53 protein-coding genes (2 of these 53 running past the window's edge) are annotated in these 57,671 nt (G+C 52.3%); 41 read left to right on the top strand and 12 right to left on the bottom strand.

The features are described 5' to 3' along the window. On the bottom strand, window positions 1–10 hold the 5' end (the start) of the coding sequence (locus QT230_RS07345) for a cryptochrome/photolyase family protein (RefSeq protein WP_308320943.1). The gene continues 1,619 nt to the left of window position 1, outside the view; 10 of the gene's 1,629 nt are visible here — the first part of the coding sequence; it begins with the start codon at window positions 8–10; its stop codon lies beyond the left edge, outside the window. Window positions 11–158: 148 nt separating this feature from the next. On the opposite strand from QT230_RS07345, the gene hemH reads away from it, so the two are divergent. The 12 genes from hemH (at window position 159) to QT230_RS07285 (ending at window position 11,116) form a co-directional block, all read left to right on the top strand. Next, window positions 159–1,238 (top strand): ferrochelatase, encoded by a 1,080-nt coding sequence (gene hemH / locus QT230_RS07340; protein WP_308320942.1) that lies wholly within the window; start codon window positions 159–161, stop codon window positions 1,236–1,238. Between the two features lie 235 nt (window positions 1,239–1,473). Further along, window positions 1,474–3,840 carry a putative monovalent cation/H+ antiporter subunit A gene (locus tag QT230_RS07335; protein WP_308320940.1) on the top strand — a complete coding sequence of 789 codons (2,367 nt, stop codon included), beginning with the start codon at window positions 1,474–1,476 and terminating at the stop codon, window positions 3,838–3,840. Next, window positions 3,833–4,264, top strand: coding sequence for a Na+/H+ antiporter subunit B (locus tag QT230_RS07330; RefSeq protein WP_308320939.1), 432 nt, complete (start codon window positions 3,833–3,835; stop codon window positions 4,262–4,264). Before QT230_RS07335 ends, QT230_RS07330 begins: the two co-directional genes overlap by 8 nt. A gap of 18 nt (window positions 4,265–4,282) precedes the next feature. Beyond that, window positions 4,283–4,630 (top strand): Na+/H+ antiporter subunit C, encoded by a 348-nt coding sequence (locus tag QT230_RS07325; protein ID WP_308320938.1) that lies wholly within the window; start codon window positions 4,283–4,285, stop codon window positions 4,628–4,630. Beyond that, window positions 4,627–6,231, top strand: a complete 1,605-nt coding sequence (locus tag QT230_RS07320; protein WP_308320937.1) for a Na+/H+ antiporter subunit D — start codon at window positions 4,627–4,629, stop codon at window positions 6,229–6,231. The genes QT230_RS07325 and QT230_RS07320 overlap by 4 nt, the downstream gene beginning before the upstream one ends. Beyond that, a complete protein-coding gene (locus tag QT230_RS07315; protein WP_308320936.1) occupies window positions 6,228–6,701 on the top strand; it encodes a Na+/H+ antiporter subunit E in 474 nt (157 codons plus the stop codon). Before QT230_RS07320 ends, QT230_RS07315 begins: the two co-directional genes overlap by 4 nt. Further along, window positions 6,701–6,970, top strand: a complete 270-nt coding sequence (locus tag QT230_RS07310; RefSeq protein WP_308320935.1) for a cation:proton antiporter — start codon at window positions 6,701–6,703, stop codon at window positions 6,968–6,970. Before QT230_RS07315 ends, QT230_RS07310 begins: the two co-directional genes overlap by 1 nt. Next, entirely contained in the window at window positions 6,963–7,367 is a 405-nt protein-coding gene (mnhG, locus tag QT230_RS07305; RefSeq protein ID WP_308320934.1) for a monovalent cation/H(+) antiporter subunit G, read from the top strand. The genes QT230_RS07310 and mnhG overlap by 8 nt, the downstream gene beginning before the upstream one ends. A 186-nt stretch (window positions 7,368–7,553) precedes the next feature. After that, window positions 7,554–7,730, top strand: coding sequence for a DUF2256 domain-containing protein (locus tag QT230_RS07300; protein WP_308321398.1), 177 nt, complete (start codon window positions 7,554–7,556; stop codon window positions 7,728–7,730). Beyond that, window positions 7,714–9,132, top strand: coding sequence for a DASH family cryptochrome (locus QT230_RS07295; protein WP_308320933.1), 1,419 nt, complete (start codon window positions 7,714–7,716; stop codon window positions 9,130–9,132). Before QT230_RS07300 ends, QT230_RS07295 begins: the two co-directional genes overlap by 17 nt. Before the next feature lie 118 nt (window positions 9,133–9,250). Beyond that, complete coding sequence (locus QT230_RS07290) at window positions 9,251–10,519, top strand: lytic murein transglycosylase (RefSeq protein WP_308320932.1); 1,269 nt, start codon at window positions 9,251–9,253, stop codon at window positions 10,517–10,519. A 42-nt stretch (window positions 10,520–10,561) separates the two neighbouring features. Beyond that, a complete protein-coding gene (locus QT230_RS07285) occupies window positions 10,562–11,116 on the top strand; it encodes an ATP-dependent zinc protease (RefSeq protein ID WP_308320931.1) in 555 nt (184 codons plus the stop codon). 54 nt (window positions 11,117–11,170) lie between these two features. Here the strand turns inward: QT230_RS07285 and QT230_RS07280 are convergent, their stop codons facing one another. Further along, window positions 11,171–11,884 carry a 16S rRNA (uracil(1498)-N(3))-methyltransferase gene (locus tag QT230_RS07280; RefSeq protein WP_308320930.1) on the bottom strand — a complete coding sequence of 238 codons (714 nt, stop codon included), beginning with the start codon at window positions 11,882–11,884 and terminating at the stop codon, window positions 11,171–11,173. Window positions 11,885–12,019: 135 nt separating this feature from the next. On the opposite strand from QT230_RS07280, the gene phaR reads away from it, so the two are divergent. From phaR to coq7, 6 genes are all read left to right on the top strand, one after another. Continuing rightward, window positions 12,020–12,556: a polyhydroxyalkanoate synthesis repressor PhaR gene (phaR, locus tag QT230_RS07275; RefSeq protein WP_308320929.1), complete on the top strand. Its 537-nt coding sequence runs from the start codon at window positions 12,020–12,022 to the stop codon at window positions 12,554–12,556. A 67-nt stretch (window positions 12,557–12,623) separates the two neighbouring features. After that, window positions 12,624–13,910, top strand: a complete 1,287-nt coding sequence (gene purD / locus QT230_RS07270; RefSeq protein ID WP_308320928.1) for a phosphoribosylamine--glycine ligase — start codon at window positions 12,624–12,626, stop codon at window positions 13,908–13,910. 39 nt (window positions 13,911–13,949) lie between these two features. Continuing rightward, entirely contained in the window at window positions 13,950–14,390 is a 441-nt protein-coding gene (locus QT230_RS07265) for a thioesterase family protein (protein WP_308320927.1), read from the top strand. Continuing rightward, window positions 14,390–15,262, top strand: coding sequence for a phosphoribulokinase (locus QT230_RS07260; RefSeq protein WP_308320926.1), 873 nt, complete (start codon window positions 14,390–14,392; stop codon window positions 15,260–15,262). Before QT230_RS07265 ends, QT230_RS07260 begins: the two co-directional genes overlap by 1 nt. A gap of 57 nt (window positions 15,263–15,319) precedes the next feature. Further along, on the top strand, window positions 15,320–15,661 hold the full coding sequence (locus tag QT230_RS07255) for a histidine triad nucleotide-binding protein (protein ID WP_308320925.1): 342 nt from the start codon (window positions 15,320–15,322) through the stop codon (window positions 15,659–15,661). A gap of 50 nt (window positions 15,662–15,711) precedes the next feature. Next, the gene (gene coq7, locus QT230_RS07250) at window positions 15,712–16,353 is read left to right on the top strand and encodes a 2-polyprenyl-3-methyl-6-methoxy-1,4-benzoquinone monooxygenase (protein ID WP_308320924.1); all 642 of its coding nucleotides are present in this window, start codon (window positions 15,712–15,714) and stop codon (window positions 16,351–16,353) included. 93 nt (window positions 16,354–16,446) lie between these two features. Here the strand turns inward: coq7 and ettA are convergent, their stop codons facing one another. From ettA to QT230_RS07235, 3 genes are all read right to left on the bottom strand, one after another. Next, on the bottom strand, window positions 16,447–18,108 hold the full coding sequence (gene ettA, locus QT230_RS07245; protein WP_308320923.1) for an energy-dependent translational throttle protein EttA: 1,662 nt from the start codon (window positions 18,106–18,108) through the stop codon (window positions 16,447–16,449). Window positions 18,109–18,264: 156 nt separating this feature from the next. After that, entirely contained in the window at window positions 18,265–18,477 is a 213-nt protein-coding gene (locus QT230_RS07240) for a PA3496 family putative envelope integrity protein (RefSeq protein WP_308320922.1), read from the bottom strand. 189 nt (window positions 18,478–18,666) lie between these two features. Further along, entirely contained in the window at window positions 18,667–19,101 is a 435-nt protein-coding gene (locus tag QT230_RS07235) for a PAS domain S-box protein (protein ID WP_308320921.1), read from the bottom strand. A 304-nt stretch (window positions 19,102–19,405) separates the two neighbouring features. Here QT230_RS07235 and QT230_RS07230 point away from each other — a divergent pair, with 304 nt between their 5' ends. From QT230_RS07230 to QT230_RS07195, 8 genes are all read left to right on the top strand, one after another. Further along, window positions 19,406–19,675, top strand: coding sequence for a SelT/SelW/SelH family protein (locus QT230_RS07230; RefSeq protein WP_308320920.1), 270 nt, complete (start codon window positions 19,406–19,408; stop codon window positions 19,673–19,675). Beyond that, window positions 19,672–20,544 carry a DMT family transporter gene (locus QT230_RS07225; RefSeq protein WP_308320919.1) on the top strand — a complete coding sequence of 291 codons (873 nt, stop codon included), beginning with the start codon at window positions 19,672–19,674 and terminating at the stop codon, window positions 20,542–20,544. Before QT230_RS07230 ends, QT230_RS07225 begins: the two co-directional genes overlap by 4 nt. A gap of 235 nt (window positions 20,545–20,779) precedes the next feature. Further along, window positions 20,780–21,178, top strand: a complete 399-nt coding sequence (locus tag QT230_RS07220) for a hypothetical protein (protein WP_308320918.1) — start codon at window positions 20,780–20,782, stop codon at window positions 21,176–21,178. Beyond that, window positions 21,175–21,957 (top strand): cellulose biosynthesis protein BcsQ, encoded by a 783-nt coding sequence (gene bcsQ / locus QT230_RS07215; protein WP_308320917.1) that lies wholly within the window; start codon window positions 21,175–21,177, stop codon window positions 21,955–21,957. The genes QT230_RS07220 and bcsQ overlap by 4 nt, the downstream gene beginning before the upstream one ends. Continuing rightward, window positions 21,957–26,501 carry a UDP-forming cellulose synthase catalytic subunit gene (gene bcsA, locus QT230_RS07210; RefSeq protein WP_308320916.1) on the top strand — a complete coding sequence of 1,515 codons (4,545 nt, stop codon included), beginning with the start codon at window positions 21,957–21,959 and terminating at the stop codon, window positions 26,499–26,501. The genes bcsQ and bcsA overlap by 1 nt, the downstream gene beginning before the upstream one ends. 116 nt (window positions 26,502–26,617) lie before the next feature. Further along, window positions 26,618–30,658, top strand: a complete 4,041-nt coding sequence (locus tag QT230_RS07205) for a cellulose synthase subunit BcsC-related outer membrane protein (RefSeq protein ID WP_308320915.1) — start codon at window positions 26,618–26,620, stop codon at window positions 30,656–30,658. Then, on the top strand, window positions 30,642–31,121 hold the full coding sequence (gene bcsD / locus QT230_RS07200; protein WP_308320914.1) for a cellulose biosynthesis protein BcsD: 480 nt from the start codon (window positions 30,642–30,644) through the stop codon (window positions 31,119–31,121). Before QT230_RS07205 ends, bcsD begins: the two co-directional genes overlap by 17 nt. A 44-nt stretch (window positions 31,122–31,165) precedes the next feature. Further along, the gene (locus QT230_RS07195; protein WP_308320913.1) at window positions 31,166–32,170 is read left to right on the top strand and encodes a glycosyl hydrolase family 8; all 1,005 of its coding nucleotides are present in this window, start codon (window positions 31,166–31,168) and stop codon (window positions 32,168–32,170) included. A gap of 65 nt (window positions 32,171–32,235) precedes the next feature. Here the strand turns inward: QT230_RS07195 and QT230_RS07190 are convergent, their stop codons facing one another. Next, window positions 32,236–32,940 (bottom strand): arylesterase, encoded by a 705-nt coding sequence (locus QT230_RS07190; protein ID WP_308320912.1) that lies wholly within the window; start codon window positions 32,938–32,940, stop codon window positions 32,236–32,238. 136 nt (window positions 32,941–33,076) lie between these two features. On the opposite strand from QT230_RS07190, the gene QT230_RS07185 reads away from it, so the two are divergent. The 4 genes from QT230_RS07185 (at window position 33,077) to QT230_RS07170 (ending at window position 38,626) form a co-directional block, all read left to right on the top strand. Then, complete coding sequence (locus tag QT230_RS07185) at window positions 33,077–33,889, top strand: ABC transporter ATP-binding protein (RefSeq protein ID WP_374694447.1); 813 nt, start codon at window positions 33,077–33,079, stop codon at window positions 33,887–33,889. Continuing rightward, window positions 33,886–36,456 (top strand): FtsX-like permease family protein, encoded by a 2,571-nt coding sequence (locus QT230_RS07180; RefSeq protein WP_308320911.1) that lies wholly within the window; start codon window positions 33,886–33,888, stop codon window positions 36,454–36,456. Before QT230_RS07185 ends, QT230_RS07180 begins: the two co-directional genes overlap by 4 nt. A gap of 228 nt (window positions 36,457–36,684) precedes the next feature. Continuing rightward, entirely contained in the window at window positions 36,685–37,587 is a 903-nt protein-coding gene (locus QT230_RS07175) for an alpha/beta hydrolase (protein WP_308320909.1), read from the top strand. A gap of 22 nt (window positions 37,588–37,609) precedes the next feature. After that, window positions 37,610–38,626 carry a patatin-like phospholipase family protein gene (locus QT230_RS07170; protein WP_308320907.1) on the top strand — a complete coding sequence of 339 codons (1,017 nt, stop codon included), beginning with the start codon at window positions 37,610–37,612 and terminating at the stop codon, window positions 38,624–38,626. 43 nt (window positions 38,627–38,669) lie between these two features. Here QT230_RS07170 and QT230_RS07165 read toward each other — a convergent pair whose 3' ends face one another. Continuing rightward, the gene (locus QT230_RS07165; protein ID WP_308320906.1) at window positions 38,670–39,239 is read right to left on the bottom strand and encodes a Smr/MutS family protein; all 570 of its coding nucleotides are present in this window, start codon (window positions 39,237–39,239) and stop codon (window positions 38,670–38,672) included. A gap of 173 nt (window positions 39,240–39,412) precedes the next feature. On the opposite strand from QT230_RS07165, the gene prmB reads away from it, so the two are divergent. The 5 genes from prmB to phaC all read left to right on the top strand — a co-directional run bounded on the left by prmB (window position 39,413) and on the right by phaC (window position 44,686). Further along, window positions 39,413–40,372 carry a 50S ribosomal protein L3 N(5)-glutamine methyltransferase gene (prmB, locus tag QT230_RS07160; RefSeq protein ID WP_308320905.1) on the top strand — a complete coding sequence of 320 codons (960 nt, stop codon included), beginning with the start codon at window positions 39,413–39,415 and terminating at the stop codon, window positions 40,370–40,372. 13 nt (window positions 40,373–40,385) lie between these two features. Beyond that, entirely contained in the window at window positions 40,386–41,477 is a 1,092-nt protein-coding gene (gene aroC, locus QT230_RS07155; protein ID WP_308320904.1) for a chorismate synthase, read from the top strand. Window positions 41,478–41,553: 76 nt separating this feature from the next. Continuing rightward, complete coding sequence (locus QT230_RS07150; protein ID WP_308320903.1) at window positions 41,554–41,982, top strand: hypothetical protein; 429 nt, start codon at window positions 41,554–41,556, stop codon at window positions 41,980–41,982. A 149-nt stretch (window positions 41,983–42,131) separates the two neighbouring features. Further along, on the top strand, window positions 42,132–42,542 hold the full coding sequence (locus tag QT230_RS07145; protein WP_308320902.1) for a phasin family protein: 411 nt from the start codon (window positions 42,132–42,134) through the stop codon (window positions 42,540–42,542). A 215-nt stretch (window positions 42,543–42,757) separates the two neighbouring features. Beyond that, a complete protein-coding gene (gene phaC / locus QT230_RS07140; RefSeq protein WP_308320901.1) occupies window positions 42,758–44,686 on the top strand; it encodes a class I poly(R)-hydroxyalkanoic acid synthase in 1,929 nt (642 codons plus the stop codon). 66 nt (window positions 44,687–44,752) lie between these two features. On the opposite strand, the gene ahpF is transcribed toward phaC, so the two are convergent. Both ahpF and ahpC read right to left on the bottom strand, forming a co-directional pair. Further along, window positions 44,753–46,309: an alkyl hydroperoxide reductase subunit F gene (gene ahpF / locus QT230_RS07135; RefSeq protein ID WP_308320900.1), complete on the bottom strand. Its 1,557-nt coding sequence runs from the start codon at window positions 46,307–46,309 to the stop codon at window positions 44,753–44,755. A gap of 119 nt (window positions 46,310–46,428) precedes the next feature. Beyond that, window positions 46,429–46,992 carry an alkyl hydroperoxide reductase subunit C gene (gene ahpC, locus QT230_RS07130; protein WP_071693741.1) on the bottom strand — a complete coding sequence of 188 codons (564 nt, stop codon included), beginning with the start codon at window positions 46,990–46,992 and terminating at the stop codon, window positions 46,429–46,431. A gap of 349 nt (window positions 46,993–47,341) precedes the next feature. Between ahpC and QT230_RS07125 the strand changes: the two genes are divergently transcribed. From QT230_RS07125 to QT230_RS07110, 4 genes are all read left to right on the top strand, one after another. After that, entirely contained in the window at window positions 47,342–48,445 is a 1,104-nt protein-coding gene (locus QT230_RS07125; protein ID WP_308320898.1) for a polyamine ABC transporter substrate-binding protein, read from the top strand. A gap of 100 nt (window positions 48,446–48,545) precedes the next feature. Continuing rightward, on the top strand, window positions 48,546–49,727 hold the full coding sequence (locus QT230_RS07120; RefSeq protein WP_308320897.1) for a polyamine ABC transporter ATP-binding protein: 1,182 nt from the start codon (window positions 48,546–48,548) through the stop codon (window positions 49,725–49,727). A 51-nt stretch (window positions 49,728–49,778) separates the two neighbouring features. Next, entirely contained in the window at window positions 49,779–50,714 is a 936-nt protein-coding gene (locus QT230_RS07115; protein WP_308320896.1) for an ABC transporter permease subunit, read from the top strand. Beyond that, window positions 50,711–51,541 (top strand): ABC transporter permease subunit, encoded by an 831-nt coding sequence (locus QT230_RS07110; protein ID WP_308320895.1) that lies wholly within the window; start codon window positions 50,711–50,713, stop codon window positions 51,539–51,541. Before QT230_RS07115 ends, QT230_RS07110 begins: the two co-directional genes overlap by 4 nt. A gap of 21 nt (window positions 51,542–51,562) precedes the next feature. Here the strand turns inward: QT230_RS07110 and QT230_RS07105 are convergent, their stop codons facing one another. Beyond that, on the bottom strand, window positions 51,563–51,772 hold the full coding sequence (locus QT230_RS07105; protein WP_308320894.1) for a CPXCG motif-containing cysteine-rich protein: 210 nt from the start codon (window positions 51,770–51,772) through the stop codon (window positions 51,563–51,565). A 146-nt stretch (window positions 51,773–51,918) separates the two neighbouring features. On the opposite strand from QT230_RS07105, the gene QT230_RS07100 reads away from it, so the two are divergent. Next, window positions 51,919–52,347, top strand: coding sequence for a DUF3617 family protein (locus tag QT230_RS07100; RefSeq protein WP_308320893.1), 429 nt, complete (start codon window positions 51,919–51,921; stop codon window positions 52,345–52,347). 90 nt (window positions 52,348–52,437) lie between these two features. Here the strand turns inward: QT230_RS07100 and QT230_RS07095 are convergent, their stop codons facing one another. Next, entirely contained in the window at window positions 52,438–55,602 is a 3,165-nt protein-coding gene (locus QT230_RS07095; RefSeq protein WP_308320892.1) for an efflux RND transporter permease subunit, read from the bottom strand. Continuing rightward, window positions 55,602–56,702, bottom strand: coding sequence for an efflux RND transporter periplasmic adaptor subunit (locus QT230_RS07090; RefSeq protein WP_308320891.1), 1,101 nt, complete (start codon window positions 56,700–56,702; stop codon window positions 55,602–55,604). The genes QT230_RS07095 and QT230_RS07090 overlap by 1 nt, the downstream gene beginning before the upstream one ends. A gap of 189 nt (window positions 56,703–56,891) precedes the next feature. Between QT230_RS07090 and QT230_RS07085 the strand changes: the two genes are divergently transcribed. Beyond that, window positions 56,892–57,671, top strand: partial view of an NAD(P)/FAD-dependent oxidoreductase gene (locus QT230_RS07085; protein ID WP_308320890.1) — the 5' portion only. Its footprint extends 405 nt past the window's final position; 780 of the gene's 1,185 nt are visible here — the first part of the coding sequence; its start codon is at window positions 56,892–56,894; the stop codon falls past the right edge of the window.

Raw genomic sequence — 57,671 nt, 5'->3', positions numbered from 1 at the left:
GCTTGGACATGAGTTGCCTCAGAGTTATACAAATGATGTTGATAGTATAACTTTATGCCGCCGCTTTGCCGAAAAGTGATAGGATTTATTCACTTTTTAAGCTTTATTCACTTTCTAAATGTGCTGAGCACCAACGTTATTTTTCAGGAGCAAGAGTAATGACCGAGAATATCGTCAAGGATCAGCCGGGGGCAGGGCGCTTGATGCATGCACCTAGCGATCATCCGCCGATTCCGCGTGCCAAAGTGGGGGTGGTACTCGCGAATTTAGGCACCCCGGATGCCACCGACTACTGGTCAATGCGTCGCTACTTAAACGAGTTTCTTTCTGACAAGCGCGTGGTCGATTATGCCGGTTGGAAATGGCAGCCACTGTTGCAGTTGATTATTCTGTCTAAGCGGCCCTTCTCGTCGGGTAAGGCGTATCGGAGTATCTGGAATAACGAAAAAAACGAAAGCCCGCTACTAACGACCACTCGTGCTCAGACAGAGAAAATGACCGCGCGGCTAAAAGCACTCTATGGTGACGATGTGGAAGTGGATTTTTGCATGCGCTATGGCAACCCTTCGACCAAAAGCGTTTTAACGCGCTTGAAGGAGAAAGGCTGTGAGCGAATTGTCTTTTTCCCTCTCTACCCTCAGTACGGTTCGCCTACCACTGCGACGGCGAACGACGAAGCATTTCGCACTCTGATGAAAATGAAGTGGCAGCCCTATATCCGAACGGTGCCCGCCTATTTTGATCATCCGGCTTACATTCAGGCGCTGGCAAACTCGGTTCAAGAAGCTTATGACGGCTTGTCGACGCGCCCCACCAAATTGGTCGCCAGTTACCATGGCGTTCCCGAGCGCTATTTGATGGATGGGGACCCTTACCACTGTCAGTGTCAAAAAACCACGCGCCTGCTGCGCGAGACGCTTGGCTTTAGCAAAGAAGAAGTGGATACCGCTTTCCAGTCGCAGTTTGGCCCTGAAAAATGGGTAGGTCCGCAAACCGTTAAACATGTCGCGGAACTCGCTCAGCAGGGCCATAAGCATATTGCCATTATGTCGCCAGCCTTCTCTTCTGATTGTGTTGAAACGCTCGAAGAGATTGAGGAGGAGATCCGCGATAGCTTTATGGAAGCGGGCGGAGAGACCTTTAGCTATATCCCTTGCCTAAATGACCGTGACGACCACATAGAGGCTTTGCTACGAGTCATAAACAATGAGTTAGCTGGGTGGCTATCAGTGGCCTAGTGTTTAACGCTGTCTTTGTCAGAGCCAATATCTAACCGTTTGAAACAGCCGCTAATAGCATTTTTGTCGCTAGCGGCTGTTTGCGTTTATGCGTTTGACTGGTCAGTAAAAACTGCCTGTTATAAGGTGTACAACTTTAGAATCACACTACTTCAACGCTAGGGTGCCAGTGACTAGGCATGATGCCTTTACTGCTTCAATGGTGGGCCTTTCGTTATTCAGGAGGTTGGGTTAGATGCAAGTCGCCGTATTGATGGGTTTCGTGCTAGCGGCGCTTTCGCCGATGCTGCAAAGCTGGTTCGGCCAGCGCACTAGCCAGGTGTTGGCCCTGTTTCCGGCTGGGCTGGCGGCGTGGTTGGCACTTCAAGCCCCTGAAGTCATCGCCAATGGGAGCATTCTGCTGGAGTGGGAGTGGGTACCCTCGTTGGGTATCAGCCTTACTTTCCTACTGGATGGTTTGTCACTGCTGTTTGGTCTATTGATCACCGTGATGGGCGCCTGCGTATTGGTGTATGCCGGTGGCTATTTAAAAGATCATCCTGATCTTGCACGTTTTCATATCGCGCTGGTTGCTTTCATGGTTTCTATGCTGGGACTGGTGTTAGCTGACGGCCTCTTTACGCTGTTTATTTTTTGGGAACTGACCAGCATTACCTCCTATTTGTTGATCGGTTTTAATCACGCCGACATCAACGCGCGCAAGTCTGCTCGGCAAGGCTTGTTTGTAACCGTGGCTGGCGGGTTGGCATTAATGGCTGGATTGGTGCTGCTGGGAATTGCCAGCGGTAGCTGGTCACTGTCGGAGATTCTCAATCAGCAGGCCGACCTGCGTGAACATGCGTTCTACACGCCAATGCTGATCTGTTTGCTGCTGGGGGCATTTACCAAGTCGGCACAGTTTCCCTTTCATTTCTGGCTACCCAACGCCATGGCGGCGCCCACGCCAGTTTCTGCCTACCTGCACTCGGCCACCATGGTGAAAGCGGGGATTTATCTGCTGGCGCGGTTGCATCCGGAGCTGGGCGGCACGGCGATGTGGGTTGGGATTCTGTCAGTGGTGGGGGCGATCACGATGCTAACCGGCGCGTTTTTAGCTATCCACCACACCAATATTAAAAAGCTGCTCGCTTACTCGACCATTATGGCGTTGGGCACGTTGACGATGCTACTGGGTATTGGCACTGAGTACGCGATGACCGCATTTGTTACCTTCCTGCTAGCACACTCGCTGTACAAAGGGGCGCTATTTATGGTCGCCGGTATTCTCGACCATGAGACCGGCACCAAAGATGTGACGCAGATGGGGGGGCTGCGAAAGTTGATGCCCGTTACCGCGACTATCGCGTTGGTAGCGTCACTCTCCCTTGCGGGCGTGCCGCCGCTATTTGGTTTTATCGGCAAGGAATTGATGCTTGAGTCGGTGCTGGGCGCCGATAGCTTCCGAATGCTACTGGTACTGTTTGCCTTTGTTGCTTCTATCTTAACGATCGCGGTGGCCTTTATTATTGCGCTGCGCCCCTTCTACGGTAAGCGCCACCACACCCCGCTAGAACCTTATGAAGCGCCGCGAAGCATGTTAGTGGGGCCGGCGTTATTGGCATTGGGGTCGCTGCTATTGGGGTTGCTGCCCGCCATGCTGGGAGCCGACGCGCTGTTGACTGCCGCCGCCACGTCAGTGGCTGGCCAAACGCTGGAAGTGGCGTTATCACTTTGGTACGGCATCAACGTCGCGTTGATAATGTCGATCATTAGCCTTGGCTTAGGCTTTTTATTGTTTAAAAGCTGGGACGGCGTTCGTGCCAAGCTTTCTGTGTTAGCGCCTATCATGCGCCATGGCCCCGAGGCGGGTTATGAAAGCTTGATGAATGGCATTGTCAGTTTCTCCGAGTGGCAAACGCGGATACTGCAGAATGGGTACATGCGTAACTACATTCTGGTCATGCTGATTACACTCATCGCGCTCATTGGCAACTCAATCCTGCTACGCCATTCACCTCAGTTTGCCTTTGATTTGGATGTGCGTTTTCACGAGGCGGTAGTGGCTGGCACCATGGCAATGGGGGCGCTGTTTGCGACAACCACTCGCTCGCGTCTTGGGGCAGTGGTCTCAGTGGGGGTGATGGGGTTCTCTATCGCGCTTATTTTTATTCTGTTTAGTGCGCCCGATTTGGCGATTACCCAGCTGCTGGTGGAAACCTTAACGGTTATTTTGCTGGTGCTGGTGCTGTTTCGGCTGCCAAGGTTTTCAAATCTCTCCACCAGCCTGGAACGTATACGCGATGGCTCGGTGGCTGCCATGATGGGCATTTTGATCTGCCTGTTGATTATGACTTCCTGGAGTATTCAGCAGTTTGAGCCGATTTCGACCTACATGATTGAGAACAGTGCGCCATTGGCGCATGGGCGCAACATCGTCAACGTTATTTTGGTGGACTACCGTGCCCTGGATACCTTGGGTGAAATGTTTGTGCTGGCGCTCGCCGCAATCGGCGTTATCGCCATGCTCAGGTTGCGTCATGGAGATACCCGGCATAGTGAAAGTAGTGATAGTAAGAGCGTCGAGAGCAACAAAGTGACGAACAAGGAGCCTTACGATGGTTAAGTCAGGCACGATTATTCTTAACACGGCAGCGCGCTTTTTAATGCCACTGCAGCTGCTGTTTTCCGTTTTTTTGCTCCTCCGCGGTCACGACGAGCCCGGCGGAGGGTTTATTGCGGGCCTAGTGGCGGCAGGGGCGTTTACGCTCTATCTGTTTGCCTTTGGGGTCAGTGCCACCAAAGAAGTACTGCGCATGGTCGACCCCCGCGACCTGATTGGCATTGGCTTGCTGCTGGGTATGGTGTCGGTGGTGCCCGCCTGGTTTATGGGCCAACCATTTTTGACCGCCCAGTGGTGGACCATTCCGGTTATCGACTTTAAGGCTTCCACGCCGCTGATTTTTGATATTGGCGTGTATTTTGCCGTGCTGGGTTCCGTTACTGGCATGGTGATGACGCTTATGGAGGTCGACAAGGATGAACCTTGAGTTACTAGGAGGCTCAGTATGGAACCATTAATGGCACTAGCGATTGGCCTGATGTACGCGACGGCTATTTTTATGATGCTGCGCCGCTCCATCGTCAAACTGGTGATTGGATTGATGCTGCTCTCCAACGCCGCTAATTTGCTGATTTTTACCACTGCGGGGATGACCCGGGGCGCACCGCCGCTCATTGCAGAAGGCATGATGCAGCCACCTAGTGGCGTCGCTGACCCGCTCCCTCAAGCCGTCGTGCTGACGGCGATCGTGATTGCCTTTGGAGTGCTTGCATTTGCGGTGGTGTTGATTCGACGTGCCTACGAAGTGGTTAAGGCCGATGATCTCGATAAGATGAAGGATACTGATACGTGAGGCCTGAAGTTGCTCTTCCCGTCCTCTTGCCCTTGCTGTCAGGGGCAATCTCAATATTGTTTTGGCGCTCGCGGCCTATGCAGCGCTTTATGGCGGTGGCCGGTAATGCTGCGTTACTGTTTGTTAGCCTATGGCTGTTTGCCACGACGCTGTCGGAGGGCTACGTCACCATGCAGATGGGTAGCTGGCCGGCTCCCTTTGGCATTACCTTAATTGCCGATCTGCTGAGTGCGGTAATGGTGCTGATGACCGCGACTATCGGTTTGGCGATGGGGATCTACTCGTTGGCCACCACCGGTCGCGGTCATGAAAAATTTGGCTACTATCCGCTAATGCATCTGCTGCTCGCGGGGGTAATGGGGGCATTTTTGACCGGCGATCTCTTTAACCTCTATGTATGGTTTGAAGTAATGCTGGTGGCTTCGTTTGCGCTGTTGATCCTAGGCGGCGAACGGGCGCAAATGGAAGGGGCGATTAAGTACGTTACCCTGAACTTGCTGGCATCGGTTATCTTCCTGAGTGCGGTGGGGCTGCTCTACGGCATGGTGGGCACGCTTAATATGGCCGATATTGCCCTACGCATGGATGAAGCAGAGCACACGGGGATGGTCGAAGTATTGGCAGTCATGTTTATGGTCGCCTTTGGCATTAAAGCGGCAGCTTTCCCGCTGTTCTTCTGGCTGCCAGCGTCTTATCACACCCCCCCGGTCGCTGTCTCGGCCCTGTTTGCTGGACTGCTTACCAAGGTCGGCGTGTATGCAATGTTTCGTGTCTTCACGCTCATATTTGATCAAACCATGGGCTACCTCCAGGACATCATGCTCTGGGGCGCGGTGTTTACCATGGTCACGGGTGTGTTGGGGGCTGCGGCTCAGTATGAGTTCAGACGCATTTTGTCGTTCCATATCGTCAGCCAAATTGGCTATATGATTCTCGGGTTAGCCATTTATACGCCTTTGGCCATAGCAGGCGGTGTGTTTGCCATCGTGCACAATATGGTGGTGAAAACGAACCTCTTCTTGATTAGTGGTATTACTCACCGTTTGCAGGGCACCTACCAACTGAAAAAAATGGGCGGATTATATCGTGAGCGCCCCTGGTTGGCCGTTGCGTTCTTTATCTCTGCCTTCTCGTTGGCCGGTATACCGCCGCTGTCAGGCTTTTTTGCCAAGTTTGTGCTTGTGCGTGCCGGTTTAGAGGCTGAAGCCTATGTGGTCACGGGTATAGCCCTCGCGGTGGGGCTAATGACGCTCTACTCCATGGTGAAAATTTGGAATGAAGTGTTTTGGAAGTCTCTGCCGGAAGATAATCGAGTGCCAGAAACCGCTACGCCCACTGGTGATGACGGTAGATTATTAAAGCCAAGCCTGTGGATGATGTATCTGCCCGTCATGATATTAGCGCTTTCATCACTGTTAATTGGTGTGTTTGCGGAGCCGATCATGTGGGTTATGACAGGCATTGGTGATCAACTGCTTGAGCCCCGCGGGTATATCGAAGCCGTGTTGGGAGTGTCAGCCAGCGCTGAAGAGGTACTGCTGGAACCGACTGCCGCCATAGAAGAAGAACCTGAGGCTGACGCCGGGGAGGAAATGCCATGACCGGTGCTATTTGGAATCTTCTGTTAGGGCTTGCCTGGGTACTGCTGAGCGGTGATTTTACCGGGTTAAATCTCCTTGTCGGTTTGATATTTGGCTATATCACCTTGATATTGATCGAGCCACAGCTCGACTCCTTAAAGGGCTATCCGGCCCGCGTGCCGCGATTTTTGGGTTTTATCGGTTTTTTTCTTAAAGAACTGATCCAAGCTAACCTGCGCGTTGCTTTTGATATTGTGACGCCGCCCTGGCACATGAAACCAGGCGTCATTGCGATGCCGCTTTCAGCTCGCACTGAAATAGAAATCACCATGGTAGCCAATTTAATCTCTCTCACCCCTGGAACGCTCAGTCTGGATGTGTCTGATGATCGTAAGGTGCTATATATCCATGCGATGTTTTTAGATGACGAAGAGGAGTTACGGCGTAACTTGAAAGAGATGGAGCATAGGGCTTTGGAGCTGTTTCGCTAATGGATACCGTTATTCTAATTAGCCAGGTCATTATGAGCCTGGCACTTATCCTTACTTTTGTACGTGTAGTGCGCGGCCCTAGTTTGCCTGATCGCGTTGTGGCCTTGGAACTGTTTTCGACGACGGTTGTGGGGCTAGTCGGGGTCTATGCCATCAAGTCAGGCGTCGCCAGTTTTCTGGATGCTGCTATTGTGATCGCATTGATGGGGTTCTTGGCGGCCATTGCGTTTGCGCGCTTTTTGGAAAGAGGGGGGCCACGCGATGATTGATGTGATAAAAGGCACGCTAATTTTAGGTGGCGCACTCTTTATGCTACTGGCCTCGGTAGGGTTGCTACGGCTGCCTGATCTGCTAACCCGTATGCATGCCACGACCAAGGCCGCTGCATTAGGCGTCATATTAATTATGCTGGCGGCAGCGATGCACTTTGCGGAAGTGGGTATTGTTGCTCGTTCTTTTGCCATCATCGTCTTTATTCTGATGACCGCTCCGGTGGCTGCTCATGTGATTGGTCGCGCCGGTTACTTTGTTGGCTCTAAGCTCTGGAGCGGTACCGTAAAGGATGAATTGCGCCCTAACTATGATCCGTTAACGCACGAACTGAAGAGTGGCCTGGAAACCCAGGAAAACGCCAAGCGTCAGCCCCGCGAATCTGATCCAGATTAGTTTTAGCTAAAAAGCAGAAAGCGTTAATTGAGCCACCGATGGGTGGCTTTTTTTTTGCCTGTTATTGATGCTAAGACGTTTTTCATACAACAAGTAAAAATAAATTATGTACAATAATTATACTGTATAAGATGATGCGTCCATGTGTTATATCATGACGCGCCAAAAGTGTGATTAACCGTGACCATGCAACGCAAACAGCACCTGCCGCAAAAAACCTGTATTCAATGCCTGCGACCGTTTACTTGGCGGAAGAAATGGACGCGCTGCTGGGATGAAGTGCGCTACTGCAGCGAGCGCTGCTGTCGTAGTGCTAGGCAAGCGAAGCACCCCAGGAGGCACGAGTATGAACAGCACGATTGACATTGTCTGGTTGCAAGATGACCTGCGCGTCGCCGATAACGAACTTTTTCAGTTTGCATCCCCACCTAATTACCTGGTGTGCCTCTACGTATTAGACGAGCGTTGGTTGACGCCTTTTATGGAGGGTGAAACCACGCCGCGAATTGGCCCCGCCCGGTTACGCTTCCTATGGCAAAGCTTAATGGAGCTACGCGGTGAGCTGCTGCAAAGAGGCAGCGATCTACTGGTACGCATCGGTAATCCCAGTGATATAGTGATTGAGCTAGCGCTATCGCTTAACGCTCGCCAAGTGCGTGTTGCCGACCATGCTGGGGTTGAAGAAACGGCCCATATTCAAGCCGTTGCAAAAGGCCTTTCTGACCAAACGCAATTGGATTGTATCGAGAGTGGCCGGCTCATTGATCGCCACGCGCTGCCCTTTGAGCTTGAGGCGTTGCCCGCGAGCTTTTCCGGTTTTAGGCGCAGCGTTGAGAAGACCAGTTCTATTCCCGCCAGCCACCCGGCGCCAATAACGCTGCCACACTGGCCCGATGCGCCGCGCGGTTTTCCACCCCTCAAATCCGTATGTAAACAGAGTGCCCTCTGGAAGCCCGACGCTCGGCAGGGATATACCTATCAAGGGGGGGAAGCAGCAGCATATGAGCGGCTGCACGACTATTTGTGGCATCAAAAAGGGGGCGAAACGTACAAGAAAACGCGCAATGGTTTGTTAGGCGCTAATTTTTCAACCCGCTTGTCGCCCTGGCTCGCACGGGGCTGCTTATCGGCTCGGCAGGTAAATGACGCCGTGAAGGCTTGGGAGGCCGAGCATGGCAGCAATGAATCCAGCTACTGGATTATCTTCGAGTTACTTTGGAGAGAATATTTTACCCGCGCCGCCCAGTTAGAGGGAAAGAAAACGTTTGGTTCTCGTCAGCTTGCTAAGCCTTGCGCCGCTTTCGATGCGTGGCGTGATGCAGATACAGGCGTGCCGTTTATCGATGCTGCCATGCTGGAGCTTCGTCAGACCGGCTGGCTATCTAATCGCGCTCGCCAAAATGTGGCGAGCTTTTTGGTTAAAGACTTAGACGTAGATTGGCGGTTGGGGGCATTATGGTTTGAGCACTGCTTGATTGACTACGATGTCGCCAGCAATTGGGGCAACTGGCGCTATATCGCAGGAATTGGACGCGATCCGCACCAGAATCGTTACTTTAATGTACTAAAACAGGCGGGCCAATATGATCCTAAAGGTCTCTATGTCGCTCACTGGCTGAAGCAACTTGAAAAGCTACCCTACGGTTTAGAGCGTCACCAGCCATGGCGATCTGATCCTGAGACGTTTTCATCTCCCTATGTTGAACCCCTACAGTGGGAGCGTTGGCTGATACCTTGGTCCAAGCTGGGTAACAACGCAGTTTAATCGTGAATTCGAATGAGATTATGTGATCAATACTGCAGGCCCATCTTGAAGGCTGGTAACTCTTACTTTTCTAGGCCATCATTCCAGGCATGCTAAGGACTGCCCAAGGAATTAAACGATGTCTCGAAACCTTTCGGCTGGACGACGTGTTCGTCCTTTTTTATACGCCTCATTAATCGCAGCGCTAAGCACTCCTTTTGTAAGTGGGGTAGCGCTGGCCAATCCTCAATTGATGAGTGAGGTGGATACCCAAGCAGCAACCGATATTCGCTATGCTAATTTTCAACAGTGGCTTGCTGATTTTCGTCAGTACGCTGCGGATCAAGGTATTAGCGAAGCGACACTCAGCAGTGCATTTGATGGCGTTCGTTATCGTGAGCGCGTGCTTGAACTCGATAGTTATCAGCCCGAATTTGTTAGGCCTATCTGGGAGTATCTTGATACTGCTGTCTCATCGACCCGCATTACGAACGGGCGGGAAAAATTTGCCGATCATCGCGGTACCGCACTGCAAATGCAGCAGCGCTTCGGCGTGCCAGCTGAAATTATTGTCGCTATTTGGGGCATCGAGAGTAACTACGGCAGCAATTTCGGTGATTTTTCAACGTTAGAGTCCCTTGCCACCTTGGCTTACGATGGTCGGCGGCGTGATTTTGCACGGGGCGAGCTGCTTGCTGCGCTGCGCATTATCGATGAAGGTGATATTGCCGCAGAACAGATGAAAGGGTCATGGGCCGGTGCAATGGGCCACACCCAGTTTATTCCCAGCAGCTTTGAAGCCTACGCAGTGGATGGTGACGGCGATGGTCGTCGCGATATCTGGGGCAGTATTCCTGATGTGATGGCGTCGACGGCTAACTACCTTGATAAAGCGGGTTGGCAAACCGGCCAGCCGTGGGGCGCTGAGGTGCGTTTGCCGCAAGGGTTTGATTATGCTCAAACCGAGCGCCGCAGCAGTGCCGAGTGGCGCCAACAAGGCGTGCAAGCACAGCAAGGTGAGTTGCCGGATTTTGACAGTGCCGCCATAGTGATTCCAGCTGGCGCTGAGGGACCTGCCTTCTTGGTTGGCGCTAATTTTCGCGCCATTTTACGCTATAACAATGCCACCAGTTACGCGCTGGCCGTCGCGACGTTAGCGGATGCCATTGCCCAGCGCGATGGTATTCAGCACGCATGGCCGCGTGATAAAGCCCCGCTGACTCGTGATGACATTCAAGAACTTCAGCGTGGACTAAATCGGGTCGGTTACTCGGTGGGCGGTGCTGACGGTGTTATGGGCCCGAACACGCGTCAGGGGTTGCGGAACTTCCAGCGTGATCAAGGGTTAATACCGGATGGGTTTGCGACACAAGAGCTGCTTGAACAGCTTCGTCGTCGTTCAGAGTAAGCCGCGTTGGCAGGCCCTTTTTACTTTACCAAGGATGATGTTATGCATTTGATGGGCAAAATATTGCTAGGCGGTGTGGTCGTGGGATCCTTGCTATCGGCTTCCATGGCGGTAGCAGACGATGGCAAAGTCTTCGGTTGGGTTGAAAAAGCGACCTTACAGCCCTGGGGTATAGAGGTTAAGGCCAAGCTAGACAGCGGCGCGCTAACGTCTTCGTTAGATGCGCGTGACATTGAGCTTTTCGAGCAAGATGACGAAGAGTGGGTGCGCTTTCGTTTGAAGCTAGAAGACCAAGAGAGCGGAGAAGTGTTCAGCGATGAAATTGAGCGCCCGGTATATCGTGAGCTTACCGTTCGAGGTGCCGGTGGGCGCGACGAGCGCCCGGTGGTGCTGATGGAAGTCTGTATGGGCGATACTGTTTATGAAGAGCAGTTCAGCCTGCGTGATCGTGAAGAGATGAATTATCCGCTGCTGTTAGGTCGCCGCACGATTAGCCACCTAGGCTTGCTAGATGTGCGCGATACTTTCTTGCAAGACCCCGAGTGCGGTGAAGATGCAGAACTTGTGCCTCACGACCCGGAAGATGATCAGTCCTAGTGTTGATTAGTGTCGATATGCGTCTTGGTTTGGGTACTGGCTTGAGCTAAGTGCTTAAAACAGTCGTGATAGCAGGGCAGTCACGGCTGTTTCGACGCGCAAAATGCGCGGCCCCATATGCATACCCTCACAGCCTGCCGCTATTAGCTGTTCAACCTCCCAATTTATAAACCCTCCTTCTGGCCCGACCAGTAATAAGGTCGGCTCACTGATGTTTCTGGGGCAGGCATTGGGCATGCCGGGGTGGGCGAGTAGACCGCGGCGGTGGCTAAGTAAGTCGGGTAACTGCTGCTCTAGAAAAGGCCTGAACCCTTTGCTAAACGTCACGCTCGGCAATTGCGTATCGCACGCTTGTTCTAGGCCTAATATCAAGTGCTGATGAATTTTATCAGTGCGCAACTCAGGCGATTGCCAGTAGCTTTTTTCTACTCGCTTGGTATGCAGTAGCGTGATCTCCTTTACTCCTAATGCCGTTACGTGCTCTAACGTGCGTGCCAACATGCGCGGCCGGGGAAGGGCTAAAACCAGATGCACGGGCAACGGCGGGGGCGGTGGCTCGTCAAGGTTTTCCAGCTTGAAAGTAGCGCGCTCAGCGGTGAGCTCGGTCAGCAGTGCTTTGCCCATGGCGCCGCCCTGCACACCAACGGTCATAAGGTCGCCAGGCGCTGAGCGATGCACATCACGTAGATGCATCAACCGTCGTGGGTCGGTAATGCAGACATGGCCATCGTCGGTGAGATCATGAGGGGCAAGCAGAATTAAATTCATAATGAAGGTCTATTGGTCCAAGAATAGGTACAGCGCGGCTAGCGAAACTATCAAGGTGGCTTGCATGAACGGCTGTTGCAGGCACAATACCAGTAACGGGCATAAAAGCCCCCATCGCGTTTAAGGAGATGCGCCGTGCGCGTAATTCGCAAATATGCTAATCGCAGGTTATATGATACTCAGCAGAGTCGTTATGTGACGCTGGAAGACCTGCGCCATTTGATTATTGAGGAAGAGCCGTTTCGGGTCGAAGATGCCAAAAGCGGTGAAGACCTGACACGAACTATCCTGCTTTCCATCATTATTGAGCAGGAGCAGGCGGACAGCGAAGCGGAGGTGTTTTCTAACGACCTGTTGGCGCAGTTAATCCGTGTTTACGACATGACATCACCACTGCCATTGTCGCGTTACCTGGAGCAAGGCACCCAACTGATGTTGGAACAGCAGAAACGTCTACAAAGCCAGTGGAAGCAGGCAATGCGCAACACGCCGTTAGAATTTATGCGCGAGCTGGCTGAAGAGAATATGCGATTTTGGCAGAACACCTTGAACCAGCCTGGTCAAACCGACGAGTCGGATGCTGAGGGGGAGCAAGCAGCAGATAGTCCTGACACGGCTAGTGACGACGCTGCTGATAACGTTAACAAAAGCAAACAGGACAAGACCTCCTAACGGCACTTGGTGATGCGCTGTGGCATAATGCTGCCGATAAATGCTCTCCCGTTTGAGAAGGATGCACATGAAGGTTTTGATGATAGGCGGCGGTGGTCGTGAGCACGCACTGGCTTGGAAATTGGCGCAGTCTAACCAAGTGGATCAAGTGTTTGTCGCTCCCGGTAATGCCGGTACCGCGACAGAGGCGAAGCTAACCAATGTGGCGATTGAAGCAACGGATTTAGACGGTTTGGTCGCCTTTGCTCGCGACGAGCAAATTGGCCTCACCGTGGTAGGGCCAGAAGCCCCCTTGGTCGACGGCGTTGTTGACCGTTTTCAGGCGGCCGGTTTAACTATTTTTGGGCCTACCCAGGCAGCCGCCCAGTTGGAAGGCTCGAAGTCATTTACCAAGGATTTCCTGGCGCGTCATGCTATTCCTTCGGCGGATTATCAAACGTTTACCGAAGTAGAACCTGCACTGGCTTATTTACACAAAATGGGCGCGCCGATCGTGATCAAAGCCGACGGGCTTGCCGCAGGAAAAGGCGTCATTGTGGCGCTCAGTGAAGCCGAAGCCGAGGCCGCCATTCGCGATATGCTAGAAGCCAATGCGTTTGGCGGTGCCGGGGCTCGCGTGGTGGTTGAAGAGTTTCTAGAAGGCGAAGAGGCGAGTTTCATCGTCATGGTGGACGGTGAGAACGTGGTGCCTATGGCCACTAGCCAGGATCACAAGCGTGCCTATGATGGTGATACCGGTCCCAATACCGGTGGTATGGGAGCTTATTCACCCGCACCTGTCGTCACGCCCGAGGTTGACGCACGCATAATGGAGCAGGTGATTCTACCCACCGTGCGAGGTATGGCTGCAGAAGGCAATGCCTACACGGGCTTCTTATACGCAGGCTTAATGATTGATGCGGCGGGCAACCCTCGCGTTATCGAGTACAACTGCCGGTTCGGCGATCCAGAAACCCAGCCTATTATGCTGCGGCTAACGTCGGACTTGGCGGAACTGTGTTTAGCCGGTGCTAAGGGAAAGCTGGCTGGGCAACAGTGTGAGTGGGATGCTCGCGCGGCGGTGGGTGTGGTTCTGGCCGCCGGCGGCTATCCTGGCAGCTACCGAAAAGGTGATGCGATACACGGCATCGCTAATGCCGAGCAGAGCGGTTGTAAGGTGTTTCATGCCGGCACGGCGCAAAACTCCCAGGGAGAGATTACTACAGCAGGTGGGCGTGTGCTGTGTGTAACTGCGCTGGGTAGCAGCGTTTCAGAGGCTCAGCAGCAAGCTTACCGAGGTGTTGGCGCTATCCACTGGGAAGGGGTTGAGTACCGGCGTGATATTGCTTTCCGTGCGATTGCCCGCGAGGGCTGAGCCTAGGTTATTCCCATTAACACCGATGAGGAGACAGGTATGGAGCGTGTCAAGCTGGAATTTCCCGCTGAAGCGATTATTCATCGTCATCCTTTGACGGTGCGGGTAACCGATATGAACTATAGCCGTCACTTGGGGCATGATGCGCTGGTCTCGCTGCTCCATGAGGCGCGCATTCAAGCCTTTTCGGCGTTAGACCTGCCTGAGTGGGATATGCACGGATACCCAACGGTCGTCGCCGATCTCGCAGTGCAGTATCAAAGCGAAGCGCGCTGGCCAGATGCACTCATCATTGCGACCGCCGTCCCTGAGCCGCAAGGTAAAGCGTTGACGATTTATCAGCGCATATATCAGGCAGAGTCCGAGCAGATAGTCGCCACCGCCCGGGTTAATCAACTTTTGATTGATATTGCCTCGGGACGACCTGTTGAGGTGCCGGAGCAGGTTCAACAAGCGCTTATCGACGCGAGGAGTGGCTGATGTCACGGGAGTATCCGATTATTGCGGTAACCGGCTCCTCGGGTGCGGGTACCACCACCGTTCGGCGCAGTTTTGAGCGCATGTTCCTACGTGAAGATGTGCACGCCGCCATGGTTGATGGCGATGCCTTTCATCGTTATACCCGCGATGATCTGCATCGTATCTTCCGTGAAGAGCCTGAGCGTAAAGACGAGCTTTCTCATTTTGCCGTTGAAGCTAACTTGCTGGACCGTCTGGAAGGCCTGTTCAATGAGTATGGCGAGCATGGGTCAGGCACGTTTCGGCACTATATTCATGCTGAAGATAAGCAGAAAATTGAGGCGGGTTGCCGGGTAGGTACGTTTACCGAGTGGCAGTCGCTACCATGTGGCACTGATCTGCTGTTCTACGAGGGGTTGCATGGCGGCCTGGTCACCGGAGAATATGACATTGCTCGCCATGTAGATTTGCTGGTAGGCGTGGCGCCGACCATGAACCTTGAGTGGATTCAGAAAATTGACCGTGATACCAAGCTGCGTGGTTATTCGCAGGAAGCGGTGATTGATACCATCTTGGGACGAATGGATGACTATGTGCGCTACATACAGCCACAGTTTTCACGGACGCATATCAACTTTCAGCGTGTGCCTACCGTGGATACGTCTAACCCCTTCGAAGTGCAGGATATTCCTACCGACGCAGAGTCGTTTGTGGTCATTCGCTTTCGGGATCCCTCTACCGTTGACTTCCCCTGGCTACTAGCAATGATTAAAGATGCATTTATGACCCGCCCGCATACGCTGGTAGTGCCGGGGGCACGAATGTCTCTGGCGATGGAGTTGATTCTTGCCCCACTGGTTCGCCATTTGCTAGCTCAGCGGCGTTTTCGCTGATCGTGGCGAGAAACATGCGCCGCAAAAGCTATACGCCGCAAAATAAAGGAGTGCTGTATGGATTGTCTATTTTGCAAAATCATCAAGCGTGAAATTCCTGCTGATATCGTCTACGAAGATGATCACGTATTGGCATTTAATGACATAAGCCCTCAGGCGCCAACGCATCAGTTAATTATTCCTAAAAAGCATATAGCGACGTTAAACGATATCGATGAGGAGGATCTTGCCACCGTAGGGCGGCTCCAGTTTACCGCCGCAAAGCTTGCTCGAGAGCAAGGCTTTGCTGAAGACGGCTATCGTGTTGTGATGAACTGCAACGAATTAGGCGGGCAAACGGTCTATCATATTCATATGCATTTAATGGGTGGGCGCGCATTCACTTGGCCTGCCGGTTGAGCTAAACAAGCCGTTATTGCCCCGCTATTGCAAAGCAAGGGAGTGTTGCCATGGATCGTCAACAGAGCCGTGCAGACCGTTTAATTCACCAGTTTGATACCGTTTTACGTACCTTGATGCCGCAGGCTGCCAGTTCGCAGCGTACCAACCCAGCCGATGGTGTGGCTGAAGGCGTACTGGGCGATCGAGAGCGACGCCATGCGGCGGGTTTGATGCGAATTAGCCATACGGGTGGGGTGTGTACCCAAGCGCTTTATCAAGGCCAGAGCGTAACGGCTAAACTTCCGCATGTACGCAAGCAGATGGAGCAGTCGGCGCTGGAAGAGTTTGATCATCTTGCTTGGTCTGACGAGCGCTTAGAGCAGCTAAATAGCCGAACAAGCTACTTAAACCCGCTTTTTTATGTGACCTCGTTTGGCATCGGCGCCGCCACTGGGGCCGTTAGCGATCGCATCAGCTTGGGCGTCATTGCCGCCGTCGAAGAGCAGGCGGGGCAGCACTTGGACGCGTATCAAAAGTCGTTGCCCGCTGGCGATACGCGGTCACGGGCGATACTACGTCAAATCTCGACTGACGAGGCTCACCACTCCCAGCTCGCTTTAGAAGGCGGTGGTGCTCGCTATCCAGCGCCAGTCAAATGGGGCATGCGTCTGGTTTCTAAAGTAATGACCAAAAGCGTCTACCATCTTTGAAGGGCATTCGTAGCGTTTGATCGAGCTTAAAACAAAAGGCCCCGCTTTGCGGAGCCTTTCGCTGCTAACATTTGCTAACTTGGTGCTGATTGGTTAAGCATCAATGCGCTTATATTTCATGCGCTTAGGCGTATCGTTGCCGACTCGCTTCCTATGGTCTTCTTCGTACTCAGCGTAATTACCTTCGAACAAGACCACCTCAGAATCACCTTCAAACGCCATAATGTGCGTGGCAATACGGTCCAGGAACCAGCGATCGTGAGAGATCACCATCGCACAACCTGGGAACGCTAGCAGTGCTTCTTCCAGAGCCCGTAGGGTTTCGATATCCAAGTCGTTAGAGGGCTCATCAAGAAGCAGAACGTTAGCCCCTTGTTTAAGCGTTTGAGCTAGTTGCAAACGACCACGTTCACCGCCGGAGAGCTCCGATAAGCGTTTCTGCTGATCGTTACCTTTAAAGTTAAAGCGACCAACATAGGCGCGTGAAGAGACCTCGTAGCCATTAATATTGAGAATGTCCTGGCCATCCGATACGGCTTCCCAGACGGTTTGCTTGTCGTCTAGAGCGTCGCGTAACTGCTCGACATAGGCGATATCGACTGTTTCCCCAACCAGCACTTCGCCTGCATCTGGCTGCTCTTTACCGGTAATGAGTTTGAAGAGCGTCGATTTGCCCGCACCGTTACCGCCGACAATGCCGACAATAGCCCCTTGCGGAATGGTGAAGGAGAGGTTTTGATAGAGAAGCTTGTCATCAAAACGTTTGGCTACATCACGAAACTCAATGACGTTATCGCCCAAGCGCGGGCCAGGCGGAATATAAATTTCATTGGTTTCGTTACGCTTTTGGAAATCGCCCGACTGCATCTCTTCAAAGCGATTAAGGCGCGCTTTGCTTTTTGCTTGGCGACCTTTGGCGTTGCTACGCACCCACTCAAGCTCCTGCTTGATGGCCTTCTGGCGCGACGCTTCCTGCTTGGCTTCTTGATTCAAGCGCTGATCTTTCTGCTCCAGCCACTGAGAGTAGTTACCCTCAAACGGAATACCTTGCCCACGGTCAAGCTCAAGTATCCAGCCAGCGACATTATCCAGGAAGTAGCGATCGTGGGTAATAGCCACTACCGTGCCGCTATAGTCATGCAGGAAGCGTTCAAGCCACGCCACCGACTCTGCGTCAAGGTGGTTAGTCGGCTCGTCAAGCAGCAGCATGTCTGGGCTAGAGAGCAGTAAACGACAAAGGGCTACGCGGCGGCGCTCACCGCCTGAAAGGTTACCGACTTTGGCATCCCAGGGCGGCAGGCGCAGTGCTTCAGCGGCAACTTCAAGCTTGCGCTCAAGATTGTGTGCGTCCGCCGCTTCGATAATATTTTCAAGCCGCGCTTGCTCGCTTGCCAGCGCATCAAAGTCGGCGTCTGGCTCTGCATAGGCAGAGTAAACCGCATCTAGCTTTTCCTGCGCCTCTTTGATGGCGCCGAGCGCTTCTTCAACGGTTTCACGGACGTTCTTCTCGTCGTCTAATTGTGGCTCCTGGGGAAGATAGCCAACATTGATGCCAGCCATCGGACGAGCTTCACCTTCAAACTCTTTATCGACACCGGCCATAATGCGCAGCAGTGTTGATTTACCCGAACCGTTAAGGCCCAGTACGCCAATTTTGGCACCTGGAAAAAACGATAGCGAAATATCCTTAAGAATTTGCTTTTTGGGCGGCACTACTTTGCCAACCCGGTTCATGGTGAAAACGTATTGCGCCATGGAGATCCGTTAGGTTGATGAAAGGAAGTAAGCGACAGCAGCATGCTGCTGGCTAGGATCAGATGATAGAGGTCCAGGCCAGGAAAGGCTAGGTCGCTTAAGGCGTTCAGCTAGCTTGACCCGCTCATTGGGTAAGTAAGCCAAGCTTGCTAACGATTACTCTTCTTCGTCCCAGTCATCTTCAATAACACGCTGAAGGCGGCGCTCTTCCAACCACGCTTCAACTTGGCGGCGGGCGCGTAAGCTGTCCGCCTTACTGGGTTTGCTTTTGCCGTAGTGATCATCATTAACGGCATCTAAGCTTTCAAACTCTTCTGTATCGAGAGCATCGGTGGTAAAAGTTTCACGACTTAAGGGGTCACGGCTCATGTGATGTCCTCCAACCCAGCCGGCTACCCGGCATAACAACGGCTTCTTTTGTCGCCACATGCTGACGATGAAGAGCATGGTGCTCGTAAAGTGAAGCGCCTAGCGCACTTTATGCGCCTTGCCGCTATATAACGCCAGTTGGGATGAAGTTCAAGCCCTGATAAGTCTTTTTGCCGCGAAAGTTAATTTCTAGCGGTTTTCACGCTGTTTTTGAAGCTCTGCGAGGGCAAGCTGCGCTTCTACGCGTTCAGTTACGTCTTTTTGCACACCAATGAAATACATCAACTCATCCGCTTCGTCGTATACCGGCGTAATGGATAGCTCATTCCAAAACATGGTGCCGTCTTTGCGATAATTACGCAGCACTTCCCGAGAAGGGTGGCCATTTTTAAGCGCATCCCGAATAGACAATAGCGCGTCTTGGTCGCGGTCTTCGTTTTGCAAAAAGCGGCAGTCGCGATAAAGAATTTCGTCTGCGCTATAGCCCGTCAAGCGTTCAAAGCCTTTATTGACGTAGATGAGGATATTTTCATCCCCCTCTCGCTCGGCAACGACAATGCCGTCTTCCGATGCGTCAACAATGCGTTCGAGCAGCTCTGGACTGATCAAGGGTGATCGTTTCATCAAAGGGTTCCTGTTGAGCTTCGGTCCTTTCTGCTATTCACGACAGATCAGTTTTCTCGTGAACAGGCGGAATTTCCAATTACTTATTATAGGCAGAATAACAAATGCTCCAACCCACAACGGCTATCCGTCTCCATCATGGCGAGCGTTGCCGTGCATTGCAATCGTCAACACAGCCTTATGAGTACTAATATGACACCTAGGCGGCCGGCTGGCGATCCACGGCGGCTCCTTGGCGGTTACTATCGCTAGATGACAGAATAGCTCCTAAGGATGCCATATTAACTTGTTGGGGAAATCAAGGATGTCACGTATTCAAATCCGTTATTGCACTCAGTGCCAATGGCTATTGCGAAGCGGTTGGTATGCACAGGAATTGCTCTCAACCTTCGGTGAAGGTTTAAGCGAGGTCGCTTTGGCTCCGTCTCATGGTGGGACGTTCGAGATTTGGTGTGGTGGTGAGCTGTTGTGGGAACGCAAGCGTGATGGTGGTTTTCCAGACATTAAATTGCTTAAGCAGCGTGTTAGAGATCAGTTAGAGCCTGATCGGGATTTAGGGCATATCGACCGATGAGCCAGGATCGGCAGGCGGTTCTCTATGGTTTAGGGGCCGTAGCGTTATGGTCGACGGTGGCAACGGCATTCAAAGTTGCGCTCGCTTGGATGAGCCCTTTGGAATTGATGTGGCTTGCGGCACTGGTTTCCTGGGCCTTAATGGGCGCGTTAGTCATCAAACAGGGGAATATTTCCACGGCGCTACGCAGCGGTTGGAAAACAGCCTCTTGGGCGGGGCTGATGAACCCCGTGGCTTATTACCTGGTGTTGTTCGCCGCTTATGACCGGCTCCCCGGGCAAGAGGCGATGGCGCTGAATTATACCTGGGCTTTAGCAATGGCGTTTTTAGCTGTGCCAATGCTTGGGCAGCGATTGACGCGCATGGATATCGTGGCTGGACTGGTGGCTTATGCCGGTGTATGGGTCATTGCGACACGCGGGGCCGTTTTTAATGTCACTTTTGCTGACCCTTTAGGTGTTGTGCTGGCGTTGATTTCTACTCTGATATGGGCACTTTATTGGTTGCTCAATGCGCGAGACCCTCGCCCACTCTTAGTGGGTCAATGGCAAAATTTCAGCGTCGGCCTGCCCGTGCTAACGGTTTTATTGCTATTGGGCCCTGGTCTGCAGTGGCATAGCTGGCCAGCTTTTGGCGCTGGGGTGTATGTCGGGCTGTTCGAAATGGGCATAGCCTTCATTCTCTGGCAGCTAGCGGTGCATCAGGTATCGCGTACCGCCAAAGTTTCAAATCTTATCTTTCTCTCTCCTCCAGTTTCCCTCATGTTGCTTTTTCTAGTGGTAGGCGAGCCTATTTTGCCTTCGACAATGGCTGGATTAATATTGATTTTATTAGGTTTAGGATTACAGAATTTACGAAAAAATAATTAATTAGCGATTTTTTTCGGTAATAAAATGTTTATTTTTTGTTAATTTTTATTATCTTTCTCCTTGATGTGGAAGATAGACTAGTATAAAAGTCAAATAATAGCTAATGCCTTAGTACGGGAAGATAGTAGCTGCTAATGAGGTTTTATCACGCAGATACATGAGGCATAGCCTATTTAGATGGTTACAGCTATAAGCGAGGTTGCAGCGAAGTATGGGAAAAAATATAGACACTGGTATGTCAGGTGAAAAAATTGGTGAGGATTTTGAGTATCAGCAATTTGCATCAGATACGGCTCACCCCAGTGAGCTGCGGAGATGGAAATTGCTTGATGATGTTGCAAAGCATGCCCCTGGGACCGTGCAAAAAAGGGGGGAGCGCTCCAAGTACACACCACCTCAACATGCGCACAAGCCAATGGTTGAACCGTCTTCTCAGCCCGTAATACGTCAACAAGAAAATGTTTCCCGGACTTTTCCTTCCACCGTTCCACATGAGCCCCCGCTGCCCGCTCAACAGAAGCGTCGTTCTTTTGGCCATCTATTTGAAATTTATACCGATAATGGTAACGAACAACAATCGAGCGCAAATAAAGGAACTTCGCTAAAAGCATTGTTAAGGCAAATTAATTCATGACTCTTATTTGCGTTGCCTCCCCTAAAGGGGGGGTTGGTAAAACCACATTAACGGCTAATCTCGCTTATACGCTACAGCGTCAAGGATACAACGTCACGGTTATAGACCTCGATAGCCAGGATGCTTTGAAGTTGCACTTTGGTATTGCTTTTAGCGATCCTCAAGGATATGTCTCTGAGGCTACTTCAAAGTTCTACTGGCATGAAATGGTCAGAACCACTTCAAGTGGGATCGATGTGCTCGCCTATGGACACACGACGCGTGAGGAGCGCCAGCGCTTTGAGAATTTTCTCGCTAATGATCCGAAAGCTTTGTATCAAGCGCTTAGGAGTTTTTATGGATCTTCGGATGATATTTTATTAGCGGACTTACCCCCAGGCCACTCGGTTGCTTTAGATGCACTATGTAAGCTAAAGCCACTATGTGTGACGGCTCTGCTCTCTGATAGTGCTTCTTTGGCCGTTCTGCCTTCAATTGAAGAAGGAGATTTTTATCCGGAAGATGTAAGTAGGCATCTGTATTACGTCGTTAACCAACTGGATCTGCGCAGCGAGCTTAGCCGCGACGTCTATTCGCTTTTAAAAGAGCGATTAGGTGCCTCTCTGCTAGGATCTGTACATCGCGATCCAGCGGTGTCTGAAGCGCATGCCTTGCAGATTTCTGTTCTACAGCATGCTTATACATCAGCGGTAGTTAATGACTTGGAAATGATCGCTCACAACCTCATGCGTTTAATGCCGGACGCCGTGTTAGTGCAAATTCGCCAGGCAGGTGAGTGATGAAAAAATTTCTGTATAAAGTCTGCATTATCCTTTTATTACTTGTTTGTACGCCTATTTTGTTAATTGTGATTTCAACGCCGATGACGCTGAGTAATCAGTTAGCATTTGGGGGGATTACGGCTGCGCTTCTACTTGTAATGGGGCAGTTAAATTCGCCACGTATTCGCTTAGCAATGGCCTTTTTCACTGTTATGACAGCAAGCCGTTATATCTATTGGCGAGTAACTGAGACGCTGGTTACTGAGGGCTTTTTAGAGTCTGCCTTAAGTTTTGGGCTTTTGGGCGCAGAGTTGTATGCTTGGCTTGTGTTAGTGCTCAGCTTTTTTCAGTCAGCTTGGCCGCTCGAACGTAAAGTTGTACCGTTACCCAAGGACATTTCTGAATGGCCAACTGTAGACGTCTATATTCCCACTTATAACGAAAGTTTAGATGTTGTTCGTGATACCGTGCTGGCAGCACAAAACCTTGATTATCCGGCCGATAAATTTAATGTCTATATTTTAGATGATGGTAAAAGAAATGAATTTGGTGCTTTTGCGGCGCAAGCAGGTGTAGGCTATATAACTCGCTCAGATAATAAGCATGCTAAAGCGGGTAATTTAAATAACGCTCTTAATAAAACAAAGGGAGAGTTAATTTGTATATTCGATTGTGATCATGTGACTACCCGAGTCTTTTTGCAGGCAACAGTAGGCTCTTTTCTTGTTGATAATCAACTAGCGCTTATACAAACGCCTCACCATTTCTATTCTCCTGATCCTTTTGAACGTAATTTAGTAAGCGGACGAGAAGTACCTCACGAAGGTGAGCTTTTCTATGGGCCAATTCAGAAAGGAAATGATTGCTGGAACGCAACTTTTTTTTGTGGGTCTTGTGCTGTTATTCGCCGCAGTGCTCTGGCCGAAATCGAAGGTTTTGCCGTTGAGACTGTGACTGAGGATGCTCACACGGCATTAAAACTGCAGAGAAAAGGGTGGTCCACAGCCTATCTGGGCATACCTCTTGCCGCTGGATTAGCAACTGAGCGATTGGCACTGCACATTGTCCAGCGAGCTCGCTGGGCGCGTGGTATGACACAAATACTACGCCGCGATAACCCGCTTCTGGGGCGAGGCTTAACCATCCCTCAGCGCCTTTGCTATCTGAGTGCAATGCTTCACTTCCAATTTCCTTTAGCACGGTTCGTTTTTTTAACAGCTCCTCTAGCTTATCTATTATTTGGACTTAATATTATTCAGGCCTCTCCGCAGTCAGTGGCAGTGTATGTTTTGCCCCACCTTTTTGCAGTTGTTTATACCAATGCAAAGCTCGTGGGACAGTATCGCTATACGTTCTGGAACGAAATATATGAAACTGTTTTAACTTTTCATCTTCTTAAACCTGCGATTGTTACTCTCTTTAATCCTAATCGTGGAAAGTTTGATGTTACCGAGAAAGGAGGGCGGCTAGATCGAAGTTTTTTTGATTTTAATGTTACGCGGCCACACCTGTTTTTGCTAGCGTTACTGGTAGCCGGTTCGCTATGGGGGATTCTACGTCTTGTGTGGTGGAATCCAGAAGGTGAGCAGTTAAGCGTTTTACTCTTCAATATGATTTGGGCTTCCTTTAGCGCTTTCTTTTTGATGGCAGCAATAGCAGTAGGAAGTGAACAAAGACAAGTTCGTGAGTATGTACGGATTAAGCTGAGCCGCCCTGCGGTATTGCATTTAGTCGGTGGTTATACTTTATCGGCGAATACTGAAAACCTTTCAATGGGCGGTATGCAAATTACGGCTGTAGCAGGGTTTTCCAAGGAACCACGTATTGACTTTGTAGAGATGGAATTCGATGGCAATCCGGTGCTTTTTCCAGTGCATGTAGTGAGCCATGATAGTCAGCATATTCGGTTAAGGTTTGGCGGCTTGAATGTGGCGCAACGTCGCCAATTGGTGAAGTTGGTTATGGGGCGTGCGGATGCTTGGTTACAAAAACGTAAGCTTCCCCAAGATCAGCCTCTCCGCTCTATGTGGACGGTCATACGAGCAGTAACAGGCTTGTTTTTCAAAAATTGGAAAGAGCGTCGACTATTTGCAGGGGGCTCTCCAGGTGCAAATCAAGTTAGGCAGGCTGAAGCTAGCTCCAGCAGTGCAGATCCAGCGATAACGCCTGCAGCACAAGCTGCGACGCCTACTTCTACATGGGTGTGGCGCATGATATTAGTCGCTTTAATTGTGATTGGCATTATGTCTACCCAGCGAGCATGGAGCCAAGAGTTGGATGTTCAGTCGATATCACCACCAACAAGGTCGTTAATAACAGATGCGTTATCGTCTGAGGAATCATTTTTGCCAGATGTTGAAGTAAGCGCGAGAAGAGGGTTGAATTTCAATATGCCCACTCAAACTCGCGAAAGAATTTATCCACTTTTGCAGCCAATGGACAACGAAACGACTGAGCCGAATGTATTGCGTATACAAGGTAATGGGGCCCAGGCAGGTGTGGAATTCTCTTTACGTAGTGACGAGGTATCGACTGATGCGATGTTGCGTTTGGAGATTCGCTATTCTGACATGCTTCTAGAAGGGCTGAGTCAGCTAGATATTAATCTCAACGGTATCGTAGTAGAAACCATTGAGCTTGATCGTTTCAACGCCGAGCACTTAGTGGCTGAAATTGCTATTCCCCCAGAGCTAATAGTAACTTACAACACGCTATTGCTAAGTATAACTGGTCAAACATTAGAGCAATGTAATAATTTGCTGAGTGAAGATATTTGGCTAGAGGTTTTACCGAGCTCTACACTTACGGTGGACGTCCAGTTGTTACCCCCAGTAAGCGGTTTAGCCAATTTGCCAGCCCCTTTTTTTGATTCGGCAGATATGGAGCGACTAGTATTACCCTTCGTTATACCAGCGGCGCCTTCAGAAACGTTACTTGCTGCCAGCGCCATCTTGGCCTCCCATTTCGCTATCCAAGCAGAGTTCAGGGGGGCTGATTTTCCGATTCATCACAGTCAAATACCTGATCAACATTCGATTGTAATAGGTACTCCAGAGCAAATGCCGCTGGGAGTAGAGTTGCCGAGTATTAATGGACCCACCGTGCTCCAATATGCCAATCCCAATAACTCTATGTATCGTCTACTTATTGTGACAGGTCAAACAGAGCAGGATGTAAAAATCGCTTCAACTTATGTAGCCAGTTACCAGGAGCGTTTAAGTGGTGACAGTGAGCAGGTAAGCACTCCCAGTTTAACATCCAGGGAACCTTACGATGCGCCAAATTGGCAGGAGCTCAATGAGCCTATATATCTTAAGAGCATGATAAATGAGAATGAAATGGTGAGTGAAGGCATTCGCCCTCCGCCACAAAACTATAGTTTTCGCCTTCCCCCAAATATGCACTTGTGGCCTGGGGACAGTGTCACACTGGAAATAGGCTATGAGTTTCCTCGTGGAGAGTGGCTGAATGAAAGTGACTCACGCTTAGAAGTTGGTTTAAACGGGTCTTATCTTGGATCTTTACCCGTCGAAAAACGCTCGCTTGCCTGGGACGCATGGCGTCTACTTGGCAATGATATTCGCCAAGAAAGAGCGACGTTACGCATTCCTCAAGAGCAGCTTTATGGGAACAACCAGCTTAATTTCTACTTTAATATGGCGGTCAATACGCCTGAAGATGGTTGTGAGCTTGGCTTGCCAAATCGTATTGAAACGCGGCTCTATCCTGATTCCTATTTAGACATGAGTGATGCGCAGCATTTTGCAGTGCTGCCTGAGCTTTCATACTGGTTAAGTGCTGGCTTTCCATTCACTCAATGGGCGGATTTGTCTCAAACAACGCTAATGTTGGCAAGCGAGCCAGATGCTGTTGAAATTAGCACCGCGCTTAGTCTGATTGGTCGTATGGCTGCGTCCACGGGTTATCCCAGCACGGCACTGGATGTACGCAAAGGCTTAATGCTTAATGACAGCTTAGCTCAACGCGATATTCTAGTCGTCGCTCAGGCTGATCAACTAGAAGACAGCGAACTCAATAACCATATCGGTCCTTTTAGTCTTCAGCAGGGGGCTTTACGTGTAACGCCCTTGAGCTTGTTGAACCGGCTTAACTTGTGGGCGCAGGCACAGTGGGGAAGAGACGTTGAGCGCTCACGTAATAGGTTAGGTAGTCAAGCTCAAGAGCAGGTGTTAATGGGAGTGCGCTCGCCGCTTAACCCTATGCGCAGTATCGTTTTAGCGACTGCTTTTGATGATAAGGGAATGCGATCGTTACCGGAGACTATTGATCAGCCCATAATTAGCCGTCAAGCGGTAGGCGACTTAGTTCTGATATCGCCTAATCAAGAAGTCAGTGCTTATCAGGTCGGTCCCCGTTCAGCTCGGGGCGAAATGGTTTGGCATCGCCTTATTCGCTGGTATGCAGGACAATATATTATTCCCATGCTGCTGGCTGTGGTGGCAGTACTCTTATTGCTGGCTGTGTTTTTTTATAGTGCTCTCAAGCGTCGAGCATTGCGTCGGGCAAATATAACTAGCAATACGCTCCCAGGCGGGGAATAAACATGCATACATCTATGGCTAATGTCCTAAAATTAAAAAAACGGCTCTTGTTGAGCGCTTTAGCCTGCTGTATTCCCATTTCAAATGTATGGGGACAAGAAAGTTCGCAAGCTGCTTTGGATGCTCTGCTACGTCAGGCTGATTTTTGGCAAGAAAATCAACGTCCCGATTTAGCTCAGCAAGCCTTAGAGCGATACCTTTCTGGTCGGCCGAACGACCCAGAGGTTCTGTTCAGGTTGGCTCGTCAGGCCCTTGTGGATGATCGGCCTGACCAAGCTGAGCAGTGGATTCGGCGTCTTGAGGAGGCATCACCTAATAACCCGCGCTTAATTGAGTTAGATCAGCTTCAGCAGGGCAGTGAATTAGACACTGCACAGCTAACTCGTGCTCGCCAGCTAGCACGCGCTAACCGCTATGAAGAGTCGGCATCTGCATATCGCGACCTCTTTAGTGGCGAGACGCCTCCCCGCGGTTTGGCGGTTGAATATTATCAAACACTTGCTGGCGGCAACGATTCCCAATGGCGTGAAGCGCGAGACGGTCTGCGCGAGTTTAGCAATAACTATCCTGAGGATATTTCTCTAAGTTTAGCCTTAGGGGAGGTCTTGACCTATCGTGAGGGCACACGCCGCGATGGCATTGGTCGACTGGCTCAGTTAGCGCGCAACAGTGGTTCTGAAGCAGAGGCTGCACAAAATGCCTGGCGTCAGGCATTGTTGTGGTTAGAGGCCACGCCTGCTGATCAAGCGCTTTATCAGGCTTACGCGGAAGCCAACCCCAGCGATAATGAAATTATCCAGCGTTTTGAAGAATCAACTGCTCAGAATACTCGTGCTCAAGGCTTTACTGCGCTTCAGTCCGGAGAGCTCAGCAATGCAGAGGAATCGTTTCGTCAAGCGCTTAACGCTAATCCTCAAGATGCAGAGGCTAAAGGCGGTTTAGGACTAATACTATTACGTAGGCAGCGGTTTGCTGAAGCAAGGGATTTGCTTGGCGAGGCGATGGATCAAGAACCTGATCGGCGAGAACAGTGGGCGGCCGCATATCAAAGCGCTGCGTTCTATGCCCGGCTGGGGGAAGCACGGCGTCTAGCGGAGGCGAATAATCTTGAGCAAGCGCTTGGACAAGTACGACCGCTTACTCAGCAGAGCGGTGATGCGGGGCGTGCTGCTCGTTTATTAGAAGCAGATATTTTAAGGCGACAGAAAAGACTGGATGCCGCAGAGCAGGCCTATCGAGGTCTGCTAGAAGCACGCGCGAATGATGTAGATGCTCGAGTAGGCCTAGTTCAAGTACTGTCTGATAAAGGTGACTGGTCTGCTGCTCAGCAAGTTGCTCAGGCTCTACCCAGCAATGCTCGCAGTCAAATTGGTGGGCTCACAACTGCTCAAGTAGAAGCACTGCGTCGCCAAGCTAGTCGGCAGGATAGGTTTGGGGCAGAGGTGACGCTGAGGAATGCAATGGATTTGTCACCTAATGATCCGTGGACGCGGCTTGATTTAGCCAGAATTCTGGCCGAACAGTCACGATCAGATGAAGCGCAAGCATTGATGGTCCCTTTTCAAACAGGTAGTGCTACGCCAGATCAGCGTTATGCGGCAGCGTTATTTGCATCTGAGCAAGACCGATGGTCGGACACCGAGCGGTTGCTATCAGGCATCCCTACTAACGCTCTAACTGATGAAATGAAGTCACTCCAGCAGCAAGCGCAAATCCAGCAGCCTCTAACGCAAGGCCTTTCACAACTAGAACAGGGTAATCGCACTGCCGCGATCACCTCACTACAGCAGCTCTATATACGTTATGGTGATTCTGAACTTGCGCCAAGCCAAATTAGCCAAATTGCGGGTGCTTTGTCATCAGCGGGCGCGCACAGCGAAGCATTACGGTGGGTGGAGCGTGACTTAGCACGTGGAATTGAAGAACAATCTCCCAATGACTACATCAACTATGTTTTGGTCATGGCTCAGGCGGGACGCCTCGATGCGGCTCGTCAGTTGCTGAACCGCTTGGCGGCCAATCCTCAATGGCAAGAGAATCAAGATACGTTAGCGGCAGAGCGTGGTTTAGTGATTATAGAAGCTGATCAGCTGCGTCAGAGCGGTCGTTTAGCCACTGCTTACGACCGGCTAGCTGAGCCGATGCGGCAATACCCTGATAATGAAGACTTATTGTTAGCCATGGGTCGTGTATATGCGGATGGCGGGCGCCAAGCTCAAGCAGAACAGATATACACTTATGTATTGACTCATCACCCGCAAAGTGAACAGGCACTGCAGGGCGCTGTTCAAACAGCGCTTTCTAATAACCGCTCGCGTCAAGCCAAACAGTTGCTGGACCGCTATGCGCCAGAGGAACAAACAGCAGATACGTTATTACTCCGTGCCCAGGTGGCTCGAGCTGACGGACAGAGCCTTGAGGCCCTTGCTTTACTGAGCCAAGCTCGCCAGCGTTTAAGCGGGCAAAACGGTGAGGTTGCAGCCCCTTCTCAAGGTCTAAATCCGTTTACAGATAGGGCTAGAGAAGTCTCAAGCTATTCGCAGCGGCCTAACTGGTTGCCGGGAGCTAGTCGTGAGATCAACGGAGAGGCAGTGCTTGCAGAAACAGAAATGCAAGCCCCGAATTTACGCCAACAGATTGATAATCTCTCAAGAGAAATTAGACGCGAGCGGGCACCCAGAGTTGCCACTGAGTTCGCTTTTAATTTACGCGATGGCGAGAGTGGTTTAAGTCAGCAGGATCGCATCGAAGTCCCTTTACGTTTTTCAGCAATGCCCTTTGGAGAAGGGCGCTTTGAGGTGGCCGTAACGCCTACTCAGGTGACAGCCGGTACTCCTGAGGGAGATGGCCTACGACGCTATGGACGTAGTGGTCTTGCGGAGAGTGCCAGCGCGCTGAATCAGTCGCTGGGTGGTGTCTCTTCAATTCTGGACGAAATTGAGTCAACCGTAACAAGTTTCTTCACTGCCCAGAGTCGTCTGGATGCCGCGGCCAATGAACAAGAGGCGGTGAGATTGGCTGCTGAGCTAGAAGAGGCAAGACGCTTTTATGAGGCAGCACTAGAGCGTAATCCATTATTTGAAGCAGGCTTAACGGTCGCTAATCTGACTGAACAACAGCGAGCGATATTTAATAACTACCTTGAAGAAAATAGTGTCAATTTTGCTGAGTTAGGGTTGGATGGCGAGTCTTTGAGTGCGTTTGAAAACAGTCGTGAGCAGATTGAAACCGCTCTAGCAGGCATTCAAAGCCGTTTGCAAGCAGAGGCACAATCAGCGCGCCCCTCCAGCCTACGGGATAGCGGCTCGGGGCTAGAGCTTAGTTATGAAAATAGCAACCTAAACCTGGATATTGGCAGCACACCTCTTGGGTTTGAAGAAACAAACCTGGTTGGTGGAATCAATTGGCGGCCCGATATTACTGACAATACATCACTGAATTTTACCGTTGAGCGTCGAGCGGTGAAGGATAGTGTTCTCTCGTATGCGGGGGCCTACGATGCTTACTCCGGCGATACGTGGGGTGGTGTAGTAAGCACCGGTGGCCGAGCAGGTATCAATTACGATACAGAAGCGGGCGGTCTCTATGCTGATATTGGCACATACCGTTATACCGGTAATAACGTTGCTGACAACCAGTCATATGATCTATCTCTAGGTGGCTACGCGCGCCCGATCAATAATGAGCGGCGTCAACTACAGGCGGGTGTTCATGTTTCTGTGATGGCCTTTGATGATGATCTTAGCCACTTTACCTATGGGCACGGTGGATATTTCAGCCCTCAGGACTATGTTAGCGTGGCTTTCCCTATCAATTATCAAGAGAACTTTACCGACCAGTTGACGCTGGGTGGATATATCGCTCCTGGTTTTCAAAGCTATAGTACTGATGAAAGCGATTATTTTCCCACTGATCCGGATGCACAAGAATTGTTAGATGTGTTTGCTGCCTTGGGGGCTACCCCTGCGTCGCGCTATGGGGGAGAGAACGAAAGTGGTGTAGGCCTTTCATTCGGCGGGGCTATGGAATACCAAATGAGTCCGGAACTTTCCCTTGGTGGAAGAGTGGACTTCAATAGCTTCGGTGATTACAACGACACATCCGCTAGTATGTTTATGAACTATATCTTTGGAGATAGCGGTGAACGAGCCAGATAAACACACCCAGCATTTAGATTATTATGCTAAGCGTCACTGTAGTATCCAGTGGCGGCTTTTTTTAGAACTGGTTTTCGATGAACTCTCAAATAGTGCAGGTAAAGAGGAATCCTCTGGCTTTTGGCGCCATATTGGTAGTCGAATAGCCTCCGAAAGGCCTATCGGCGAGTGCGCTACGCTAGAGCGTCTGGAGCTAGCCGTGAACGAGCAATTAGACCTTATGGATTGGGGATGGGCGAGCATAATGGCCGAGAATCAAACAATGCGTATTTGTCATGCTGCGTGCCCCGTACCGGGCTCGTCTCAAGAGCGCCTCGATGCTAGTTTGCTAGCAATGTCCGCATTGTTAGAAGGCGTGTATAAAGGATGGCTGCAACAGCAGGGTGGAGATTCAGATGTACCCATCAGATGTGTTAGCCGTAATCTAGAGCAGCGTGAATGCACTTTCCTCTATGGTCGTTAGCGGCTTTTGATAATGGAGCTGCACATTTAAAGGACTAACCGAAAATGTTGAACCGGTTTACGTTACGCGTTGGGCTTATAATCTGTTTGTTTGTCAGCGCAAGTGCAGCTCAAGCTGACTCTGCTTGGGGTATCTATCGTGAGCGCTTCGTTAGTGCAGAGGGGAGGGTGATTGACACAGGTAACCATAATATCAGTCACTCGGAAGGCCAAGGGTGGGGCATGATGCTAGCTCAGCATTATAATGATCAAAAAACCTTTGATGAAATATGGGGGTGGACACGTCGTCATCTTAGTCGACCAGATGTATCCCTTTTCTCTTGGAGATATGATCCACGTGAAAAGCCAGCAGTGCGTGATCTTAACAACGCAACTGACGGCGATCTATTTATTGCGTGGGCATTATATTTAGCTTCAGAACGTTGGAACAGCGCCAATTATGCAAGTGCTTCTAAAAGCATTCGAAGCGCTGTTTTAGACAATCTTATTTACGAAGTTGCTGGTTTTCAGGTGCTACTGCCAGGGATTGAAGGTTTTCAGCGTGAAGAAGAAGCGGATATTAACCTCTCATATTGGTTCATTCCCGCGTTACAAGACTTTTCTGAAATTGAACCGAATGAGCTCTGGGACCGCCTGATTAATGACGGCGTTGAATTGCTGGATCAATCACGGTTCGGTGCCTATCTACTACCGACGGATTGGGTTCAGATTAATCAGCAGGGTGAGTTAGCGCCAGCAGCTAATTGGGCGCCAAGATTCAGCTTTGATGCCGTTCGCATCCCGCTTTATTTTGTTTGGGGTGGGCGTGAGGAGGCCAGTGGTCTTGGCAGTATTACGGCTTTTTGGAATGACCCTGCTCACCAGCCAGCCCCAGCTTGGGTGGATGTGGTAAGTGATGAGCGTGCTGAATATCCGATTTCCCGTGGAGTGGATGCGGTAAGAGCCTATGTCCGTGGCGAAACGCTGCCTAGTTCAATTCCTCAGCCCCAGGACGACTATTTTTCGGCAACTCTTCTTATGTTAGCGCATATGGCAGAAGATATGCGTTAACGTTTTATTGTAAAAAGCTATTTAACCACCCGTGTAAAAAGTAAATAAACAGCTTTTCGTTAGTACTAATTAAACTCTGCTTGATAGTGGGGTTCCAATAGTGGCTCAAGTGCTGGCCAGACATTGTCTAGAATAATCGGCTGCGCATCGGCCGTCGGGTGAATGCCGTCGCTCTGCATGAGGTTTTTTTCTAAGGCGATATTTTCAAGTAAGAAAGGCACCAGCGGAATGTCATATTCGTCCGCCAGGGAATGGAAAACGCCGGTGAACGCATCACGATACGCTTGCCCGTAGTTAGGCGGAATATCGATACCTAACAGCAGTACCTCAGCGCCTGACTCTTGGCTCTGCTCAATCATACTGGCTAAATTCGCCTGCATTTGATTGGGGGCTAAACCGCGCAAACCATCATTGCCGCCTAATTCAAGTAGAACAATATCCGGCTGCCGCTGTCCGATAACTTCAGTAAACCGTTGTAGACCTCCGGATGTGGTTTCACCACTAATGCTGGCATTAATCACCTGTGCGTCGCCGTCTAAACGCTCAGCCAGCAAAGTCACCCATCCCTCTTCACGCTCAATACCGTAGGCGGCGCTTAAGCTGTCGCCCATTACCAGCAGGGTGGGGCCACTGTCAGTATTGACTGTCTTGTCGTTACTGACAGTCTCTGCGTTGATAGATCCAGAGGCAAAGGTGACTATCAGTAGCACCAGCCAGCCGGTTACCATGCGGTTCAGTCCATGCCATGCCACAGGGATGCCACGCTTCATGTCTTACTCCTCAAGTCAAAGCTCTTCAAATCCAGACTCTTCAAAATCAGGCCCTTCAAATCCAGACTCTTCAAAACCAGGCCCGTCAAATCCAGGCTCCTCAGATAAAACCGCCAATTCATCTATTGATAAATCAATGTCGAGCGTGCCACCTCAGAGCGATCGCCAGTCCCTTACCGACAGCCAAACGGGTAGCGATGTTCCCCATGCTGCCCACCAAGCTGTTTCTCAAAACATGGCTAAGCAGTCAGTATTGCACGCTGAAAAGCTGTCGAAAAAAGTGACTAGCGGGGAACGCTCACTGACTATCTTACACGACCTGTCGCTAAGCGTAGCGGCGGGGGAAAGTGTCGCTATTCTGGGTAAAAGCGGTGCGGGTAAATCGACGCTGCTGGGTCTGCTAGCAGGCCTCGATACACCTAGCGACGGTGAACTAACGCTATTCGGTCACGCGCTGAGTCGTTTGGATGAAGATGGGCGTGCAGCATTGCGCGCTGGGCGGGTAGGTTTTGTATTTCAGAACTTTCAGCTATTACCTACCTTGAGCGCGCTTGAAAACGTCATGCTCCCGCTTGAACTGTCACCCCGCGCTGGAGAAACGCAAACTGCCGCGCAGTGGTTAGCGCGAGTGGGGCTGGGTGAACGCGTGGATCATTTACCCAAACAGCTTTCCGGCGGTGAGCAGCAGCGTGTTGCCGTTGCTCGCGCTTTCGTGGCCGACCCTGAACTGGTATTTGCCGATGAACCAACCGGCAATCTCGACCCTGATACCGGCGGGCAAATTATTGATCTGCTCTTCACTCTTAATCGCGAGGCGGGCACTACGCTTATTTTGGTCACCCACGATCATGCCTTGGCGCGGCGCTGTGACCGCTGCTTGCGTTTGGATCATGGTCGACTGGAGCCCTTTGTGCCCTCAGCGGTGACCAATGAAGAGGAGACGCCATGAGCGATGTGAACTGGCGGCTGGCAATGCGCAGTCTCAGGCGAGACCTGCGCGCTGCTGATGTACGTGCACTCTTTATCGCCCTGGTATTAGCCGTGGCGGCTTCTACCATGATTGCGTTTTTCCTTGATCGTTTAGAGCGCGGCTTGGAGCGCCAGGCAGGCCAGATGCTGGGTGGCGATCTTGTGCTAGAACAGCGTGATCCGTTTTCAATGGAGATGCGGGAGCGCCTTGAGAGTGCCGGCTTTGTGCTGAGTGACCAAGTTGACCTAGTCTCGATGATTAGCCGCGGCGAGCGGTTTCAACCCGCCAGCCTAAAAGCGGTCGATGATGTTTACCCTCACTACGGCGTTTCCCATGTCGATTTTGGCAATGGGATTGAACAAATTGCCTCTGGCCCACCGCCTGGAGAGGCATGGGCCGATCCGCGTTTAATGGAACTGGTCGATATAGAGTTGGGCGATCGCGTGCAAGTGGGGCAAACCGAACTGATCGTTAGCGGGATTATTGAGCGTGAAGCGGATCAGTCCGGCGGTTTTGGCAATTTTAATCCGCGCTTGATGATGAACACAGCGGATGTTGAGGCCACTGGCCTTGTTCAAGAAGGCTCGCGAATTGAGTTTGAAATTTTAGCCGCAGGCCCTCCTGCTGCGCTGGATCAAGTGCAAGGCCTGCTTGAAGAGCTGCGACGCGACGGTGTCGAAGTCCGTGATGTACGCGTAGACCGGCCCCAGTTGGGCAATGCGCTACAGCGAGCTGAAAGTTATCTTGGCTTAGCCGGACTAGCGGCGGTACTGCTGGCGGGCGTAGCGGTGGCGATGTCTACCCGCCGCTATGTGGAGCGTCATCTGGATACCGCCGCGCTACTGCGCTGCTTTGGTGCTAGCCAGCGCCAGCTAGTAACGATTTTTGCGCTGCAGCTGATGGGCTTAGCGCTAGTAGCGGCGGTCATCGGCGCGCTGCTCGGACTGATTGGCCAGGCGGTACTGATCTGGCTGTTGGTGAGCTTTCTGCCTATGACGCTGCCGCCGCCTGGCTTCATGCCGCTGGGGTTAGGAGTATTTACCGCTTTAGCCGTTTTGGTCGGGTTTGCAGGGCCAACGCTACTGCGCATTAAACGCGTCAGTGCGTTAAAAGTGCTGCGCCGTGAGCTGGATCCGCTGCCGCCTTCGGCTTGGCTGGTGGTCGGCGTGGCGAGTATCGTGTTTGGCGGGCTACTATGGCTCTACTCCGGTAGCCTGCCGTTGGCTATTGCGTTGCTGATCGGTGGCGGGCTGTTATTGGGCGTGCTGTGGGTGATCAGTGCGCTGATGCTTAGCGGTTTGCTGCGCGTCGTACAGCGGTTTTCCGGGCGCAGTGAGTGGTCCCAGGCGCTGCGTTTAGGCGGTCGCCAGTTGGCTCGGCGTCGGCAAGCGGGGCTGGGGCAACTGCTCGCATTTTCGGTCACTTTCTTTGCCATGGCGATGATCGTGCTAGTGCGTGGCGACCTGCTCAGCACTTGGCAGGACCAACTGCCTGAGAACACCCCCAACTACTTCGCAATCAATATTCAGCCTTCCGAACGTGACCCTTTTGAAGCAGCGGTTTCACCGCGGGTGGAAACCCAAAGCACGCTATATCCCATGGTGCGCGGGCGTGTCATCGGCATTAATGGCCAGTCACCTCGAGACGCAGTGCCTGCAGATGCGCGGGGCGATAACTCACTGCGTCGCGAGCTCAACCTTACCTGGCAATCAGAGCTACCCGAAGGCAATGAGGTGGTCGCCGGGGAGTGGTTCTCAGCCTCGCAAGCAGACAAACAAGAGAGTCAAGGCTGGATGGGCGCCGTCGAGACAAAGCCTCAAGCGGCTCCGGTGCCTATCTCGATGGAAGATGGGTTGGCTGAAAGGCTTGGGTTGGACATTGGTGACGAGATGACATTCTCGGTAGGTAGTGACGAAATCGCTACCCAAATTACCAGCTTGCGCAGCCTAAATTGGGATAGCTTTCAGCCTAATTTCTTCGTTATCTTTCCACCGGGCGTACTGGAGCAGTTTGGGCATAGTTACATCACCGCCTTCCACCTGCCTGAAGCAGAGCAGGGGCTGATACGTGAGCTGATCACTGACTTTCCTGGGGTCTCGCTGCTTAATGTAGACGCCATTTTAGGCCAGGTGCGGGATGTGCTCGCCCAGGTTACCCGGGCGGTGGAGTTGGTACTCGCGTTGGTGCTGTTGGCGGGCGTTAGCGTGCTGTATGCCGCGCTCACCGCAAGCCGCCCGGTGCGCGCCCACGAAAGCGGTCTGCTGCGTGTATTTGGCGCAGGCAGCCAAATGATTTCGCGGGTGCAGGGGGCTGAATATGCGCTGTTAGGTTTTGCCAGTGGGTTGATGGGGGCGGTACTGGCAGAGCTGACCACGGCGACGCTTTACATCTACTTGTTGGATCTAACCCCGCGGTTTCACCTAGGGCTGTGGATTTTACTCCCCGCGGGCGGAGCGGTGCTGATTGGTGTCATCGGCCATGCGCTTTCACGGGGGCTGCGCCGTCAGGCGCCGGCAGCCAGTCTGGGTCTGCTCGGCGAAGCCTAATGGTGGATCACTAATCGCCTATTTCGTAATCCAGAAGCCAACGACGATGGCGCTGATGACAGCAATAAAAAAGACCAGATTACGGGTGCGGGTATCGCGGTGTGGTTTCATAACGGTACCAAATGAGCGTGGAGGGAAAAGAGGCAGAAGCATTACGCCCGGCATGGTACCGTTTGAAGCCTACGCCGTCATCTTGCGGGTGACGCTGTTTCTTTAGGATTGTTAAATATGCCTCAATCTAGCTCTACGGCCGCGCGCGCTACGGCGCAGCCGCTTTCTCTTGCTCAGGGGCGCCTTGCCGCGCTGAGCTGGGGCCGAACGGATGCTCCCACTTGGCTCGCCCTGCACGGCTGGCTGGATAACGCAGCCAGTTTTTCACGTTTAGCCCCGCGATTGGTCGAGGCGTTGGGTATTCGTATTGTGGCAGTGGATTTTCGTGGCCATGGGCATTCGTCACACGCGCCGGCAGGCGCTGATTATGCGTTGTGGGACTACTGCAATGACGTGCTCGATGTGATGGAATCGCTTGGCCTTGAGCAAGCCAGCTTGATTGCCCACTCGATGGGGGCGGCGGTTGCTTGCTTGCTTGCCGCTTCACTGCCGGAGCGTGTTGAGCGGCTAACGCTAATCGATGGCTTGGGGGCGCTCAATACACCTGTTGAAGAGACCGCCAGCCAACTGCGCAAAGGTCTGAATGCCTACCGCCGACCACGTTCACGTGCACCGCGCTACCCGGATATCGAAAACGCTGTTGCCGCGCGCGTGGCAGGCGGCGTGACGCCCGTGGATAGCATGACGGCGACCCCGCTAGTGGAACGCAATACCCAGCCTACCGCTGACGGACATGTGCAAATGCGTACCGATAGTCGGCTGCTAAAACCATCCTTGGTGCGTTTTACCCCCGAGCAGGTGCTGGCTCTATTGGCAGAAATTAATGCACCGGTATTATTGATAGAAGGCGAGCAGGGGATTTTGGGCGAACGCGCTTGGGCGGTTCAGGCGCGTCAAGCAGTCAATGCGTTAACCCGCCATGTGCTGAGTGGCGGCCACCATTTGCACTTGGAACCTCGCGCCGTGGAGAAAGTCGCCACCGTAATCGTCGGCCATTGGGATGGTAGCCAGCTGCGCTGAACGTATTGAGAGGGAAGATTATATGAATGAACTGGCCCACTTGAGTGGCGGCAATAGAGTCGCGCTAGTGCTGGGTAGTGGCGGTGCCCGCGGTTATGCCCATATCGGCGTTATTGAAGCGTTAGAAGCGCGTGGTTTTGAGATTATTGCCGTGTCAGGATGCTCAATGGGCGCGCTGATTGGCGGAATTTATGCCGCAGGCAAGCTACCGGAGTATCGCGACTGGGTGTGTAACTTGGATTATCTCGATGTGCTTAAGCTGGTTGACGTCACCTGGAGCCCAATGGGCGCAATGCGCGCCAGCAAGGTGATGAGTAAGCTGGAAGTGTTGGTGGGCGATATCTTAATCGAAGACCTGGCGATCCCGATCACGACTGTGGCGACGGATTTAGTACGCCAGCGGGAAGTGTGGTTTCAAAACGGTCCACTACTACAGGCGATTCGCGCCTCGATTGCCGTACCGGGCGTGATTACGCCGGTGCATTTGGGGGAGCAGGTGTTGGTAGATGGCGGTCTACTTAATCCGCTACCTATCATGCCGGTGGTAGCCGCCCATCAAGCGGATTTTGTGGTGGCGGTTAACGTGACTGCGCATAGTCCGCTGCCGGTCACCCTGGAGGAGCTATTGCCCGACGAGGCAACGGCCGCCGACAGTCGCACTAAAAAAGAGATCGACACTGAGCAGCGCATGGGTAACTGGATAGACGATGTGCGCACGGCTACTCGCAAACTGTGGAGTGGACTGGGAGCAAACGGTGAGGCTGAAGAAGATGAGCTTGAAGAGACCACCGAAGCGCGCGGTAAGCGCGAGTGGAGCAAGCTCGACATGATTTTGGAGTCGTTTGATATTACCCAGGCGGCGCTGGCCAAGTATAAGGTGGCGGGTTACCCGCCGGATGTGCTGATTGAAATCCCTAAAACCGTTTGTAGTACCTATGAATTCCACCGGGGTAGGGAGTTGATCCGCTTAGGGCGCCACTTAGCGGATGAAGCGCTAGAGCGGCGAATGCCCAGTATCGCCTCTGATGCTACTGATTGAAAGGCTAAGTACTGAGGACTGATTAGTTAACGGCCCTGCAACGCTACTGGCCGCGTTTGCGCAGCAGGACATACACCGCCCCGGTGCCGCCATCGATATCAATCGCCGAGCAGAATGCCAGCACCCCAGGCCATTCTCGTAGCCATGCATTGGTGTGGCTTTTGAGCACCGGGAAGTCAGAGGTCGTGCCCCATGCTTTTCCGTGCACCACCAGCACGCAGCGCAAGCCTTGGCTCGCCGAGTCGCGCAGAAAACTCTCCAGTTCCACGCGCGCTTCCTCCAGTGTGTAGCCATGCATATCCAGCCCCGCCTGCCATGCCGTTTGGCCGCGCTTTAGCTGGCTAAAGGTCCGCCACGGTAGGTCGGGGACACTGAATTCTAAATATTCAGAGGGGCGTACCGCTTCCACCCGACCATCCGAGGTGCGCCCGCTGGCTTGGGTGGCGCTGCTCTCTACCGCCGCGTTTCGCCGTGCTTCGTGAGCTTTGCCGTCGCGTTTGGGCTTACCTGGATCGGCCTTATTGCTGACGATCGGTCGAACACCCGCTGCTTTCAACGCGTCGCGAAAGGCACTGATATCGTCATCATCGGGCAGGTGGCGGTGTTGCGTCATGGCAGGCTCGGGTGGCTAAAAAAGTGTAAAAGAAGAGCAATCAAATAAAGAAGCACAGTATAGCGGGCTGAGCGTTGCTGTGAACCGGACGGCGTCAAAGGTACAATCTTTATTCGTCATGTGGATAGAGCGTTTTCACGCTTATCTATGCTTATCGTTGCCCAGGAGTCGCTGTGACCACGCATCTTAACGCTGAGAATTCTCACTCAACTCTATCCCAGCCCGAATCGGCACTGGTGAGCGAGCTGTTTACACTGCGCGACTACTTGCGCTGGGTCTCCAGCGAGTTTTATCTGGCGGGCCTGCACTATGGCCATGGTACTGAATCCGCTTGGGATGAGGCGGTAGCGCTCTGTTTAGGTGCGCTGCACCTGCCGTGGAATATTGACCCAGCGGTATTGGAAGCGCGGCTGTTGCCTGTTGAACGCCAGCGGATAATTGGCCTGGCGCGGGAGCGCATCACCACCCGCCGCCCGCTGCCCTATTTGCTGGGGGAGAGTTTTTTTGCCGGCCACCCGTTTCACGTTGACGAACGGGTGCTGATTCCGCGCTCGCCGATTGCTGAATTGATTGAAGATGGCTTTGCCGCCTGGTTCCCAGAAGAGCCGCCCGCCAGCGTGCTGGATCTATGCACCGGCTCCGGCTGTATCGGCATCGCCACGGCCCTCTATCTACCCACTTGCGAAGTAGCGCTTGCTGATATCAGCCAGGAGGCGCTGGCGGTGGCACGTCAAAATATTACCCGCCACGATGTAGGTGACCGGGTGCGCGCGGTGGAATCTGATGTATTTAGTGGTCTGGAAGGTAAGCGTTATGATTTGATTGTCTCTAACCCGCCCTATGTGGATGCCCGTGATCTTGCCACCATGCCCGCCGAGTTCCGGCATGAGCCTACCCTGGCACTAGGCGCGGGCCGCGATGGATTGGATATTGTCCGGCGCATACTGCGTGAAGCACGGGAGCACTTATCTGAAGAGGGCTGGCTGATTGTAGAAGTCGGTAACTCTGATCGCCATGTGGAAGCAGCGTTTCCCGACGTGCCTTTCTTATGGCTTGAATTCGAGCGTGGCGGCCAGGGCGTATTCGCTCTGAGCGCCGCTGAACTCGACGCCCATGCGGCGTCTTTCGTGTGAGGAACTAATCGCCATGTCTGGCAATACGTTTGGCAAGCTATTTACTGTCACTACCTTTGGTGAAAGCCACGGCCCTGCACTTGGCGCGATCGTTGATGGCTGCCCGCCTGGGCTGCCGTTAAGCGAAGCCGATCTACAGCGTGATTTGGATCGCCGCCGGCCGGGCAGCTCGCGGCATACCACTCAGCGCAAAGAGCCTGATCAAGTGCGCATTTTATCGGGTGTGTTTGAAGGTAGAACCACCGGTACGTCGATTGGGCTGTTGATTGAGAATACCGACCAGCGATCCAACGACTACTCAAAAATCAAAGACCAGTTTCGACCCGCCCACGCGGACTACACCTACCACCATAAATATGGCCACCGTGACTATCGCGGCGGTGGGCGCTCTAGCGCCCGTGAAACCGCTATGCGCGTCGCTGCCGGGGCAATAGCCAAGAAATTTTTGGCTGCGCAGGGGGTGCAGGTTCGTGGCTATATGAGTCAGTTAGGCCCGATTAAGATTGAGTTCAAGCAGTGGAAATCAGTCGACCAAAATGCCTTTTTTTGCCCAGATCCGGAGCGCGTAGCCGACCTAGAAGGCTATATGGATCAACTGCGCCGGGACCAAGACTCGGTGGGCGCTGAAATTACCGTGATCGCCGAGGGCGTACCGGTAGGCTTAGGCGAACCGGTGTTTGATCGCCTGGATGCTGACTTAGCGCACGGTTTAATGAGCATCAATGCAGTAAAAGGGGTCGAGATTGGCGCAGGTTTCGGCTGTATTGCCCAGCGCGGCAGCGAGCACCGTGATGAGATGACGCCTGAAGGCTTTCTTTCTAATCACGCGGGCGGGGTGTTGGGCGGTATCTCCAGTGGCCAGCCCATTGTGGCCCGGTTAGCGCTAAAACCTACTTCCAGCATCACCACACCTGGGCGCTCTATTGATATCCACGGTCAGGCGGTAGAGGTGATTACCAAAGGGCGCCATGACCCCTGCGTGGGTATCCGCGCAACGCCTATTGCTGAGGCGATGATGGCGATGACGCTACTGGATCATTGGCTACGCCAGCGCGGCCAAAATGGCGATGTGAGCGTTGATACGCCGCGTTTAACGCAGCGCTAAAGCCAAACGGTAAGGTTGACAGTTCGCTGCTACACTCAAACAAAACAATATAGCCAGCACCAAGCAGGAGCCGCCTATGAAGATTAACGTTGAGTTTGACTTGACCCCAGAAGAGTTTCGCCAATCGCTGGGATTGCCAGATGTCGAAGTCTTTCAGAAAAACCTGCTGGAAAATATTCAGCGGCAGATGGAGTCTGGGGTAGAGGGTTATGACCCTATGAGCCTCATGCGGCCTTTCCTGCAACAGCCGATGATGCAGCAAGGGCTTTCACAGGGGTTAGCTAATTTCGGAACTTATCAGCAGATGATGCTGGATATGCTGCGTCAAGCAGGCACTTCCAGCGACTCTGCTGCCAGTGATAAGGAATCAAGTCAACGCGCCTCAAGTCAGACTACATCGAACAAAGAGCCGTCGAACAAAGAGTCGTCGAACAAAGAGTCGTCGAGCGAGAAGAGTGCCAAGGCTAAAACCACCGCCTCTTCGCGCTCCCGAGCAAAGGGCTAGAGGATTACATGGTAAGGACGCTAACTGAAGTATGTTGCAATGCATCATGTCAGCCACTATCCTTTTTGCAGTGCAGCAAAATGAAGTAGAGTTAAATCGCGATGAGTCACTCCAGGCTCATGCCAAGGAATGAATTAGGAGCAGACACCATGCAAGATAATATGATGGACGCCTTCAACGCCCAAACTAAGCAGATGTTCGAGCCGATGCGCAAAATTAATTCGCTGATGCTCAACAATATGGAAAAAATGACCCAGTATCAGCTGGAAGCCATGAAGCGCTACAGCCAGATGGGTACCGAGCGCATTCGCAGCGCTACTGAAATTCAAGATGCAGAAAGCCTGCGTGATTTCGGTACCAAACAAGCCGAAATGATGAACGAGCTTTCCCAGCAAATGCAGGAAGACGCGCGGGTAATGAGCGAAATGAGCCTGCAGTTTAAGTCTGAAATGGAAAAAATGTTCAGTGAAGCTGGGCAGCAAATGTCCGACCAAGCCCAGGCGTCTGCTAAAGGGCAGCAACCCGCCAAGGCCTCCAGTCAGTCATCGCGTAAAAGCTGATTGGCGACATCATCGCGGCGCCCAAGGGCGCCGCGATGCGTTAGAAGCTAGGGTCGTTGCAATTCCGACATGCGCGGTGCAGGTCAGTACACTAGCTGTAAGAACAGCAATAAGAGTAGGTATTACGACAGTCTTTACAGTGGTCTTTGTAACAGTTTTTACAATATAGCCCACAGCGTTTGGTGCGCCCGACGGTAGGCGTAGGGAGAGTAAGTATGCATTCAGCGTGGCAAAATCCGTTCCAGGCCTTAACAGGGCTATCCAAGGAACTAACCGACGGTTTATCTCAACGCCTTTCTGAAGGGCTGGCCCAAGAGATTCCTGAAGGCTTATCTCAAGCGGAACTTGAGGATTGGAATAACCAGCTTAGTGAAATTGGTGAACAGTACCAGGGGCTCATGCAGGATCTGCTTGCTCGTATCGCGCCAAGCGAAGCCGCCGACTCCATTTACAGTGATATGCGCGAAAGCTTTGAGGCGGGTGCGCAGTCGCTGATGCAAAACCCTACGCTGCTATGGGAAACACAAACTCGTTTGTTGCAAGATCAGTGGTTATTGTGGCAGCAAGCCATGCGCGGAATGGCCGGAGAGGAAGTCACTCCGCTCATTACCCCGGCCAAAGGTGACCGCCGTTTTAAAGACGACGCCTGGACTCAAGACCCGCACTACATGGCCATTATGCAGCAGTACCTACTGTTCTCGCAGATGGTGGAAGAGCTGGTTGACAGTTTGAGCGGTCTCGATCAGACACAACAGCGTAATTTGATGTTTTATGCCCGTCAGTTGGTCAATGCGATGGCGCCGACCAACTTTATGACTACCAACCCAGAGGTTATGCGCCGTACGATTGAAACGCGCGGACAGAATCTGATCGATGGTTTGGCGCGCCTGCGCGAAGATTTAGGTAATTCAGCAGAAGGTATTAACGTTCGCATGACTGATCGCGGCGCTTTTGGCGTCGGCGAAAACATTGCCGTAACCCCTGGTTCAGTGGTCTACGAAAATGAACTGATCCAACTGATCCAGTACACGCCGACTACTGAAAAGACGTTTAAAACGCCGCTGCTGATGGTGCCACCGTGGATTAACAAGTACTACATTCTTGATCTGCGCGAAGATAACTCAATGGTTAAATGGCTGGTAGATCAGGGGCATACGGTGTTCTTGATCTCCTGGCGTAATCCGGGGCCTGAGCAGCGCGATATTACCTGGGCTGATTACATGCAGATGGGGCCGATTAGCGCGCTTGAAGCTATCGAACAAGCCTGCGGCGAGAAGTCGGTTAATCTACTTAGCTACTGCGTGGGTGGCACGTTAACGGCCTCTACGGTGGCTTATCTCACCAGCACACGGCGTGGTCGCAAAGTGAAGTCGGTGACCTACATGGCCACGCTGCAGGATTTTCGCGATCCCGGTGACATTGGTGTTTTCCTCAATGAGCGTGCGGTTGAGGGCATTGAGCAGACGCTGCAACTGAAGGGGTATCTGGATGGTCGCTCGATGGCCTACACCTTCAATTTGCTACGTGAGAATGATCTGTTTTGGTCGTTCTACATTAATAACTACTTAAAAGGCGAAACGCCCGCCGCGTTTGATCTGCTGTATTGGAATACCGATGGCACTAATCTGCCTGCAGGCACCCATGCTTGGTACTTGCGGCACATGTATTTGGAGAACCGCTTGGTAGAACCCAATGGCATCGAGCTGGATGGCGTAAAAATTGATCTGCGTAAGATATCCGTGCCCAGCTATTTTGTGTCTACCAAAGAAGACCATATTGCCAAATGGAACAGCACTTACTACGGGGCGCTGCTGCCTAAAGGGCCGGTTACCTTTGTGCTAGGCGGCTCCGGGCATATCGCGGGTATCGTCAATCCACCGCACAAGAACAAGTACGGTTATTGGACCAACGACGCACTGCCAGAAAACCATGAAGAGTGGTTGGAAAGCGCTACTGCTCAGGAAGGCTCTTGGTGGCCACACTGGCAGACCTGGATGACCGATAATGGCTATGCTGATAGAGAAAAAATGGTGCCCGTTCGTCAACCCGGTGATGGCGAACTCAAGGTGATTGAGCCTGCGCCAGGGCGTTATGTGAAGATGACCATCCCTGAAGTGCTAGGGGAGGCCCCCTCCCAGTCTTAATTGACGGCTCAGAACTGAGCCGCGCTCGACCTAAAAAAGCCCGCTGATAATCAGCGGGCTTTTAGATTAACTACGAATTAAGTAGTCAAACGCGCCGAGCGAGGCTTTGGCACCTTCGCCCATGGCGATAATGATCTGCTTGTAAGGCACGGTAGTGACATCACCCGCCGCGAATACACCGGGCACCGATGTCATGCCGTGCGCATCGACAATGATCTCACCGCGTGGCGTCATCTCAATCGGCGAACCCTTCAACCACTCGGTATTGGGTACTAGGCCGATTTGAACAAAAATACCTTCTAACGCGATGGATTTGCTCTCATCGGTCGTGCGGTCTTTATAGTTCAAGCCATTCACACGGCTACCGTCACCGGTAACTTCGGTGCTCTGCGCATTGAGAATAATATCGACGTTAGGCAGGCTTTTGAGTTTTTTCTGAAGCACGGCATCAGCACGCATTTCACCCATAAATTCGACCAGCGTAACGTGCCCAACAATTCCGGCGAGATCAATGGCTGCTTCCACGCCCGAGTTGCCGCCACCAATCACCGCCACTCGCTTACCCTTGAACAGCGGACCATCGCAGTGGGGGCAGTAAGCAACGCCTTTATTTCGATACTGCTGCTCGCCGGGAACATTCATTTCACGCCAGCGAGCGCCTGTCGCCAGCACAAGGGTTTTACTCTTAAGCTTAGCGCCAGACTCAAAAGTCACTTCGTGCAGGCCACCTTCAATCTCAGCGGCGCTGAAAGAAGTGGCAAGTTGAAGATTCATGACGTCGACTTCGTAATCTTTTACATGCTCTTCAAGGGCGCTAACCAGCTTCGGTCCTTCGGTATGCGAAACGGAGATAAAGTTTTCAATCCCCATGGTATCCGCCACTTGACCACCAAAGCGCTCAGCGGCTATGCCTGTATTGATGCCTTTACGCGCCGAATAGATCGCCGCTGCGGCACCTGCCGGGCCGCCACCTATTACCAGCGTATCAAACGCGGCTTTTTCGCTTAGCTTTTTGGCATCGCGTTCAGCGGCGCCAGTGTCGACTTTAGCCAGAATCTTTTCTAGCGTCATGCGGCCTTGATCAAACGGTTTGCCGTTCAAGTAAATACTCGGCACCGACATGATTTCCCGTGACTCAACTTCATCCTGAAAAAGCGCGCCGTCAATGGCAACGTGGCGTATATTCGGATTAAAGATAGTCATCAAATTAAGTGCTTGAACCACATCAGGGCAATTCTGGCACGACAGTGAGTAGTAGGTCTCAAACAGCATTTCACCGTCGAGTGCTCTGATTTGATCAAGCATCTCATCAGAGGTTTTAGGCGGATGGCCGCCTACTTGCAGCAGCGCCAAGACCAGCGATGTGAACTCGTGGCCCATCGGAATGCCGGCGAAGACCACACCGGTTTCTTCACCAGGGCGGTTGATGGCAAACGATGGTGTGCGGGCATCTTGGCCGTCGCTGTGTAGCGTGATTTTGTCGCTCAGGCTGCTGATATCTTCGAGCAGCCCAAAGAGTTCTTGTGACTTGGCACCGTCATCGAGGGAGGCAACAATCTCGAACGGCTGAGTCACTTTTTCCAGATACGCTTTCAACTGGGATTTTAAATTGGCGTCCAGCATGACAGTAGCTTCCTCACAGTGCTGTTGCTAAAAACACAACACCCGGGCAGAACCCGGGTGTATAGCTATCACATACCGCTTCGACTAAGCGGTCGCGGCAGGTGAGATCGATAGGCGGTTTAGATTTTGCCTACGAGATCCAGCGAAGGAGCGAGTGTTTCTTCGCCTTCTTTCCATTTGGCTGGGCATACTTCGTTCGGGTTAGCGCGTACGTATTGGGCGGCTTTGACTTTGCGCAGCAGCTCTTCAGCGTTACGGCCAATGTTGCCAGCGTTAATTTCTACGATCTGGATTTTGCCGTCAGGATCGACAACAAAAGTACCGCGCTCGGCCAGACCCGCTTCTTCGATCAAAACTTCGAAGTTGCGTGAAATGCGCAGTGTCGGATCAGCAATCATCGGGTACTGCAGTTTGCCGATAGTCTCAGAGCTGTCGTGCCAAGCTTTATGAGTGAAATGGGTATCGGTTGAAACGCTGTAGATTTCAACGCCCAGCTTCTTGAACTCAGCATAGTTGTCGGCTAAGTCGCCAAGCTCAGTCGGACAAACAAACGTAAAGTCAGCGGGGTAGAAGAAAAAGATAGACCACTGGCCCTGCAAGTCTGCTTCAGTGACGTCCACGAACTCGCCATTTAGGTAAGCAGTGGCTTTAAACGGCTTAACTTCAGTGTTAATCAATGACATTCAGATAAACTCCAGAGTAGGTAAATGAATCATTAGGAAGTAATGATGATACTAATGGCTAGCGACTAAAGGCTAAAGTTAATAATAGCCATGCCCTCGATAGCTTCATGCTATCGATTCAAGAAGCAGAGCCGCTGCGCTAATGAGTAGGTGGGGTCTAAGAGCTGAATTACAAGAATTTTTCACATTGACTTGCGGTAGAGTGCGGTGCAACGCAAAATTCGCACGGTCAGTATCATGGCCTATTCTATTGTTAGCCGTTGGCGATGATTGTGTATCGGCAGTTGTCGCGGCCCGGACATGGCTATAAAAAACGTAGGAAAAAGTTTATCTAGAAGGAGCAGTGATAATGGGGAACATCCACAAACTTTCCGTGGCCGTTGCGGCCATCTCGTTTGTCGCAGCGGCTAATGCTGCCCACGCCGAAGAGGTGCGGGTATTTAACTGGTCAGATTACATTGCTCCAGAAACGCTGGAAAAATTCACCGAGCGTACCGGCATTGAAGTGACCTACGACGTCTATGATAGCAATGAAATCTTGGATGCCGCTCTGCTTGCCGGGCGCTCCGGTTACGATGTGGTGGTTCCTTCCACCTACTACTTTACTCGCCAGGTCAAAGCCGGTGTTTTCCAACCGCTCAACCATGAGCTACTGCCTAATTTAGCCAATCTCAATCCCGAACTGATGGCTAACTTGGAAACCATCGACGCCGGTAGCGAATACTCTGTTCCCTATATGTGGGGCACCAATGGCATCGGTTATAACGTTGATCGCGTTAAAGAGATTTTGGGTGACGACGCGCCGGTAGATAGCTGGGCGCTACTATTTGATTCTGAAATAACAACTGCTTTAAGCGAAGCAGGCTGCGGCTTGTCGATGCTGGACTCCGCCGATGAAATGCTCACGCCCGCCATGGCGTACTTAGGCCTAGACCTGAAAAGCGAAAATATCGACGATCTGAAAGCCGCTGGTGAGCTGCTCGCCGAAGTTCGCGACGATATGACCTACTTCCACTCTTCGCGCTATGTGTCAGACTTGGCCAATGGTGATGTCTGCGTTGCCGCTGGCTACTCCGGTGATGTTTTCCAGGCCGCCGAGCGCGCTGACGAAGCCGGCAGAGACTTCTCCATCGGCTACAGCATTCCTAAAGAAGGCGCTGCACTTTGGTTCGATATGATGGCGGTACCCGCTGATGCACCGAATACGGAAAACGCCCACGCCTTTATCAACTTTATTCTCGACCCGGAAATTGCCGCTGAAATTACCGAATACGTGCGTTATGCCAATCCTAATGCGGCGGCCAATGAGCTTCTCTCTGAAGAGATTATCAATGACCCGGCTATTTACCCCGCAACCGAGGTCATGCAAAACCTCTACGTCCAGGCCGAAAAACCCCAAGATGTGCTGCGTGCCCGAACGCGCATTTGGAACCGCGTAAAGTCGGGTCGTTAAGCCGATATTTATCCGACGGCGAGCCGGGGGCACTGCCTCACAGGCTCGCTGTTCGTCTTTTTAATGCCCGGTTTTCCGGGCCTTTTGATGGGAGTGGCGAATGGTCACTACGCCCCTGTCGAACGAGCCTTCATCCGTTTCGCCAACCAATTCCCCCGTGTTACGCCCTCAGGGGAAGACACCGCGGTTTGCTGAAGATGTAGTGCTGGAGGTGAAGCGTTTAAGCAAACGCTTTGATGATGCGCTGGCGGTGGATGATGTCAATTTGAAGGTGAAGCGCGGGGAAATTTTCGCGCTACTAGGTGGTTCTGGATCGGGTAAATCAACCTTGTTGCGAATGCTAGCGGGCTTTGAAACTCCGACAGAAGGGCGCATTTTATTAGACGGTGAAAACATTACCGCGATGCCCCCGCACAAGCGGCCTATCAATATGATGTTCCAATCCTATGCGCTATTTCCGCATATGACGGTAGCGCAGAATATTGCTTTTGGGTTAAAGCAGGACAAACTTCCCAAGGCGGATATCGACGCTCGCGTCGCGCAAATGCTGAAACTGGTCCATATGGAGCGCTTTGCCAAGCGCAAACCGCATCAGCTCTCTGGCGGTCAGCGCCAGCGTGTGGCCTTGGCGCGTTCGCTCGCCAAGCGGCCCAAATTGCTGCTGTTAGATGAGCCAATGGGCGCGCTAGATAAAAAACTGCGCACTGAAATGCAGCTCGAAGTGGTCGAGATCATTGAGCAGGTAGGCGTTACCTGCATTATGGTGACCCACGATCAGGAAGAGGCCATGACCATGGCTGACCGGGTGGCGATCATGGCCGATGGTTGGATTGAGCAGATAGGCTCGCCCATCGATATTTATGAAAGCCCAGTGAGCCGAATGGTGGCGGAATTTGTCGGCACAGTGAATCTGTTTGAAGGCGAGATTATCGAAGACGCTGCGGACCACTGCCGCATTGCAGCCCCCGCGCTTGAACGACCCGTTTATATTGATCATGGTATTACCACCCAGGCGGTAGATCGGCGGGTTTGGGTCGCATTGCGTCCGGAAAAGATTTGGCTCACCCGCGAAAAGCCCACCACGGAATATAACTGGGCGGAAGGCAACGTCGATGATATTGCCTATCTAGGCGGTTTCTCGCTGTACTACGTGCGTACGCAGTCGGGGCAGATCATTAAAGTCAGCATGGCCAATACAGAGCGCCGTGGTGATCGACCTACCTGGGAAGACCGTGTGTATGTCCATTGGGAAGATCACAGCACGATTGTTTTGAATCGCTAGCCTCTTTACCGCAACTATAGTGCTTATCATACCGCGAGGAGAGTGCCTTTAATGAAGCCATCTCGTTCTTCAGCACGTCCTGCAATACGTTATTCAACACTGCTCAAACGCCTGCAAATAGGGCGCAGGGCGGTGATCGCGTTTCCGCTTGTTTGGCTAACGCTGTTTTTTTTACTGCCCTTTGCGCTGGTGCTCAAGATCAGTTTGTCCGAGGCAGCGATTGCCATCCCACCTTATGGCCCACTGCTGGAGTACGCTGACCAGACGCTGCACGTATTTCTCAATCTAGGTAACTATCTTTTCCTGCTGTCGGATTCGCTGTATATCGCTGCCTACTGGGGATCAGTGAAAACGGCGTTCATTGCCACGGTGGTGTGCTTGTTGATTGGTTACCCGATGGCCTATGCGATGGCCCGAGCACCGGCACGCTGGCAACTGCTGTTACTGCTGTTGGTCATGCTGCCTTCGTGGACGTCTTTTCTGATTCGTGTCTACGCCTGGATGGGGATTTTAAGCAACAGCGGATTGATCAATAACCTATTGATGGGGCTAGGTCTTATCGATTCGCCGCTGCGTATGATGAACACCCAGTTCGCGGTTACCATTGGGATTGTCTACGCCTACTTGCCGTTTATGGTGCTGCCGCTGTATGCCCATCTGAGTCGATTGGATAACTCGCTGCTTGAGGCCGCTTCAGACCTAGGCTCGCGCAAGCTCAACACGTTTTTTAAGGTCACCTTGCCGCTCTCTACTGGGGGCATCGTGGCAGGCTCTATGCTGGTATTTATTCCCGCGGTTGGGGAGTTCGTGATTCCTGAGCTGCTCGGGGGGCCGGATACGTTAATGATCGGCAAGGTGTTGTGGGAGGAGTTTTTCCTCAACCGCGATTGGCCGGTGGCGTCGGCGCTCGCCATGGTGATGCTACTGCTACTGCTGGTACCGATTGTTTGGTTTCACCGCTATCAGTCACGGGAACTAGAATCATGAGCAAAGTGCCGCGGATTAATTTCTCGACAATCATGCTGGTGCTTGGCCTGTTGTTTCTCTACCTGCCGATGTTTGTAATGGTGGTGTACTCGTTTAACGCTTCGAAACTGGTCACCGTTTGGGCCGGCTTTTCTACCCAGTGGTATGGCGAACTGTTTCGCGATCAGCAGATATTGTCGGCAGTATGGACAAGCCTACGCATCGCCTTTTTTGCGGCCAGCATGGCGGTCTGCTTAGGTACCGTTGCTGCTTTCGTGATGACACGCTTCGGCCATTTTCGGGGCAAAACGGCGCTCTCTAGTATGGTGACGGCGCCATTGGTAATGCCTGAAGTGATTACTGGTCTCTCGCTACTGCTGCTATTTGTACAGATGGCGCAAATTACTGGTTGGCCCGCTGACCGCGGCATGGCGACGATCTGGATTGCCCACACCACGTTTTGTAGCGCCTATGTGGCGGTCGTGGTGGCTGCGCGCCTGCGTGAAGTGGATCACTCGATTGAAGAGGCTGCGATGGATTTGGGCTCGCCTCCGCTTAGAACCTTTTTTTCAATCACGTTGCCGATTATTACGCCCGCGCTAGCGGCGGGCTGGCTGTTGGCGTTTACACTTTCGCTCGATGATCTGGTGATCGCCAGCTTTGTCTCTGGTCCGGGGGCTAATACGCTGCCGATGGTAGTATTTTCATCGGTAAGAATGGGCGTATCACCGAAAATTAACGCGCTCGCGACACTGATTATTTTGACTGTATCGCTGGCGACCTTACTGGCATGGTTCTTTATGCGTCGCAACGAAACCAAACGCAAAGCTGCCTTGCGAGACGCTTAATACAAGACGTTAAATTCAAGGCTAGAGCACGTCATCGTCGCGTCCGGCAACGACGTTGTCGAGTTCGCCGGTGACGGGAGAAACAACGATTTGCAGCTGGATGGGTGCGCAGCACTGGTGGCAATCTTCCCAAGTGTCGTGACTGCCTTGGGAAGTATCGATCAGGAAGGTCAGCGGTGAATCGCAGTAAGGGCAGTGAAAGTCATAATTGACCAGAGCGTCGTCTTGCATTGTTGGCTACCTTGTATAGCGGGTGCGCTGAATTACCTTGTTATTCGTTCAGTGTAGCAGTGTGGTCGTTGGATAGGGCATCGTGGGATTGAATCAGGTAGGATACCTAGGCTCTAAATTCCTAAAGCAACGCAGTGAGAGTAGCGATGATGTTACGTAACATGGCAGTAGCGGCCCTAGTGGCTTTTCCGATGGTCGCGTTGGCTGAAACCCCCAATGTGGCCGCTGGTGAGTGGGAGTTTGTTAGTAAAACCAGCGTAAGCGGCGAAATGGAAATTCCGGATCAAACGGAAACAGAGCGCCAGTGTATTACTCAAGAAGAGCTTGAGAGTGCTGACTTCGGCTTCATTGAAGAAGAAGAGGGCTGCGAGTTGCTTGAGCAGGACATGACAGAAGATGGCCTGAGCTACAGCATGGTATGCCGTGCTGAAGGTGGCGAAGCGACCATCGATGGTGAAATGCATTTTATGGGTGAGCGCATTGAAGGAAGCGTCGATATCCTTACTCAATCGCCCATGGGCGAGCTAAGCATGAATACGGTCATTAAAGGCGAGCATCTTGGCGAGTGCGAATAAGCACAGACCTTTAGCTAAGTGACTAAAAGGGCGTCCCGGCAGCAGCAGGGGCGCCCATTTTTTTGTTTGCGCTGGACTATTTGCGTCGAACTATCTGTCTGCCGAGCCTTCCGGTGCTTGGGTCGCCGTGGGCGCATTGGCTATCTCATTCTCTAAGCGACGCTTCACTGCTCCAGGCGAACCGGTATGGCGTGCCAGCAGGTCATACGCCACAGGTACGACAAATAGTGTGAAAATCGTCGCCGAACCCACCCCCGCCATCACCACCGTGCCGATGACCAAACGCGACTCGGCACCGGGGCCGGTCGAGATAATAAGCGGAATGGCACCGGCCATGGTCGTCACCGCGGTCATTAAGATGGGCCTTAAGCGAGTGACCGCGCCTTCGATCAGCGCCGTACGGAACGCATGGCCCTCATCGCGTAACTGATTGACAAACTCAACAATCAGAATGCCGTTTTTAGCGGCCAAGCCAATGAGCAGCACTAGCCCTACCTGGCTGTAAATATTCAGCGATTGGCCGCTCAGCAGTAGCGCAAGCAGGGCACCGCTCATTGCCAGCGGCACCGTTAGCATGATCACAAAAGGGTGAATCAAACTTTCAAACTGCGCAGCCAGGACTAAAAAGACCACTAAAGCGCCGAGTATCAGCAGGAAGGCGGTGGCGCCACTGGCCTGTTGAAAATCACGCGATGCCCCCGCCACATTGGTCTGCGCCTCTTCTGGCAACAGTTCTGCAGCACTCTCCTCTAAATACGCCAGCGCCTCGCCGAGGGGGTAGCCATCCGCCAAATTAGCCTCAATGGTAATCGCGCGAATGCGATCAAAGCGATTTAACGTGCTGGCGCCAGCAAAGTCGGAAAGCGTGACGAGGCTTGCCAGAGGAATCAACTCACCGGTACGAGCCGAGCGAACCTGAATATTATCCAGTGCTCTGGGGCTGTTCTGGCTGCCGCGATCACCTTCTAAAATCACATCGTACTCTTCGCCGTCATCCACATAGCGGGTGACATTTCGGCCGCCTAACAATACCTCCAGGGTTCTACCGATCTCCGTAACGGTGACGCCTAAAGAGGCCGCCCGTTCGTAGTCGATCTCCACCCGCAGTTGGGGCTGGGTTTCGTTATAGTTACTCTCTAGTGCCATCAAGCGCGGGTTGTTTTCACGCACATGGTTCATCAGCGTATCGCGCCAGCGGGCAAGCTCTTCGTAAGTACCTCCGCCCAGCACAAATTGCACCGGCTTTTGGGTGCGCTGACCAAAGCCTTGGCGCATCACTGGGAAGGCCTGCACGCCAGGCAGGGTGCTAAGCGTCTGACGTACCTCGGCCATGATCTCCCAAGCGCTGCGTCGGCTGCCCCAATCGGCCATATTGACGATGATAAAGCCGCTGTTAAAATTCTCGATGTTGCCATAGCCACGCGGGGCGCGAACCACGACGCGCTCTAATTCGCCGCTCTCGACCAGCGGGTTCATGCGCGCTTCGATTTCATCCATGTAATCCATCATGTAGTCGAAAGTGGCGCCCTCAGGGCCATTGACTAATACGATAAAGTTACCGCGATCCTCCTGTGGGGTGTATTCGTTGGGTAGTGCCGTGGCCAGCCAAGCCGTGGCGGCAATCAACAGCACAAACATGGCCACGACCAGCCAGCGCATTTTTAGCATCCACTCAAGAGCGGTTTGATAGCGCCGCTGCGTGCCACTAAGCAGCCACTGCACGGCTTTGCCAATGCGGCTGTCGTGCATGCCCGGCTTTAGTATTTTAGACGCCATCATTGGGGTGAGCGTCAGCGCCAGCAGGGTCGAAACAACGACCGCTGCCGCCATGGTGAGCGCAAATTCCGAAAACAGTCGACCGATATCGCCCTGAAGCATACTCAGCGGCACGAAGACGGCCACCAACACCAAGGTGGTCGCGATAACCGCAAACGCAATTTGTCGGGTGCCACGAAAAGCGGCTACCAAGGGCGTTTCACCGTAGTCGTGCATGCGTCGGTTAATATTTTCAAGCACGACGATGGCATCATCGACAATCAGGCCAATGGCCAATACCAGCGCTAACAGCGTTAGCAGGTTGATCGAGAAATTCATCGCGGCCAGGGCGGTAAAGGCCCCAATAACCGCAATGGGTACCGTGACCGCGGGCACCAAGGTGGTACGTAAATTACCCAAAAACATGAAGATCACGACTACGACCAGCCCCATGGCGATAAATAGCGTCATCACTACTTGCTCGATCGCACCAGAAACAAACAGTGAAGCATCGTAGTTTAAGCTTAACGACATTCCCTCCGGTAACGTGCCTTGCAAGCGCTCAAGTTCCACTCGCACCGCTTCAGAGAGCTCGATGACATTGGCCGTTGATTGCATAATCATGCCAAGGCCTACCATCGGCACGCCGTTAGAGCGGAAGACCGAACGATCTTCTACTGCGCCAACTTCCACCCGCGCGACGTCCCCAAGGCGGACTAAGTAGCCGCTCTCTTCCTGATTGGCAGAGGCGTCACTAGGAGAGTTGAGCGCAAGGCGCTGAAAATCTTCGGCACTGGCGAAACTGCGGGGCAGGCGAACAATAAACTGTCGATCTTCGGATTCAATTGAGCCTGCTGGCAGCTCCACGTTCTCGGCGCGCAGGGCATCTTCAATATCGCTAACGGTTAGGTTACGTGCCGCCAGGGCATTACGGTCTAACCAGACGCGCATGGCATAGTCACTGCCACCGCCGACCCGCACTCGCGCCACGCCCGGCTGCACAGAGAGACTGTCGACCAGAAAGCGGTTGGCGTAGTCGGTAAGCTCTGTAATGGAGTAGTCTTCGCCGGAAAGGCTTAGCCACACCACGATCTCTTCGCTGCTGTCAGCCTTGGTGACCTCAGGGCTATCAGCATCTTCAGGCAGGTTGCCCAACGCACCGGAAATGCGGTCGCGAATATCGTTGGCGGCGGCATTGATGTCCATATCAATGCCAAACTCGATTTCGATCTGAGAGCGGCCATCTTCGCTTTGCGACGTGATTAGATCAATGCCTTCCACCCCGGCGATGCGGTCTTCTAGCGCTTGGGTAATGCGTGTTTCAACCACGCTGGCGGAAGCACCTGGATAGCGGGTGTCGATAGTGACTATCGGCGGATCAATGGTGGGGTACTCTTGAAGCGGCAGGCGATTAAGCGCTAAGAAGCCAAAGGCAATAATCAGTGCGGCGATGACCATCGCCAGTACCGGCCGCTGAACAGAAATATCCGATAAACGCATTAGCGGTCAGCCTCTAGCAGCGCTCGAATACCGGTCTCGTCATCGGCAATCCCGATCAGCCTTGCTTCTTGCTCATCCCTAGCCAACTGCAGGCCATGGAAGACAATTAAGTCATCCGCTGCTAATCCCTCGAGTATTTCCACTTCGCCGTTGCGCCGCTCGCCAATCTTGACTTCACGCTGGGCTAGACGCGTAGTGCCATCGCGTTGTTGGATAAGCATCACAAAATGTCGGTCACCACTGGGCTCAATAGCGGCTTCGGGAATGACAATGGTGTCACGAACATGCTGTTGAACGATCACTTCCATCAGCATGCCAGGGCGTAAACGCCCATCAGCGTTGTCGAACTCGGCGCGCACGTTAACGCTACGTGTGACAGGGTCAACCCGCGTGCCGATGGTGGCGATTTCGCCGCTAAAGATATCGTCGGGAAAGGCGGCGGTGGTGGCATTTAGCATAAGGCCTGGCATAAGGCGGCCTAAAAAAACTTCAGGAACGCTGAAATCCAGCTTCATGACATCAAGCTTATCAAGCGTGACCAAGTCCATTCCTGGCGTTACCAAAGCGCCAACGCTGATATTGCGGAAGCCCACACGGCCGCTGAAGGGGGCTTCTATCTGGTAATTGGCTAGGCGTGCTTCAATCGCTTGAATATCGGCGTCCGCTTGGCGCAGCCGGGATCTATTGTCTTCGACGTCTGCACGGGCCGCTAAGTTTCGCTCCTGCAACTGCGAGGCGCGATCGGACGCATTGCGGCGCTCTTCGCGTAACGCCTGGGATGCTCGGAGTTGCGCTTGCTCTTCAGCATCTTCTAAGCGAATAAGCAGTTGTCCCTCTTCGACTTGTTCACCGTCATGGAAATTGATCTCGCCAACAATTTCCGTGACGGTGGCGGAAAGCGTGACACTCTCTTCTGCGCTAAGCGTTCCCAAGGCCTCTAGCGGATCTGACCAGGTAGTCATCACTGCCCGTGTACCTATCACCGGTGGCGCTGACTGGGCGAATGTTACGTTAGAAAACAGCAGGGCCAGAGAAAAAAGCAGGGCGAGTGGAGTTGGCGTAAATGGCAGGAAAAGTCGTCGACGCGAGGGCAGATGCATAGTCGTCTCAGTGTTAGTAAATATTTATACAGTTATTGTATAGACTAATTCTGACATATAGTAATTTTAAGCCTTGATCCTGTTAGAATGCCTGCTTTTTATAGCCCAAGGCGCTCTACATGCGTCACTCTTTATGAGCCGTCCATCATGATTTTTCAATTATGAACTATCCATTATGAACTACCCATTATGAAATATGACATCGTCATCATCGGTGCCGGGGCTGCTGGCTTAATGTGTGCGGCTCAAGCGGGCTATAACGGAAAGCGCGTCTTAGTGCTTGATCACGCTAACAAAGCGGGCAAGAAAATTCTGATGTCCGGCGGTGGCCGCTGCAACTTTACCAATCTTGGCACGACTCCTCAGCACTTTTACTCATCAAACCCCTTCTTTTGTATTTCGGCGCTTAAACGATACCGACCAGAACATTTTGTAGAACTGGTGGAGCGGCACGGCGTTGAGCATGTTGAAAAAACACCGGGGCAGCTATTTTGTGCCACTTCAGCCAAGGAAATAGTTCGCACGCTACTCACCGAGTGTGAATGGGCGGGTGTCGAAATAAGACTCAGCACGCAGATTACCCGCGTTGAACAGCAGGGCGATGCCATGCGGCTAGCGACGTCACTCGGTAAAGTTGAGGCGGGGGTAGTGGTGGTCGCAAGCGGTGGGCTCTCCATTCCTACCATGGGTGCCACCGGGTTTGGCTATGATCTCGCTCGCCAGTTTGGCTTGGAGGTGTTCGAGACTCGCCCTGGGCTGGTGCCATTTACCCTTAGCGACACCTGGAAAGCCCGAGCAGCGGAGCTCTCTGGCCTGAGCGTTCCGGTTGCTGTTAGTGCAAGCACTCGACGTTTTGTTGACCCCATGCTATTTACCCATCGCGGTTTGTCAGGGCCTGCAATGCTGCAAATTTCCAGTGTATGGCAGCCTGGGGAGAGCATCACGGTTGATTTGCTGCCTGATGAAAAC

The sequence above is a fragment of the Halomonas sp. SpR8 genome (genome assembly GCF_031010195.1).
Taxonomy (GTDB): domain Bacteria; phylum Pseudomonadota; class Gammaproteobacteria; order Pseudomonadales; family Halomonadaceae; genus Vreelandella.
This window is presented reverse-complemented; position numbering and strand designations above follow the sequence as displayed.

Coding starts and splice junctions, on each gene's coding strand:
- hemH (WP_308320942.1), top strand. CDS start 159: ATGACCGAGAATATCGTCAAGGATCAGCCGGGGGCAGGGCGCTTGATG.
- QT230_RS07335 (WP_308320940.1), top strand. CDS start 1,474: ATGCAAGTCGCCGTATTGATGGGTTTCGTGCTAGCGGCGCTTTCGCCG.
- QT230_RS07330 (WP_308320939.1), top strand. CDS start 3,833: ATGGTTAAGTCAGGCACGATTATTCTTAACACGGCAGCGCGCTTTTTA.
- QT230_RS07325 (WP_308320938.1), top strand. CDS start 4,283: ATGGAACCATTAATGGCACTAGCGATTGGCCTGATGTACGCGACGGCT.
- QT230_RS07315 (WP_308320936.1), top strand. CDS start 6,228: ATGACCGGTGCTATTTGGAATCTTCTGTTAGGGCTTGCCTGGGTACTG.
- QT230_RS07310 (WP_308320935.1), top strand. CDS start 6,701: ATGGATACCGTTATTCTAATTAGCCAGGTCATTATGAGCCTGGCACTT.
- mnhG (WP_308320934.1), top strand. CDS start 6,963: ATGATTGATGTGATAAAAGGCACGCTAATTTTAGGTGGCGCACTCTTT.
- QT230_RS07300 (WP_308321398.1), top strand. CDS start 7,554: ATGCAACGCAAACAGCACCTGCCGCAAAAAACCTGTATTCAATGCCTG.
- QT230_RS07295 (WP_308320933.1), top strand. CDS start 7,714: ATGAACAGCACGATTGACATTGTCTGGTTGCAAGATGACCTGCGCGTC.
- QT230_RS07290 (WP_308320932.1), top strand. CDS start 9,251: ATGTCTCGAAACCTTTCGGCTGGACGACGTGTTCGTCCTTTTTTATAC.
- QT230_RS07285 (WP_308320931.1), top strand. CDS start 10,562: ATGCATTTGATGGGCAAAATATTGCTAGGCGGTGTGGTCGTGGGATCC.
- QT230_RS07280 (WP_308320930.1), bottom strand. CDS start 11,884: ATGAATTTAATTCTGCTTGCCCCTCATGATCTCACCGACGATGGCCAT.
- purD (WP_308320928.1), top strand. CDS start 12,624: ATGAAGGTTTTGATGATAGGCGGCGGTGGTCGTGAGCACGCACTGGCT.
- QT230_RS07265 (WP_308320927.1), top strand. CDS start 13,950: ATGGAGCGTGTCAAGCTGGAATTTCCCGCTGAAGCGATTATTCATCGT.
- QT230_RS07260 (WP_308320926.1), top strand. CDS start 14,390: ATGTCACGGGAGTATCCGATTATTGCGGTAACCGGCTCCTCGGGTGCG.
- QT230_RS07255 (WP_308320925.1), top strand. CDS start 15,320: ATGGATTGTCTATTTTGCAAAATCATCAAGCGTGAAATTCCTGCTGAT.
- coq7 (WP_308320924.1), top strand. CDS start 15,712: ATGGATCGTCAACAGAGCCGTGCAGACCGTTTAATTCACCAGTTTGAT.
- ettA (WP_308320923.1), bottom strand. CDS start 18,108: ATGGCGCAATACGTTTTCACCATGAACCGGGTTGGCAAAGTAGTGCCG.
- QT230_RS07240 (WP_308320922.1), bottom strand. CDS start 18,477: ATGAGCCGTGACCCCTTAAGTCGTGAAACTTTTACCACCGATGCTCTC.
- QT230_RS07235 (WP_308320921.1), bottom strand. CDS start 19,101: ATGAAACGATCACCCTTGATCAGTCCAGAGCTGCTCGAACGCATTGTT.
- QT230_RS07230 (WP_308320920.1), top strand. CDS start 19,406: ATGTCACGTATTCAAATCCGTTATTGCACTCAGTGCCAATGGCTATTG.
- QT230_RS07225 (WP_308320919.1), top strand. CDS start 19,672: ATGAGCCAGGATCGGCAGGCGGTTCTCTATGGTTTAGGGGCCGTAGCG.
- QT230_RS07220 (WP_308320918.1), top strand. CDS start 20,780: ATGTCAGGTGAAAAAATTGGTGAGGATTTTGAGTATCAGCAATTTGCA.
- bcsQ (WP_308320917.1), top strand. CDS start 21,175: ATGACTCTTATTTGCGTTGCCTCCCCTAAAGGGGGGGTTGGTAAAACC.
- bcsA (WP_308320916.1), top strand. CDS start 21,957: ATGAAAAAATTTCTGTATAAAGTCTGCATTATCCTTTTATTACTTGTT.
- QT230_RS07195 (WP_308320913.1), top strand. CDS start 31,166: ATGTTGAACCGGTTTACGTTACGCGTTGGGCTTATAATCTGTTTGTTT.
- QT230_RS07190 (WP_308320912.1), bottom strand. CDS start 32,940: ATGAAGCGTGGCATCCCTGTGGCATGGCATGGACTGAACCGCATGGTA.
- QT230_RS07185 (WP_374694447.1), top strand. CDS start 33,077: ATGTCGAGCGTGCCACCTCAGAGCGATCGCCAGTCCCTTACCGACAGC.
- QT230_RS07180 (WP_308320911.1), top strand. CDS start 33,886: ATGAGCGATGTGAACTGGCGGCTGGCAATGCGCAGTCTCAGGCGAGAC.
- QT230_RS07175 (WP_308320909.1), top strand. CDS start 36,685: ATGCCTCAATCTAGCTCTACGGCCGCGCGCGCTACGGCGCAGCCGCTT.
- QT230_RS07170 (WP_308320907.1), top strand. CDS start 37,610: ATGAATGAACTGGCCCACTTGAGTGGCGGCAATAGAGTCGCGCTAGTG.
- QT230_RS07165 (WP_308320906.1), bottom strand. CDS start 39,239: ATGACGCAACACCGCCACCTGCCCGATGATGACGATATCAGTGCCTTT.
- aroC (WP_308320904.1), top strand. CDS start 40,386: ATGTCTGGCAATACGTTTGGCAAGCTATTTACTGTCACTACCTTTGGT.
- QT230_RS07150 (WP_308320903.1), top strand. CDS start 41,554: ATGAAGATTAACGTTGAGTTTGACTTGACCCCAGAAGAGTTTCGCCAA.
- QT230_RS07145 (WP_308320902.1), top strand. CDS start 42,132: ATGCAAGATAATATGATGGACGCCTTCAACGCCCAAACTAAGCAGATG.
- phaC (WP_308320901.1), top strand. CDS start 42,758: ATGCATTCAGCGTGGCAAAATCCGTTCCAGGCCTTAACAGGGCTATCC.
- ahpF (WP_308320900.1), bottom strand. CDS start 46,309: ATGCTGGACGCCAATTTAAAATCCCAGTTGAAAGCGTATCTGGAAAAA.
- ahpC (WP_071693741.1), bottom strand. CDS start 46,992: ATGTCATTGATTAACACTGAAGTTAAGCCGTTTAAAGCCACTGCTTAC.
- QT230_RS07125 (WP_308320898.1), top strand. CDS start 47,342: ATGGGGAACATCCACAAACTTTCCGTGGCCGTTGCGGCCATCTCGTTT.
- QT230_RS07120 (WP_308320897.1), top strand. CDS start 48,546: ATGGTCACTACGCCCCTGTCGAACGAGCCTTCATCCGTTTCGCCAACC.
- QT230_RS07115 (WP_308320896.1), top strand. CDS start 49,779: ATGAAGCCATCTCGTTCTTCAGCACGTCCTGCAATACGTTATTCAACA.
- QT230_RS07110 (WP_308320895.1), top strand. CDS start 50,711: ATGAGCAAAGTGCCGCGGATTAATTTCTCGACAATCATGCTGGTGCTT.
- QT230_RS07105 (WP_308320894.1), bottom strand. CDS start 51,772: ATGCAAGACGACGCTCTGGTCAATTATGACTTTCACTGCCCTTACTGC.
- QT230_RS07100 (WP_308320893.1), top strand. CDS start 51,919: ATGATGTTACGTAACATGGCAGTAGCGGCCCTAGTGGCTTTTCCGATG.
- QT230_RS07095 (WP_308320892.1), bottom strand. CDS start 55,602: ATGCGTTTATCGGATATTTCTGTTCAGCGGCCGGTACTGGCGATGGTC.
- QT230_RS07090 (WP_308320891.1), bottom strand. CDS start 56,702: ATGCATCTGCCCTCGCGTCGACGACTTTTCCTGCCATTTACGCCAACT.